This window comes from Micromonospora sp. NPDC047074 (genome assembly GCF_040643815.1).
Taxonomy (GTDB): domain Bacteria; phylum Actinomycetota; class Actinomycetes; order Mycobacteriales; family Micromonosporaceae; genus Micromonospora.
This window is the reverse complement of the sequence record NZ_JBEYVB010000009.1, coordinates 171,734-220,537: the sequence shown is the minus strand read 5'-3', so window position 1 is coordinate 220,537 and position 48,804 is coordinate 171,734. Positions and strand designations below refer to the sequence as shown.

Sequence of the window (48,804 nt, the reverse complement as noted above, 5' to 3'; positions counted from 1 at the left end):
GGCTGTTCGACGTGGCGTACCTCGTGGAGCACGGCTACGCCGACGGCGTCCGGGCGGGGTTGCCGCTGATCGCGACGTACCGGCGGCCGGCGGCGGCCAGGACCTCGCCGGGCGGCTGCGCACGCTCACCGGCCCGGAGCAGGACGCGCTCCTGCTCGACCTGGTCCGCGCCGAGGCGGCGGCCGTGCTCGGCCACGCCACCGTCGACGCGGTCCGCCCAGGGCAGGCGTTCAACGAGCTGGGCTTCGACTCGCTGACCGCCGTGGAGCTGCGCAACCGGCTCACCACGGCGACCGGCCAGCGGCTGCCGGCGACCGCCATCTTCGACCACCCGAACCCGATCGCCCTGGCCGGGCTCCTGCGGGAACAGCTCCTGCCCGACGTCGGGCCGGCCGTGCCGGTGGTCCTCACCGAGCTGGAGAACCTCGAACGCTCCCTCGGCGAGGCGGTGATCGACCCGGAGCTGCACACCCAGATCGCGGCCCGGCTGGAGGTGCTGGTCGCGAAGTGGCGCACCATGCCCGGCGCGTCCGCCGCCGACCCCGACCTCGATCTCGACCTCGACCAGGCCAGCGACGACGAGATCTTCAGCCTCATCGACACCGAGCTGGGGCTGTGAATGGCAGCCCCCGGAAGCGAGGAAACGGCGCCCATGGCGACGACGGACGTACTGATCGTGGGTTACGGGCCGGTGGGTCAGGTGCTCACCATCCTGCTCGCCCAGCGGGGCTTCACCGTGCAGGCGGTGGAGAAGTGGCTCACCCCGTACAACATGCCCCGGGCGGTCTCCTACGACGGCGAGGCCAGCCGCATCCTGTCCGCCTGCGGCATGGACGCGCAACTCGACCCGGTGGTGGAGCTCTCCGGCGAGTACATCTGGAAGAACGGCTTCGGGCGGACCCTGCTGCACGTCAAGGTCGCCGAGGACGGCCCGACCGGCTGGCCCGACTCCACCTCGTTCTACCAGCCGGGGCTTGAGGAGCAACTCGCGCTGCGGGGCGCCGAACTGCCCGGCGTCGACGTGCGCCGGGGCGAGGAGGTGACCGCGCTGCGCGAGCGCGACGACCACGTCGAGGTCACCGTGACCGGCCGGGACGGCACCGAGGAGGTCCGCACCGCCCGCTGGGTGGTCGGCTGCGACGGCGCCAACAGCTTCGTGCGCGGTCACCTCGGCGCGACCGTGGTCGACCTCGGCTTCACCCACGACTGGCTGGTCTGCGACGTGCGGCTGAACGAGCCCGTCGAGTTCAAGCCCAACAACCTCCAGATCTGCGACCCGGCCCGGCCCCGTACCGCCGTCTCCGCCGGGCCCGGCCACCGCCGCTGGGAGTTCATGCGGGTGCCGGGGGAGACCCGGGAGGAGTTCGAGAGCCCGGAGAGCGTGTGGCGGCTGCTCGGCCTCTTCGGGATCACCCCGCAGACGGCGACCCTGGACCGGTACGGCGTCTACACCACCCAGGCCTGCTATGCCGACCGGTGGCGCTCCGGGCGGATCTTCCTCGCCGGTGACGCCGCGCACGTCATGCCCCCGTTCCTCGGGCAGGGCATGAGCTCCGGCTTCCGGGACGCGATCAACCTGGCCTGGAAGCTCGACCTGGTGCGCGCGGGGCTGGCCGGCGACGACCTGCTGGACACCTACCAGCAGGAGCGGCAGGTCCACGTGCAGCACGCGATCCGGATGTCGATGGACTCCGGCAAGGTGATCTGCGAGACCGACCGCACCGCGGCGTCGGGCCGGGACGCCGTGATGCTCGCCGCGCTGCGCCGGCGTACCCAGCAGCGGCACGCCCGGTCGCTGCGCGAGGCCATCGTCGACGGCGTGCTGCACCGCACCGCCGACGGCACGCCCGCCGCCGGCGCGGGCGAACCCGCGCCACAGGGCCGGGTGGCCGTCGACGACCGTACCGGCCGCTTCGACGCGGTGGTCGGCACCGGGTTCGTCCTGGTCGTCCGGGACGGCACCACATTGGCGCTCGACCCCGACCGGGCGGCGTTCCTGGACTCCCTCGGCGCCCACGTCGTCCGGGTCGCGCCCGCCGACGGCGAGTCGGCGTCGCCCGGCACCGTCGCTGACCTCGACGGCGCGTACCTGCCCTGGCTGGCCGGCCACGGGGCCGACGTCGCGGTGGTACGCCCCGACTTCTACGTCTTCGGCACCGCCACCGCCGACGACCTGCCCGCCCTGGTTGACGACCTGCGTGAGCAGGTCAGCATCCCGGTACCGCAAGCCTGACCACGAAGGAGCACACCGCATGCTGGAGAACCTGCGCACCCTGGGCAGGGTCATCCGTACCCTGGCCACGAAGGACCCGGTCACCCGGGTCCGCCGCTTCTACGAGATCCAGTCCCCGGACGTGGAGTTCGCCGCCCGCGACACCCGCTACATGAACGTCGGCTGGTGGGAGGACGGCGTCACCAGCCTCGACGTGGCGGGCGAGGCGCTGGCCATGAAGCTGGCCGACGCCGCCGGCTTCAAGCCCGACGACACGGTCCTCGACGTCGGCTTCGGCTACGGCGACCAGGACTTCGCCTGGCTGCGCGACCGCCGGGTGGCCAAGGTGTACGGCATCAACGTCACCCCCCGGCACGTCGAGCAGGCCCAGCAGCGGGCCGCCCGGGAGGGCCTGACCGAGCAGACCGACTTCCGCCTCGGCACCGCCACCGCCCTGCCGTTCGAGGACGGCACGTTCGACCGGGTGGTGGCCCTGGAGTCGGCGTTCCACTTCTATCCGCGCAGCGCGTTCTTCGCCGAGGCGTTCCGGGTGCTCAAGCCCGGCGGGACGCTCGCCACCGCCGACATCATCCCGCTCAGTGGCGACACCGCCCGGGCGAGCATCTCCTCGGGCCCGCTGAGCTTCGTCAAGTTCAGCATCCCCGACGAGAACTGGCACGACCGCCGCGCCTACGGCGAGCAGCTCGCCGCGGCGGGCTTCGCCAAGCCGGAGGTCCACTCGATCCAGGAGCGCACCTGGGAGGGCTGGCGGGTGTTCCAGTCCACGCGGCCCAGCGACCCGGCCTTCCGCGCCGCCGCCGACCCCAGCTCCGTCAAGGGCATGGCCAACCACTGGCGCGACGAGGAGCTGATCAAGAAGGAGATCGCGCTGCTCGACTACGTCATCGCGGTCGCGCACAAGCCGTGACCACCGCAAGGAAGGGCACCTTCCTATCGCTTTGTGCATAGGAAGGTGCCCTTCCTAACCGACGCCGAGGCCCCGACACCCACCGTGGGCGTCGGGGCCTCGGCGTCGCTGCCGTCAGGCGGCCGTGGTCGGGGCCAGCGCCGCCGAGATGGCCCGCAGGATGGCGGCCTGCTGCTGGGCCAGGAAGAAGTGCCCGCCGGGGAAGACCTGGAGGTCGAACGGCCCGGTGGTGTGGGTGCCCCACGCCCGCGCCTCGTCCACGGTGGTCTTCGGGTCGCTGTCGCCGGTGAACGCGGTGACCGGGCAGCTCAGCGCCGGGCCGGGCACGTACGCGTAGGTCTCCGCGGCACGGTAGTCGTTGCGGATCGCCGGCAGCGCGGCGCGCAGCATCTCCGGGTCGCCCAGCACCGCCGAGTTGGTGCCGCTGAGCTTGCGTACGTCGGCCAGCAGGCCCTCGTCGTCGAGCAGGTGCACCGTCTCGTGGCGGGGCATCGACGGCGCCCGCCGGCCGGAGGCGAACAGGTGCGCGCACGTGCCGTTCTCCGCCTCGATCAGCCGGGCGACCTCGAAACCGAGGCTGGCGCCCATGCTGTGGCCGAACAACGCGAGCGGCTGGTCCAGCCAGGGGCGCAGCACCGCGAAGACCTGCCGGGCCAACTCGGGAATGTTGTCCACACACGGCTCGTGCCGGCGGTCCTGCCGGCCCGGGTACTGGATCGACAGCACCTCGACGGCCGGGGAGAGGGCCCGGGAGACCGGGAAGTAGAAGCTCGCCGAGCCACCGGCGTGCGGCAGGCACACCAGGCGCGGTGTCCCGGCCGGCGCCGGGTGGAAACGCCTCACCCACAGCCCGTTGTCGATTTCTGGTGCGGTCATGCTCGGCAGGTCCTTCCCACGGAGGTGCCCGGGGCCGCCCCGGGTGCCGCCGGCACCCGAGGCGACACACCGGTGCCATCAAACCGGGACGCTATCGCCGGCACGGTGGGCCCGGCCACCCCTAGCGGCCGGCCCGCCGGGTTAGGGGTTGTCGCAGCTCACCGCGACGCCATAGCTTTCCCCGGCAGAGGGGACCCGTGCGTCCGCGCGCATTCGTACCGTCGCCCACGTCATGTCTCCGCCGGCCATCGCGAGGGCAAGGTTGATGGATAACGAAGACAAGCTCCGGGAGTACCTGAAGAGGGTCACCACCGACCTGCGCCGGACCCGCCAGCGGCTCCGCGACGTCGAGGACGAGCTTTCGCAGCCCATCGCGATCGTCGGTATGGGCTGCCGGTTCCCCGGCGGCGTACGCACGCCCGGCCAGCTCTGGGACCTGGTCGCGGCGGGCGGCGACGCCATCGCCGACTTCCCCGACGACCGCGGCTGGGACGTCGACCGGCTGCACGACCCCGACGGGGACCGCCCCGGCACGTCCGCCGTCCGGCAGGGCGGCTTCCTGCCCGACGCGGCCGACTTCGACGCCGCCTTCTTCGGCATCTCCCCCCGCGAGGCCCTCGCCATGGACCCGCAGCAACGGCAGCTGCTGGAGGTCTCCTGGGAGGCGATCGAGTCCGCCGGCGTCGATCCGACCGGGCTGCGTGGCGACCGGGTCGGCATCTTCGCCGGCCTCACCCACGGCGGCTACGCGGCGGGCTCCGCCGACGTGCCCGACGGGGTCGTCGACTACCTCGGGCTGGGCAGCGCCGGCAGCATCGCCTCCGGACGGGTCGCGTACGCGCTCGGCTTCGAGGGCCCGGCGGTGAGCATCGACACGGCCTGCTCGTCGTCGCTGGTCGCGCTGCACCTCGCGGCACGCGCGCTGCGCGCCGGCGAGTGCGACCTGGCGCTGGCGGGCGGCGTGACCGTGATGCCCACCCCGGCGGTCTTCGTCGACTTCACCCGCCAGGGCAACCTCTCCCCGGCCGCCCGCTGCCGCGCCTTCGCCGACGCCGCCGACGGCACCGCCCTCGCCGAGGGCATCGGCATCCTGCTGGTGGAGCGGTTGTCGGACGCGCGGCGGCTCGGGCACCGGGTGCTGGCCGTGGTGCGGGGCAGCGCGGTCAACCAGGACGGTGCGTCGAACGGTCTGACGGCGCCGAACGGTCCGTCGCAGCAGCGGGTCATCCGGCAGGCGCTGGCATCGGCGCGGCTGTCGCCCGCCGACGTGGACGTGGTCGAGGCCCACGGCACGGGTACGACCCTCGGCGACCCGATCGAGGCGCAGGCGTTGCTGGCGACGTACGGGCAGGGGCGGCCGGTGGATCGGCCGTTGCTGCTGGGTTCGGTGAAGTCGAACCTGGGTCACACGCAGGCGGCGGCCGGTGTGGCCGGGGTGATCAAGATGGTCATGGCGATGCGGCACGGCCTCGTGCCGGCGACCCTGCACGTGGACGTGCCCTCGACGAAGGTGGACTGGGACACCGGGGCCGTCGAGGTGCTGACCGGAGCGCGCCCGTGGCCGGCCGCGGACCGGCCGCGCCGCGCCGGCGTCTCGTCGTTCGGCATCTCCGGCACGAACGCCCACGTCATCCTCGAGGCGGCCGAACCCGAGCCGGACCCGGCGGACCAGCCGGCCACCGGGACTGTCGCGACGGCCGTCGGAACGGTGGCACCGGCTGCCGCGACCGCCGCGCCGCCCGCCGGGTCCGTGGTGCCGTCCGCCGGAACTGCCGCGCCGTCCACCGGAACTGCCGCGCCGGCCGCCGGGGCTGCCGGGACCGTCGCGCCGCCCGCCGGGCCGTGGCTGGTGTCGGCGCGATCGGCGCAGGCGCTCCCCGCCCAGGCGGCCCGGCTGGCCGGCTTTCTCCGCGACCAGCCGACCCTCGACCCGGCGGAGGTCGCCTGGTCCCTGGCCGCCTCCCGCGCCGGCCTCGACCACCGGGCCGTGGTGTTCGGCGCCGACCGCGGCGAGCTGTTGGCGGGTCTGGAGGCGCTGGCCGACGGCGCCGCGACGCCGGGTGTGCTGACGGGTCAGGTGGTCAGCGGTCGTCGGGCGTTCCTGTTCACGGGTCAGGGTGCGCAGCGGGTGGGGATGGGTCGGGAGTTGTCTGCCCGTTTCCCGGTGTTCGCGGAGTCCTTCGATCGGGTGTGTGCCCTCCTCGATGTGGAGTTGGACCGTCCGCTGCGGGAGGTCGTGTTCGACGACACGTCGGGCCTTCTGGATCAGACCGTCTTTACGCAGGCGGGTTTGTTCGCGGTAGAAATCGCCCTTCACGACTTGTTGTTGTCGTGGGGTGTGCGGCCGGATTTTGTGGCGGGTCATTCGATTGGTGAGGTGTCGGCCGCGTTCGTGGCTGGGGTGTTGTCGTTGGAGGACGCGTGCCGGTTGGTGGCGGCGCGTGGCCGGTTGATGCAGGCTCTTCCGGCTGGTGGGGGCATGTTGGCGGTGGGTGCCGCCGAGGATGAGGTCCGGGCGTTGCTCGACGGCACTGAGGTGGATGTCGCGGCGGTGAATGGTCCCCGGTCGGTGGTGCTCTCCGGCGCGGTGGGCGATCTTGATGTGGTGCAGCCTCGGTGTGTGGAGCGGGGTTGGCGGGTGCGTCGCCTCGCGGTGAGTCATGCGTTCCACTCCCGGTTGATGGAGCCGATGCTGGCCGACTTCCGGGCCGTTCTCGATGGCTTGGAGTGGCGGTCGCCGAGTCTGCCGGTGGTGTCGAACCTGACCGGTCGGGTCGCGGAGGCGGCCGAGATCACCGAGCCGGGATACTGGGTGCGGCACGTCCGTGAGGCGGTGCGGTTCGGCGACGCGGTGACGTTCCTACGGTCGCAGGGTGTGGAGACGTTCCTGGAAGTCGGCCCGGACGCGACGTTGACCGCGATGGCGGCGGAGAGCCTGCCGGCGGGGGCGTACACGGTGCCGACATTGCGCCGCGATCAGCCCGAGAGCGACACGTTGTTGGCGGCGTTGGGGCGGCTGCACGTGACGGGCACGCCGGTGGACTGGCCGTCCTGGTTCACGGCGAACGGGGTCCGGCCGGGGCTGGTGGACCTGCCGACGTACGCGTTCCAACACCAGCGCTACTGGCTCAACACCGGCACCAACGCCCTGCCCGACGCCGCCGGGCTCGGGGTCCGAGCCGGCGAGCATCCCCTGCTGACCTCCCAGGTGCGGCCCGCCGGCGAGGACGTCCACGTCTTCGGCGGCCGGCTGACCGCCCAGACCCGGCCCTGGCTCGCCGACCACGTGGTGTGGGGATCGGTTGTGCTGCCCGGCACCGCGTTCGTCGAGATGGCCCTGCACGCCGGGCGGCAGGTCGGCTGCGAACACCTCGCCGAACTGACCCTCGCCGCCCCGCTGGTGCTGCCCGAGCACGGCACCCGGGCCGTCCAGTTGACCCTCGCCGCCCCCGACGAGCAGGGCCGCCGCCGCATCGGCATCCACTCCCGTCCCGCCGACCGGGCCGACGCCGACTGGGTACGCCACGCCGACGGTCAGCTCGCCCCGGTCGCCGCCGACGCGCCCGACCCGCTGACCGCGTGGCCGCCTCCCGGCGGCACACCCGTCGAGATCGACCCGATCTACACCGAGCTGGGCCGCCTCGGCGTCGACCACGGGCCGTCCTTCCGCGGCCTCCGGGCCGCCTGGCGAAGCGGCGAGGACGTCTTCGCCGAGGTGTCGCTGCCCGCCGACGTCGACGCCGACGGGTACGCGGTGCACCCCGCGCTGCTCGACGCGGCCCTGCACGTCGTCGGCCTGACCGACCCCGAGCCCGACCAGGCCGCCGCCCGACTGCCGTTCGCCTGGTCCGACGTGTCGCTGGCGGCGTCGGGCGCGACGGCCCTGCGGGTACGGGTCCGCCGCACCGGCACCGCCGTCGCCCTCACTCTGGCCGACGACACCGGGGCACCCGTCGCGCGGGTGGGCGCACTGGTGTCCCGGCCGGTGAACCCCGAACAGGTCACCGCCGACAGCACCCCCGACGTGCCCCTCTACGACCTGCGCTGGCCCGCCGTGCCGATGCCCGCCCGGGCGGCGTCCGGCGTGGTGTCCGTCGGGGACGACCCGACGGGCCTCGCCGAACTGTCCGTGCCCGGCCTCGCCGCGCTGGCCGACGAGATCGCCGCCGGCCGGTCCGACCCGCGCCTGGTCCTGCTGCCCCTCGCCCCGGCTGCCGGCGACGTGCCCACCGGCACCCGCACCCGGGTCACCGACCTGCTGGGCGACGTCCAGCGGTGGCTGGCCGACGAGCGGTTCGCCGACCGGCGGCTGGTGGTGCTGACCCACGGCGCGGTGCCCGCCGACGACGCCGGCACCGTCACCGACCTGCCCGGCGCCGCCGCCTGGGGACTGCTGCGCACCGCGCAACTGGAACACCCCGGCCGGTTCGTGCTGGTCGACCTCGACCGGGACACCGACGCCGAACTGCTCGGCCGGGCCCTCGCCACCGACGAACCACAGCTCGCCATCCGGGGCGGGCAGGCGCTCGTACCCCGGCTCGGGCCGGCCGAACCGGGCCCGACGGGCGCGGTCGACCTGGTGCCCGACGGCACCGTGCTGGTCACCGGCGCCGCCGGCACCCTCGGCGGCCTCCTCGCCCGGCACCTCGTGGTCGCGCACAAGGTGCGGCACCTGCTGCTCGCCGGTCGGCGCGGCGCCGAGGCGCCCGGGGCGGCCGACCTGCTCGCCGAGCTGACGGCGCTCGGCGCCCAGGCCCGCTTCGTGGCCTGCGACGTCGCCGACCGCGACCAGGTCGCCGCGCTGCTGGCCGCCATTCCGGCCGAGCACCCCCTGACCGGGGTGGTGCACGCCGCCGGGGCCCTCGACGACGCGGTGCTGACCGCGCTGACCCCGCAGCGGACCGCCGCCGTGCTGGCACCCAAGGTCGACGGCGCGTGGCACCTGCACGAGCTGACCCGCCACCTCGACCTGTCGATGTTCGTGCTGTTCTCCTCGATCGCCGGCCCGCTCGGCGCCCCCGGCCAGGGCAACTACGCCGCCGCCAACGCGTTCCTCGACGGCCTGGCCCACCACCGGCGGGCCGCCGGCCTGGCAGCGACGTCGCTTGCCTGGGGGCTGTGGGACGAGGACAGCGGGATGACCCGCGAGCTGGGGGCCGCCCGACGGCAGCGGATGGCCCGCCAGGGCATCGCCGGGCTCGGCACCGCGCAGGCGCTCGACCTGTTCGACGCCGCCCGACGCAGTCTCCGGCCACTGCTGGTCCCCGTCCGCCTCGACCGGGCCGCCCTGCGCGACCTGCCGACCCTCGACCACCTCCCGCCGCCGCTGCGCGGCCTGGCCGGCGTACGCACCCGCCGGGCGGCCGGCGCTCCCCGCCCGGCGGCGTTCCTCGACCGGATCGCCGCCGCGTCCGACGAGGACCGCCGGCGGCTGGTCGCCGACCTGGTCGACGGCCACGTCGGCGAGGTGCTGGGCCACCCGTCGGGCACCCGGGTGACGCCCGGGCAGAGCTTCACCGAGCTGGGCTTCGACTCCCTGACCGCGGTGGAGCTGCGCAACCGGCTGACCGGCGTCACGGGCCTCGCACTGCCCGCGACCCTCGTCTTCGACCACCCGACCCCGGAGGCGCTGACCGCCCACCTGCTGGTCGGGCTCGGCCCCGGCCGCGCGGCGCCCACCCTGCTCGACGAACTCGACCGGCTGGAGTCCGCGTTCGCGGCGACGCCGCCGGACGCGCTGCGAACGCTGGCCGCCGACGAGGAGACCCGGTCCGTCGTGGCCGCCCGACTCAGGGGCCTGGTCAGCCGGTGGGAGGACGCCACCGGTGAACCGGTCGTCGCCCCCGCCGCGGTCATCGACGACGCCAGCGACGACGAGCTCTTCGACTTCATCGACAGCACGTTCGGTCGATCCTGACCCGTCGACCTCTCCCGCTTGCCGACCAACGCGACAGGTGAATCCCTGATGGCCAACGAAGCAAAGCTCCGCGAGTACCTCAAGCGGGTCACCGCCGATCTGCACGAGACCAGCGAGCGCCTGAAGGCCGTCGACGGGAAGAACCACGAGCCGATCGCGATCGTCGGCATGAGCTGCCGCTACCCCGGCGGCGTCCGCTCACCGGAGCAACTGTGGGAACTCCTGGCCGCCGGCGGCGACGGGATCAGCGGCTTCCCCGTCGACCGGGGCTGGGACACCGACGAGGCGTACGACCCGACGGGGGAGCGCCGCGGCACCACGTACGCCCGGGAGGGCGGGTTCCTGCACGACGCCGGGAACTTCGACCCGGAGCTGTTCAAGATCTCGCCGTACGAGGCCCTCGCCATGGACCCGCAGCAGCGGCTGATGCTGGAGGCGTCCTGGGAGGCCATCGAGGACGCCCGGATCGACCCGCTGTCGCTGCGCGGCGCCCGGGTCGGCGTCTTCGCCGGCATGATGTACCACAACTACGCCGCCGGGCTGGGCGAGGTGCCCGAGACCCTCGACGGCTTCATCGGCGGCGGCACGGCGAGCAGCGTGCTCTCCGGTCGGGTGGCGTACACCTTCGGCTTCGAGGGCCCGGCGCTGACCGTCGACACGGCCTGCTCGTCGTCGCTGGTGGCGCTGCATCTCGCGGTGCAGTCGCTGCGCTCCGGCGAGTGCACGCTGGCGCTGGCCGGCGGCGTCACCGTGATGACCACCCTGGAGACGTTCATCGACTTCAGCCGCCAGCGAGGGCTCGCCCCCGACGGGCGGTGCAAGTCCTTCGCCGACTCGGCCGACGGCACCGGCTGGTCCGAGGGCGTCGGCGTGCTGCTCGTGGAGCGGTTGTCGGACGCGCGGCGGCTCGGGCACCGGGTGCTGGCCGTGGTGCGGGGCAGCGCGGTCAACCAGGACGGTGCGTCGAACGGTCTGACGGCGCCGAACGGTCCGTCGCAGCAGCGGGTCATCCGGCAGGCGCTCGCCGCCGCCCGGCTCACCCCCGCCGACGTGGACGCCGTCGACGCCCACGGCACCGGTACGACCCTCGGCGACCCGATCGAGGCGCAGGCGCTGCTGGCCACGTACGGGCAGGGGCGGCCGGTGGATCGGCCGTTGCTGCTGGGTTCGGTGAAGTCGAACCTGGGTCACACGCAGGCGGCGGCCGGTGTGGCCGGGGTGATCAAGATGGTCATGGCGATGCGGCACGGCCTCGTGCCGGCGACCCTGCACGTGGACGTGCCCTCGACGAAGGTCGACTGGGACGCCGGGGCCGTCACCCTCGTCACCGGGTCGCACGTGTGGCCGGAGACCGGTCGGCCCCGTCGGGCGGCCGTGTCGTCGTTCGGCATCTCCGGCACCAACGCCCACGTCGTCCTCGAACAGGCCCAGCCGGAGCCCGCCCCCGAGCCGCAGCCCGCAGCCGGCCAGCCGGACCCGGCCGTCCTGACCGGGCAACCCACCGCCCCGGCGGACCCGGTGGCCGTGCCCTGGCTGGTGTCGGGGCGGTCGCCGGAGGCCCTCGCCGGGCAGGCCGCCCGCCTCGCGGACTTCCTGCGGCAGCGGCCCGACCTGCCCGTCGCGGACGTCGCCTGGTCCCTGGCCACCTCCCGCGCCGCCCTGGAACACCGCGCCGTGGTCTCCGGCGCCGACCGCGCCGACCTGCTGGCCGGCCTGGACGCCCTGACCGGGGGCGAGGCGGCGGGTGCCGTCGCCGGTGAGGTGGTTACGGGTCGTCGGGCGTTCCTGTTCACGGGTCAGGGTGCGCAGCGGGTGGGGATGGGCCGGGAGTTGTACGCCCGTTTCCCGGTGTTCGCGGAGTCCTTCGACCGGGTGTGTGCCCTGCTCGATGTCGAGTTGGATCGTCCGTTGCGGGAGGTCGTCTTCGCGGATGCCTCCGGTCTGTTGGATCAGACGGCATTTACGCAGGCGGGTTTGTTCGCGGTCGAGGTGGCGCTCTACGACCTGCTGTCGTCGTGGGGTGTGCGGCCGGATTTTGTGGCGGGGCATTCGATCGGTGAGGTGTCGGCCGCTCATGTGGCCGGGGTGCTGTCGTTGGAGGATGCCTGCCGGTTGGTGGCGGCGCGTGGCCGGTTGATGCAGGCGCTGCCCGCTGGTGGGGGCATGTTGGCGGTGGGCGCGGCCGAGGACGAGGTTCGCGGGCTGCTTGCCGGTGTCGGGGTGGATGTCGCGGCGGTGAATGGTCCCCGGTCGGTGGTGTTGTCCGGTGCGGTGGACCAGCTCGACATCGTTCAGCCGGTGTGTGTGGAGCGGGGTTGGCGGGTCCGCCGGCTCGCGGTGAGTCACGCGTTCCATTCGCGGTTGATGGAGCCGATGCTGGCCGACTTCCGGGCCGTTCTTGATGGCCTGGAGTGGCGGTCGCCGAGTCTGCCGGTGGTGTCGAACCTGACCGGGCGGGTCGCGGAGGCGGCCGAGATCACGGATCCGGGATACTGGGTGCGGCATGTGCGGGAGGCGGTGCGGTTCGCCGACGCGGTGGTGTTCCTGCGGTCGCAGGGTGTGGAGACGTTCCTGGAGGTCGGCCCGGACGCGACGCTGACGGCGATGGCGGCCGAGTCGCTGCCGGCCGACGCGCACACGGTGCCGACTCTGCGCCGCGACCAGCCCGAGCCCGATGCGGTGTTGGCGGCGTTGGGGCGGCTGCACGTGACGGGCACGCCGGTGGACTGGCCGTCCTGGTTCACGGCGAACGGGGTCCGGCCGGGGCTGGTGGACCTGCCGACGTACGCGTTCCAACACCAGCGTTACTGGCTCGACGCCCGCACCCGGCCCTACGGGCCCGCCGCCACCCGACGGGACCACACCGCCGACGACGCCTTCTGGCAGGTCATCGAGAGCGAGGACGCAGCCGCGCTCGCCGAGACCCTCGCCGTCGACGTCACCGCACCGCTCGGCACGGTGCTGCCCGCCCTGTCCCGCTGGCGTCGCCGCCGGGACGAACAGGCCAGCCTCGACGGATGGCGCTACCGGATCGCCTGGCAGCCCCTGCCCGACGACGAACCCACCCGACCCGAGGCCCGCGAACTGCTCCTCGTCGTCCCGGCCGGGGCCGGGGAGGACGTCGACGCCTGGGTGGACGCCCTCACCAGGCCCGGCGTACGCGCCCTGACCGTCGAGGCCGACACCGACCGGGCCCGCCTCGCCGGCGTGCTGGGCGAGGCACTCGCCGACAGCGGGGCCACCGCGGTCATGTCCCTGCTCGGCCTCCGCGCCGGCCGGCACCCCGGGTCGGACTCGGTGCCGGCGGCGCTGGCGGACACCGTCGCGCTCGCCCAGGCCCTCGGCGACACCGGCACCGCCGCCCGACTCTGGATCGCCACCCGCGCCGCCGTCGCCGTCGGCGCCCGCGACCCCCGCGTCGACCCCGACCAGGCGATGCTCTGGGCGCTCGGCGGCGTGCTGAAGGCCGAACACCCGCACCGCCACGGCGGCCTGCTCGACCTGCCCGCCCGACCCGACGCGCGCGGCGTACGCCTGCTGCGCCAGGTGATCGGCGGCCCGGAGGACCAACTCGCGCTGCGTGCCACCGGCGCCCACGCCCGCCGGCTGGTGCGGGCCCGGGCCGGTGCCACCGGCGCGCTCGACCCCCGCGGCACCGCCCTGGTCACCGGCGGCACCGGCGCCCTCGGCGCGCACGTCGCCCGCGCCCTGGCCGCCGCCGGTGCCGAACACCTGCTGCTGGTCAGCCGCCGCGGTGCCGACGCCCCCGGCGCGGCGGCGCTCACCGAGGAACTCGCCGCCACCGGCACCCGGGTCACCGTGGCCGCCTGCGACGTGGCCGACCGCGCCGCCCTCGCCGAGCTGCTCGCCGCCGTGCCCGCCGACGCCCCGCTGACCACCGTCGTGCACACCGCCGCCGCGCTCGACGACAGCCTCCTCGACACGCTGACCGTGGCGCAGATGGCCACCGCGCTGCGGGCCAAGGCCGACGCGGCCCGCCACCTCGACGAGCTGACCCGTGGCCACCAACTGTCGGCCTTCGTGCTCTTCTCGTCCCTCGCCGGGGTGATGGGCGGCGCCGGCCAGGCGAACTACGCCCCCGGCAACGCCTTCCTCGACGCGCTCGCCCACCGTCGCCGCGCCGACGGACTCCCCGCCACCTCGATCGCCTGGGGCCTCTGGGCCGACGGCGGGGTCAGCGCCGGCGACTTCGAACACCGGCTCGCGCGTGGCGGCTTCGGCGCGATGGACCCGGCGATCGCCGTCCGCGCCCTCGCCCAGGCGGTGGCGGACGACGAGACGCACCTCGTCGTCGCCGACGTCGACTGGGACCGGGTGGCCGGCGCCGGCCGGGAACCGGACCCGCTGATCCGGGGGCTGCTCACCGCCGCCCTCACCGACGCACCCGGCGACGCGCCGGCCGAGTCGGCCCTGCGGCGCCGGCTCACCGGGCTCCCCGAGGCCGAACAGCTGCACGTCCTGCGTGACCTCGTCCGGGCGCAGGTCGCCGCGGTGCTCGGGCACGGCAGCGCCGACCGGGTGCCGCCGGAGCGCGCCTTCCGCGACCTCGGCTTCACCTCGCTCGCCGCCGTCGAGCTGCGCAACCGCCTCGACGCCGCGACCGGGCTCGCCCTGCCCGCGACGCTGGCCTTCGACCACCCCAACCCGACGGCCCTGGCCGCCCACCTGCGGGCCGAACTGCTGGGCACCGACGCCCCGCCCGCCGCGCCCACCGCGACCGTACGGCCGGCCGACGACGACCCCGTCGTCATCGTCGGCATGGGCTGCCGCTTCCCCGCCGGTGCCCAGTCCCCGGACCGCTTCTGGGACCTGCTCGCCTCCGGCACCGACGCCATGTCCGCCTTCCCGACCGACCGGCACTGGGACCTGGACGCCCTCCTGCACCCCGACGCCACCCGGCCCGGCTCGTCGTACGTGTCGGCGGGCGCCTTCCTCGACGACGCCGGCGGCTTCGACGCCGAGTTCTTCGGCATCTCGCCCCGCGAGGCCGTGGCGATGGACCCGCAGCAGCGGCTGCTGCTGGAGGTCTCCTGGGAGGCCGTCGAGTCCGCCGGCATCGACCCGTCCGGCCTGCACGGCGCCCGGGTCGGCGTCTTCGCCGGCACCAACGGCCAGGACTTCGACCACGTCGTACGCGGCGCGGGGGAGAGCCTCGCCGGATACGGCGCCACCGGCGCGTCCGCCAGCGTGCTGTCTGGACGGGTGGCGTACGCGTTCGGGTTCGAAGGCCCGGCGGTGACCGTGGACACGGCCTGCTCGTCGTCGCTGGTGGCGCTGCACCTGGCGGCCCAGTCGCTGCGCTCCGGCGAGTGTGACCTGGCGCTGGCCGGCGGCGTGACCGTCATGGCCACCCCGGGTGCCTTCGTCGAGTTCTCCCGGCAGCGCGGCCTCGCCGCCGACGGGCGCTGCCGCGCGTTCGCCGACTCCGCCGACGGCACCGGCTGGGGCGAGGGCGTCGGCGTGCTGCTCGTGCAGCGGCTCTCCGACGCCCGGCGGGACGGCCGCCCGGTGCTGGCCGTGCTGCGGGGCAGCGCGGTCAACTCCGACGGCGCCTCGAACGGCCTCACCGCGCCGAACGGCCCCGCCCAGCAGCGGGTGATCCGCCGGGCCCTCGCCGACGCCCGGCTCACCCCCGCCGAGGTCGACGTGGTCGAGGCGCACGGCACGGGTACCACGCTGGGTGACCCGATCGAGGCGCAGGCGTTGCTGGCCACGTACGGCCGGGACCGGGGCGAGGGCGGGCCGCTGCTGCTCGGCTCGGTGAAGTCGAACATCGGGCACACCCAGGCCGCCGCCGGTGTCGCCGGTGTGATCAAGATGGTGCTGGCGATGCGGCACGGCCTCGTGCCGGCGACCCTGCACGTGGACGCCCCGTCGACCCGGGTCGACTGGACGAGCGGCGCCGTCGCGCTGGCCGCCGAGCCGACGCCGTGGCCGCCCACCGGCCGGCCCCGCCGCGCCGGGGTGTCGGCGTTCGGCATCTCCGGCACCAACGCCCACGTCATCATCGAGCAGCCCGCGGCCGACCCCGACCCCGTATCCGTGACCCGGCCGGCGGCAGGAGACGCGCTGCCGTGGGTGCTGTCCGCGCGTACCCCGGCGGCGCTGCCCGCCCAGGCGGCCCGGCTCGCCGGGCACGTCCGCCGCCTGGCCGACCCGTCGCCGGCCGATGTCGGCTGGACGCTCGCGACCGCCCGCGCCGGGCTGGAGCACCGCGCGGTGGTCGTCGGCGCCGACACCGACACGCTGCTCGCCGGCCTGGACGCCCTCGCCGACGGCCACCCCCACCCCGCCCTGGTCACGGGGCGCCCCGGCGCCGCCCGGGTGGCGCTGCTCTTCACCGGACAGGGCGCGCAGCGGCCCGGGATGGGCCGCGAGCTGTACGACCGGTTCCCGGTCTACGCCGACGCCTTCGACCGGGTGTGCGCGCTGCTGGACGACGACCTGCCCCGCCCGCTGCGCGAGGTGGTCTTCGCCGCGCCGGGCAGCCCCGAGGCGGACCTGCTGGACCGGACGGTCTTCACCCAGGCCGCGCTGTTCGCCGTCGAGGTGGCGCTGCACGAGCTGCTCGCCTCCCGGGGCGTCCGCGCCGACCTCGTGGCGGGGCACTCGATCGGCGAGGTGACCGCCGCGTACGTCGCGGGGGCGCTGACCCTGCCCGACGCGTGCGCCCTGGTGTCCGCGCGGGGCCGGCTCATGCAGGCGCTCCCCGACGGCGGCGGGATGCTCGCCCTCGGCGCGGGCGAGGACGAGACGCGGGCGCTCATCGCCGGCACCGGGGTCGACGTCGCCGCCGTCAACGGGCCGCGCGCGGTGGTGGTCGCCGGCGCCCTCGACGAGCTGGACGCGGTGGAGCGGGCCGCCACCGAGCGGGGCTGGCGGGTCCGCCGGCTGGCCGTGAGCCACGCGTTCCACTCGCGCCTGATGGAGCCGATGCTCGACGGGTTCCGGGCGGTGCTGACCGGCCTGGACTGGCGGCAGCCCACCCTGCCGGTCGTGTCGAACCTGACCGGCCGGGTCGCCGAGGCCGCCGAGATCACCGACCCGGAACACTGGGTGCGGCACGTCCGCGAGCCGGTGCGCTTCGCCGACTCCGTCGCACACCTGCACACCCACGGCGTCGGCGTCTTCCTGGAGGTCGGCCCGGACGCGACGCTCACCGCGATGGCCGCCGACACCCCCGGCGACCCGGACGCCCGGCTCGTGCCCACGCTGCGCCGGGACCAGCCGGAGGTCGCCGCCCTGCTCACCGCCCTGGCCCAGCTGTACGTCGCCGGGACCACCGTCGACTGGGCGACCCTGCTCACCGAGGCCGGGGCCCGACGCCGCCCGGTCGAGCTGCCCGGCTACGCCTTCCAGCACCACCGGTACTGGCCGGAGCCGCCGGCCGGCGACGCGTCGGCCGGTAGCCCCGACGACCGGCTCGACAGCCGCTTCTGGGCCGCCGTCGAGCGGGCGGACCTCGGCGAGCTGGGCGAGGAGCTGCGGCTCGACCCGGACCAGCCGCTGAGCGCGCTGCTGCCCCGGCTGGCCGAGTGGCGCCGCACCGGGCGCCGGCAGTCCACCGTGGACGGCTGGCGGTACCGGATCGCCTGGCGCCCCCGCCCGGTCGTCCCCGCCGACCGGCTCACCGGCACCTGGCTGGCCGTCCTGCTGCCCGGCCAGCAGGACCACCCGCTGGTCACCGGCCTCGCCGCGCGTGGTGCCCGGATCATCCCGCTGGTCCTCGACGCCCCGACCCCCGACCGGGCCGACCTGGGCGCCCGGCTGGCCGCGTGCCGCCCGGACGGCGAGCCGGTCACCGGCGTACTGTCGCTGGTCTCCCTCGCCGGCGCGTCGGCGGGCGACGCGTTGACCGTCGTGCAGGCGTGCGGTGACGCCGACGTGCCCGCGCCGCTCTGGTGGCTCACCCGGGGCGCGGTGTCGGTGGGCCGTTCCGACCCGCCGCCGGCCCCCGACGCCGCCGCCGTGTGGGGGCTCGGCCGGGTGGTGGCGCTGGAGCGACCCACCCGGTGGGGCGGCCTGATCGACCTGCCCGCCGACGTGGACGACCGCGCCGTGGGGCGGGTCTGCGCGCTGCTCGCCGCCGCCCCGGCCGAGGACCAGGCGGCCGTCCGCACCTCCGGCGTCTTCGTGCGCCGGCTCGTCCGCGCCGGCGGCGCGCGGGCCGTCCGGGCGTTCCAGCTCGCCGGCACCGTGCTGGTCACCGGCGGTACGGGCGCCCTCGGCGGCCACGTGGCTGAATGGGCGGTCCGCTCCGGCGCGGAGCACGTGGTGCTCACCAGCCGGCGCGGCGAGCAGGCACCGGGCGCCGACGACCTGACCCGGCGGCTGCGCGCCGCCGGCGCCCGGGTGACCGTGGCCGCCTGCGACGTGGCCGACCGGGACGCCCTGGCCGGGCTGCTCGCCGGGCTGGCCGAGCGGGGCGATCCGGTCCGCGCCGTCCTGCACGCCGCGGGAGCACCCCAGTTCACCCCGCTGCCCGACGTCACAGCCGACGAGTGGGCGGCGGTGCTGCGCGCCAAGGTCGACGGCGCCGCGCACCTCGACGACCTGCTCGACGGCGAGCCGCTCGACGCGTTCGTGGTCTTCTCGTCCATCGCCGCCGCGTGGGGCAGCGCCGGCCAGGTGGCGTACGCCGCCGCCAACGCCGCCGTGGACGCGCTGGTGGCCCGCCGGCGCTCCCGTGGCCTGCCCGGCACGGCCGTGGCGTGGGGGCCCTGGGCCGGCGCCGGCATGGCGGCCGGCGACGCGCGGGACCAGCTCGCCCGGCGCGGCCTGCCGGCGATGGCCCCCGAGCTGGCCGTGACCGCGCTGGGGCAGGCGCTCGACCACGACGACACCTCGGTGGTGGTCGCCGACGTGGACTGGGCCCGGTTCGCGGCCTCGTTCACCGCCCTGCGGCCCAGCCCGCTGCTCGCCGAGATCGCCGAGGCGCAACCCGCCCCGGCCGCGTCCACGCCGACGACCGGCGGCGAACGCCCGGCCCTCGGCGGGCGGCTGGCCGCCCTCGGGCCGGCCGAGCGCGACGCCGCGCTGCTCGACCTGGTGCGCACCCAGGCGGCCCTGGTCCTCGGCCACCCGTCGGCGGAGTCCGTGCCGGCCGACCGGGCGTTCCAACGGCAGGGCTTCGACTCGCTCACCGCCGTGGAGCTGCGCAACCGGCTGACCGCCGAGACCGGCCTCGCGCTGCCCAGCACCCTCGTCTTCGACCACCCCACCCCGCAGGCCGTGGCGGATCTCCTGCACGCGGAGCTGCTCGGCGAGCCGCAGGAGGAGACCCCTGTCGAGTCGGTCGCCCCCGTCGACGACGACCCCGTCGTGATCGTCGGCATGGCGTGTCGCCTGCCGGGCGGCGTCGACAGCACCGACGCGTACTGGGACCTGCTCGCCGCCGGCCGGGACGGGATCTCGGAGTTCCCCCTCGACCGGGGCTGGGACGGTTTCCTCGACGGCGCCGCCGACACGTCGTTCGCCCGCCGGGGCGGCTTCGTGCACGGCGCCGCCGGCTTCGACGCCGACTTCTTCGGCATCTCGCCCCGCGAGGCCCTCGCCATGGACCCGCAGCAGCGGCTGCTGCTGGAAGCGTCGTGGGAGGCCGTCGAGTCCGCCGGCATCGACCCGTCCGGCCTGGCCGGCCGCCGGGTCGGTGTCTTCGCCGGGGCCAGCTTCCAGGGGTACGCGTCCGCGTCCATGGGCCGGGACCGGGAGGTGGGCGGACACCTGCTCACCGGCAACGCGACAAGCGTGCTCTCCGGGCGGGTGGCGTACGCGTTCGGGTTCGAGGGCCCGGCGGTGACCGTGGACACGGCCTGCTCGTCGTCGCTGGTGGCGCTGCACCTCGCGGCCCAGTCGCTGCGCTCCGGCGAGTGCGACCTGGCACTGGCCGGCGGCGTCACCGTCATGGCGTCCCCCGCCACGTTCGTCGAGTTCGCCCGGCAGGGCGGTCTCTCCGCCGACGGCCGGTGCCGGTCCTTCGCCGACACCGCCGACGGCACCGGCTGGGGCGAGGGCGTCGGCGTCCTGCTCGTGCAGCGGCTCTCCGACGCCCGGCGGGACGGCCGCCCGGTGCTGGCCGTGCTGCGGGGCAGCGCGGTGAACCAGGACGGGGCCTCGAACGGCCTGACGGCACCGAACGGCCCCGCCCAGCAGCGGGTCATCCGGCAGGCCCTGGCCGGCGCCCGGCTGTCACCCGCCGACGTGGACGCCGTCGAGGCGCACGGCACGGGCACCACCCTGGGCGACCCGATCGAGGCGCAGGCGCTGCTCGCCACGTACGGCCGGGACCGGGGCGAGGGCCCGCCGCTGCTGCTCGGCTCGGTCAAGTCGAACATCGGCCACACCCAGGCCGCCGCCGGTGTCGCCGGTGTGATCAAGATGGTGCTCGCCATGCGGCACGGCCTCGTGCCGGCGACCCTGCACGTGGACGTGCCCTCGACGAAGGTCGACTGGGACGCCGGGGCCGTCACCCTCGTCACCGGGTCGCACGTGTGGCCGGAGACCGGTCGGCCCCGTCGGGCGGCCGTGTCGTCGTTCGGCATCTCCGGCACCAACGCCCACGTCATCGTCGAGCAGGGCGATCCGGAACCCGGCCCGCAGACCAGCCCCGCCCCGCGAGTGCAGCCGCAGGCGGCGACGCCCACCGGGCCGTGGCTGGTGTCCGGGCGGTCGCCGGAGGCCCTCGCGGGCCAGGCCGCCCGCCTCGCGGACCACCTGCGCCGGCATCCCGACCTGTCGCCGACGGACGTCGCCTGGTCCCTCGCCACCGCGCGGACGGCGCACGACCACCGGGCCGTCCTGTCCGGCTCGGACCGTGGCGACCTGCTGGCGGGGCTGGACGCGCTGGCCGACGGCGCCGCGACGTCGGGTGTGTTGACGGGTCAGGTGGTCACGGGTCGTCGGGCGTTCCTGTTCACGGGTCAGGGTGCGCAGCGGGTGGGGATGGGTCGGGAGTTGTGTGCCCGTTTCCCGGTGTTCGCGGAGTCTTTCGACCGGGTGTGTGCGCTGTTGGATGTGGAGTTGGATCGTCCGCTGCGGGAGGTCGTGTTCGACGATTCCTCTGGCCTGTTGGATCAGACCGTCTACACGCAGGCGGGTTTGTTCGCGGTCGAGGTGGCGCTTTACGACCTGCTGTCGTCGTGGGGTGTGCGTGCTGATTTTGTGGCGGGGCATTCGATCGGTGAGGTGTCGGCCGCGTTCGTGGCCGGGGTGTTGTCGTTGGAGGATGCGTGCCGGTTGGTGGCGGCGCGTGGCCGGTTGATGCAGGCCCTTCCCGCTGGTGGGGGCATGTTGGCGGTGGGTGCGGCCGAGGACGAGGTCCGTGCGCTGCTTGCCGGGACTGAGGTGGATGTCGCGGCGGTGAATGGTCCCCGGTCGGTGGTGTTGTCCGGTGCGGTGGACCAGCTCGACATCGTTCAGCCGGTGTGTGTGGAGCGGGGTTGGCGGGTCCGCCGGCTCGCGGTGAGTCACGCGTTCCATTCGCGGTTGATGGAGCCGATGCTGGCCGACTTCCGGGCTGTGTTGGAGAGCCTGGAGTGGCGGTCGCCGAGTCTGCCGGTGGTGTCGAACCTGACCGGGCGGGTCGCGGAGGCGGCCGAGATCACCGATCCGGGGTACTGGGTGCGGCATGTGCGGGAGGCGGTGCGGTTCGGCGACGCAATGGTGTTCCTGCGGTCGCAGGGTGTGGAGACGTTCCTGGAGGTCGGTCCGGACGCGACGCTGACGGCGATGGCGGCCGAGAGCCTGCCGGCGGGCGCGCACACGGTGCCGACTCTGCGCCGCGACCAGCCCGAGCCCGATGCGGTGTTGGCGGCGTTGGGGCGGCTGCACGTGACGGGCACGCCGGTGGACTGGCCGTCCTGGTTCACGGCGAACGGGGTCCGGCCGGGGCTGGTGGACCTGCCGACGTACGCGTTCCAACACCAGCGCTACTGGCTCGACGAACCCGCGCCGACCGGGCCGGCGTCCTCGGCCGACGAATCCGACGGGCGGTTCTGGGCGGCGGTCGAGCAACAGGACCTCGCCCGGCTGGGCGAAGAGGTGCCGATCGACGCCGACCAGCCGCTGCGCGTCCTGCTGCCCGCGCTCGCGCAGTGGCGTCGAGCCAGCCGCGAGCAGTCCGCCCTGGACGGCTGGCGGTACAGGGTCGCCTGGCGTCCCGTACCCGAGACCGCTCCGGTGCTCTCCGGGACCTGGCTCGTGCTCCTGCCGTACACCGGCGTGGACGACGCGCTGCGCGACACCGTGACCGCCGGGCTCACCGCGGCCGGGGCGGAGGTCCGGCCGGTGGTCCTGGACGGCTCGGCCGCCGATCGCGAACTGGTGGCGAAGGCGCTGCGCGACGTCGACCCGGTCGACGGCGTGCTGTCGCTGGTGTCGCTGGCCGACGGGGGAGTGGTCGAGGCGTTGCCGACCGTGCAGGCGCTGACCGCGGCCGGCGTCGGCGGTCGGGTGTGGTGGCTCACCCGGGGTGCCGTGTCGGTCGGCTCCGCCGACAGTCCCGTCGACCCCACCGGTGCCCAGGTGTGGGGCTTCGGCCGGGTCGCGGCCCTGGAGGAGCCGGGGCGCTGGGGCGGGCTCGTCGACCTGCCCGCCACGGTGGACGACCGCGCCGCGCGGCTGCTCTGCGCGGCGCTCACCGGCAGCGAGGACCAGCTCGCCGTACGCGCCGCCGGGCTGTTCGCCCGACGCCTCGTGCGCGCCGCGTCCGGCGCGGCCGGCCGGACCTTCCGGCCCGCCGGAACGGTACTGATCACCGGTGGCACCGGCGCGCTCGGCGCCCGGGTCGCCGAGTGGGCGCTCGGCTGCGGCGCCGAGCACGTCGTGCTGACCAGTCGCCGCGGCGAGGACGCCCCCGGGGCGGCCGACCTGGCACGGCGACTGCGGGAGACCGGCGGCCGGGTCACCGTGGCCGCCTGCGACGTGGCCGACCGGCAGGCGGTCGCCGCGCTGCTGGCCGGCCTCGCCGAACGCGGCGACCACGTCCGCGCCGTCGTGCACGCGGCCGGGGCGGCGCAGCAGGCCCCGCTGGCCGAGATCGGTCCGGACGAACTCGCCGACGTGCTGCGGGCGAAGGTCGACGGCGCGGTGCACCTGGACGAACTGCTCGACGGCCAGCCCCTGGACGCCTTCGTGGTGTTCTCCTCCATCGCCGGCGTCTGGGGCAGCGCCGGCCAGGCCGGCTACGCGGCAGCCAACGCCTTCCTCGACGGGCTCGTCGCGCGCCGCCGCGCGGCCGGGCTGCCCGGCACGGCCGTGGCGTGGGGGCCGTGGGCCGAGGCCGGCATGGCCCACGGCGAGGCACAGGAACAGCTCACCCGCCGGGGACTGCCGGCGATGGCACCGGAGCGGGCCGTCGCCGCCCTGCAACGGGCCCTCGACCACGACGACGCGTCCGTGGTCGTCGCCGACGTGCGCTGGGAGCGGTTCGCCGCCTCGTTCGCCGCATTGCGACCCAGCCCGCTGCTGGCCGAGATCCCCGAGGCGCGGACCACCGAGCCGGACGCCCCCACCGACGCCGCCACCGGTGCCGCCGCCGCGCTGCGGGACCGGCTGGCCGCCGCCACCCCCGCCGAACGCGACCGCATCCTGCTCGACCTGGTACGCGGCACCGCCGCCACCGTCCTCGGGCACCGCACCCCGGCAGCGATCAAACCCGGACGGGGCTTCCTCGACCTCGGCTTCGACTCGCTCACCGCCGTGGAGCTGCGCAACCGGCTGACCGCCGAGACCGGTCTCACCCTGCCCACCACCCTGGTCTTCGACCACCCGTCGCCGGCCGCGCTCGCCGAGCACCTGCGGGCCGGGCTGGTGGTCGACGATCCCGCCACCCCGGTCGTCGCCGAGATCGACCGGCTCGACCGGGCCCTGCGTACGCTGCCCCCCGACGGCGACCATGCCGAGATCACCCGGCGGCTGGAGGAACTGCTGGCCCGCTGGAGCACCCGCCGCCCGCCCGCCGTCCAGGTGTCCCCACCGCCTGCCGCCCCGGCCGTCGTGGACGAGGAACTGGCCGCCGTCAGCCAGGAGGAGCTGTTCGACATCATCCAGCGCGAGTTCGGCAAGTCCTGACCGTCCCGCCCCGACGACCACGCCGGTGGTCCTAGGGGTGGGCCGGCGGCAATGTAGGGGTGTGCCACGGGCTACCGGCCTCCGTAGGGTCGGAGCCGGTCGGGTCGTGCCCGCCAACCCCTGGCACGCAGGCCACGGGACGACGCGGGGTGCAGGCGTACCCGGACGGGAGGCTCGCACGTGGTCGGAACCGGCGGGGGCCGGCTCGTCGCCATCAGCGACCTGCACGTCGTCCACCCGGACAACCGGGCCGTCGTCGAGGCGCTCCGGCCCGGTCACGAGGACGACTGGCTCATCGTGGCCGGCGACGTCGGCGAGTTCGTCAACGACATCGAGTGGGCGCTGCGCCTGCTCAGCCGCCGCTTCGCCAAGGTCATCTGGTCGCCGGGCAACCACGAGCTGTGGACGCCCCGCGACGACCCGAACCAGCTGCGCGGCGAGGCACGGTACCGGCACCTGGTGCAGTTGTGCCGTGGCCTTGGCGTCGTCACGCCCGAGGACCCGTACCCGATCTGGGATCCGGAGGGCGACCCCGTGCTGGTCGCCCCGCTCTTCCTGCTCTACGACTACACGTTCCGGCCGGCCGGAACGTACACGAAGGAGCAGGCCCTGGCCCGGGCCCACGAGACCGGCGTGGTCTGCACCGACGAGATCCTCCTGCACCCGGACCCGTACCCGACCAGGGACGCGTGGTGCCGGGCCCGGGTACGCGAGACGGCGGAGCGGCTGACGGCGGAACGCGCCGGGCTCCCCACCGTGCTGATCAACCACTGGCCGCTGGTCCGGGAACCCACCCGCATCCTGCGGTTCCCCGAGTTCGCCCAGTGGTGCGGCACGGAGAAGACCGCCGACTGGCACGTGCGCTACGAGGCCCGGGTGGCCGTCTACGGTCACCTGCACATCCCGCGCACCACCTGGTACGACGGTGTCCGGTTCGAGGAGGTGTCGGTGGGCTACCCGCGCGAGTGGCGTCGTCGCGCCACGCCGCCCGGCCAGCTCCGCACGATCCTGCCGGCACCGGCCGGTCGCCCGGCCTGACCGGCCCCGCTCTCCCGGCCCGCGGCACCGGCCCGCGCCCGCCACGACCGGTCTTTCGGTAACCGTCGCGACCTGCGGTTTCTTCATGATCATCGGGTCTCGGCGGGGGGCTGAATGAGGGGTCCGCTAGGGGTTGGGCGGGCTGACGGCCCTCAGTAGCGTCCACTCACGGTGGCGGTCATCTGCGCGCCGAGCCGCCGGGGGCGACGGTGTTGCGGCGCGCGCGTGACCAGTGGTGAGACAGGCATTGCACCAGGAGACACGTCCATTGTCGCCGTCGGTGTCTCCGGTCGGGTCGCCCGGAGACAGGCCGATGGACTCCTCGGTGTTCGGTGGATTCTGATCGGTAGCAAGCTCCGGGCGGGTGGGTCATGGCGGACGAAGACAAGCTCCTCGAACACCTCAAGTGGGTGACCACCGAGCTCCGCCAGGCGCACCGGCGCCTGCGGGAGCTGGAGGAGGCGGAGCCGGAGCCGATCGCGATCGTCGGCATGGCGTGCCGCTTCCCCGGTGGGGTCGGCTCGCCCGAGGACCTGTGGGAACTCGTCGCCGCCGGCACCGACGCCATCGGCACCTTCCCCGAGGACCGGGGCTGGGACCTCACCCGGCTGTACGACCCGGACCCCGACCACCCCGGCACCTCGTACAGCGACCGGGGCGGCTTCCTGCGCGACGCCGGGCACTTCGACCCGAGCCTGTTCGGCATCTCGCCCCGCGAGGCCCTGGCGATGGACCCGCAGCAGCGGCTGCTGCTGGAGACCACCTGGGAGACGTTCGAGCGCGCCGGCATCCCCGCCACCGACCTGCGCGGCAGCCGCACCGGCGTCTTCGTGGGCACCGCCGGCCAGGACTACGCCTCGGTCCTGCGTCGCCTGCCCGAGGGCGTCGAGGGCTATGTGCTCACCGGCACGGCCGCGAGCGTCATCTCCGGCCGGGTCGCCTACACCTTCGGGCTGGAGGGCCCGGCCGTCACCATCGACACCGCCTGCTCCTCGTCGCTGGTCGCCCTGCACCTCGCCGGGCAGGCGCTGCGCGACGGCGAGTGCTCCCTCGCGGTGGCCGGTGGGGTGAGTGTGATGACCACCCCCGGCGCGTTCATCGAGTTCTCCCGCCAGCGCGGGCTCGCCGCCGACGGCCGGTGCAAGGCGTTCTCCGCCGACGCCGACGGCACCGGCTGGTCCGAGGGCGTCGGCATGCTCCTGCTGGAGCGGCTCTCCGACGCCCAGCGCAACGGCCGGCGGATCCTCGCCGTCATCCGGGGCAGCGCCGTCAACCAGGACGGCGCGAGCAGCGGCCTCACCGCCCCGAACGGCCCGTCCCAGCAGCGGGTCATCCGCCAGGCGCTGGAGAGCGCCCGGCTCACCCCGGCGGACGTGGACGTGGTCGAGGCCCACGGCACGGGCACCACGCTGGGCGACCCGATCGAGGCGCAGGCGCTGCTCGCCACGTACGGGCAGGACCGGCCCGCCGACCGGCCGCTGTGGCTGGGCTCGCTGAAGTCGAACATCGGGCACACCCAGGCCGCCGCCGGTGTGGCCGGGGTGATCAAGATGGTGATGGCGATGCGGCACGAGGTGCTGCCGCGCACCCTGCATGTCGACGAGCCGTCCCCGCACATCGACTGGACCGCCGGCGCCGTCACCCTGCTCGCCCGGTCGCGTCCGTGGGAGGAGACCGCCGGGACCCGCCGGGCCGCCGTCTCGTCGTTCGGCATGAGCGGTACGAACGCCCACCTCATCCTGGAACAGCCCGCCACCACGGCGGAAGACCCGGCACCGGCGTCGCGCCGGCCGCCCCTGATCCCCGTCGTCCTCTCCACCGCCCACCCCGACGCCCTGCCGGGCCAGGCTGCCCGCTGGGCGCGGTGGCTCACGGCGGACGGGGCCCTGCGCCCGCTGGACATCGGGTGGTCCTCGGTGACGGCACGCACCGGGCTCGACCACCGGGCCGTGGTCCTCGCCGGCGACCGTGAGGAACTGGCCGCCGGGCTGACGACCCTGGCCGACGACGCCCCGACCGGAGCGGTCGTGACCGGCCGGGCCACCGAGCGGGGCCCGCTGGCGGTGCTGTTCTCGGGTCAGGGTGCGCAGCGCGCCGGCATGGGCGCCGGGTTGTACGGGTCGTTCCCGGTGTTCGCGTCGGCGTTGGACGAGGTGTGCGCGCAGCTCGATCCGTTGTTGCCGCGTCCGCTGCGGGAGGTGTTGTTCGCGGAGGCGGGCAGCCCGGAGGCGGAGCTGTTGGATCAGACGGTGTTCACGCAGGCCGGTCTGTTCGCGGTCGAGGTGGCGCTGTTCCGGCTGGTGGAGTCGTTCGGGATCGTGCCCGACTTCGTGGGTGGGCATTCGATCGGTGAGGTGACGGCCGCGTACGTGGCCGGGGTGTTGTCGCTGGCGGACGCGTGCGCTCTGGTGGCGGCGCGTGGCCGCCTGATGCAGGCGCTTCCCGCAGGTGGCGGGATGCTCGCGGTGGCGGCCGACGAGGCGGCGGTGCGGGAGTCGCTGGCCGAGCTGGCGGGTCGTGACGCCGTCGCCGCCGACCGGATCGGTATCGCGGCCGTCAACGGGCCTACCGCCGTGGTGGTCTCGGGTGCGGTCGACGCCTTGGATGATCTTGAAGCGGTGTGGTCGGGCCGTGGGGTGCGCACTCGCCGACTGCGGGTGAGCCACGCGTTCCACAGTCCGCTCATGGAGCCGATGCTGGCGGAGTTCCGTACGGTCCTGGAGGGGTTGACGTTCGCGGCGCCGGTGTTGCCGGTGGTGTCGAACGTGACGGGTGCGCTCGCCGATGCGGGCACGCTGTGCAGCCCCGACTACTGGGTGCGGCACGTGCGGGAGGCGGTCCGGTACGCCGACGGGGTTGCCGCCCTGCACGCGGCGGGTGTGGACACGTTCCTGGAGGTCGGCCCGCACAGTGTGCTGACGGCGATGAACGGCGACCTGCTGCCGGACGGGGAGACCGTGGCGGTGGCGACGCTGCGCAAGGACCGGCCGGAGGCGCACGCGCTGGCGCAGGGTCTGGCCGAGTTGCACGTGCACGGCGTCGCCGTGACCTGGCAGGCCTGGTACGCCGACACCGGCGCCGTGCGCGTCGACCTGCCCACCTACGCCTTCCAGCGGGAGCGGTTCTGGCCGGAGGTGGCGTCGTGGCAGGTGGGTGACGTCTCCGACGCCGGGTTGGGCGTTGCCGGGCACCCGCTGCTGGGCGCGGCGGTGCGGTTGGCCGGCGGCGACGGGGCGGTGCTGACGGGCCGGCTGTCGGTGTCGTCGCACGCCTGGTTGGCCGACCACGTGGTCTCCGGTGCGGTGATCGTCCCCGGCACCGCGCTGATCGAGCTGGTCGTGCGCGCCGGTGACGAGGTCGGCGCCTCGCGGGTGCGGGAGTTGACCCTCGGCGTACCGCTGGTCCTGCCGGCCTCGGACGGCGTGCGGGTGCAGGTGCGGGTGGGCGCGGCGGACGACGCGGGCGTCCGTACCGTGACCGTGCACTCCCAGCCCGACGGGGACGACGACGCGCCGTGGGTCCAGCACGCAGCGGGTCTGCTGGAAGTGCCGGACGCCGACGAGCCGAACCTGGCCGGGGTGTGGCCGCCGGTGGGCGTGGCCGAGGTGGAGCTGGCCGGCTGGTATCCGGCGCTGGTGGAGCGTGGCCTGTCGTACGGGCCGGTGTTCCAGGGGCTGCGCCGGGTGTGGACCGGCAACGGTGAGGTGTACGCCGAGGTCGCCCTGCCGGAGGACGCCGCGGCCGACATGGCCGCGTTCGGGGTGCACCCGGCGCTGCTGGACGCGGCGTTGCACCCGGTCGCGCTGCTGCTGTCCGAGGTGGACGGCGGCGGGCCGCAGGTGCCGTTCGCGTTCGAGGGAGTGCAGGTGCACGCCTCGGGTGCGGGTGTGCTGCGGGTGCGGTTGACCCGGGACGGGTCGGCGGTGCGGCTGGTGGCGGTGGACACCACGGGTGCGCCCGTGGTGTCGGTGGACTCCCTGGTGTTGCGGGAGCTGTCCGGCGTCTCGGCGGCGAACCCGGTCAACCGGTCGCTGTTCGAGCTGGCCTGGCAGCCCGAGCAGATCGACCCGCTCGACGACCTGACCGGCTGGGCGACCCTCGGCGCGGATGCGGCCGACGGCTCGGCCGGGCCGGCCTACGCCGACGTCGCCGCCGTGCTGTCGTCGGTCGACGCCGGCCGGCCGGCCCCGCGCGTCCTGCTGCTGCCGGTCCCCGCGGGCGCGGCGGCCGGGACCGACGCGTCTATGGCTGCGGCGTACCACGCCGACCCGGAGACGGCCGACCTGCCGGCGCTGGTGCGGTCGGTGGTGTCGGGTGTGTTGGCGCGGGTGCGGTCGTGGCTCGCGGCGGAGTCGCTGGCGGACAGCCGCCTCGTGGTGGTCACCCGGGGCGCGGTGGCCACCAACGCCGGTGAGGTCGTGTCGGATCTGGCCGGTGCGGCGGTGTGGGGCCTGCTGCGGTCGGCCCAGTCGGAGCACCCGGACCGGATCGTCCTGGCCGATGTGGACCGGGATGTCGACGCGGCTGTGTTGGCGTCGCTGAACGCGGTCGTCGCCGACCCCGCCGCGATCGGCGGCCAGCTCGCCGTCCGCGACGGCTCGGTCCACGTACCGCGTCTCGTGCAGGCGGCGACGGAAGACCTGGTCCTCCCGCCGGGCTCCTGGCACGTGGCCGCGGAACGGCCCGGCACGCTCGACGGCGTCACCCTCACCCCCGCTCCGGTCCGTCCCCTGCGGGCCGGCGAGGTCCGGGTGGGCGTACGCGCGGCGGGCGTGAACTTCCGCGACGTGCTGATCGCGTTGGGGATGTACCCGGATCCGGCGGCGGTGATGGGCAGCGAGGGCGCCGGCATCGTGCTGGAGGTCGGCCCCGACGTGACCGACCTGTCGCCCGGCGACCGCGTCTTCGGCATGTTCGAGCTGAGCTTCGGCCCGCAGGCCGTCGCCCAGCGGGAACGGCTGGCCCGGATGCCCGCCGACTGGACGTTCGCCCAGGCGGCCTCGGTGCCGCTCGTCTTCCTCACCGCGTACTACGCGCTGCACGATCTGGCGGGTCTGCGTTCGGGTGAGTCGGTGCTGATCCACAGCGGCGCCGGTGGCGTCGGTATGGCGGCCATCCAGTTGGCCCGCCACTTCGGCGCGACGGTGTACGCGACGGCGAGCCCCGGCAAGTGGCAGGTGCTTCGGGACCTGGGTGTGGCGTCGGAGCGGATCGCGTCGTCGCGGGACACGGGCTTTGAGCAGGCGTTCGGGTCGGTGTCGGGTGGCGCTGGCGTGGATGTGGTGTTGGACGCGCTGGCGGGTGAGTTCGTCGACGCGTCGTTGCGGTTGTTGCCGCGTGGTGGCCGGTTCGTGGAGATGGGCAAGACCGACGTCCGTGACCCGGAGTTGGTCGCGGCGTCGCATCCGGGTGTCGCGTATCGGGCGTTCGACCTGAACGAGGCCGGTGGGGTGCGGATCGGGCAGATGTTGTCCGAGCTGCTGGGCCTGTTCGAGCAGGGTGTGTTGCAGCCGTTGCCGACCCGGGTGTGGGAGGTGCGGCAGGTGCGGCAGGCGTTGCGGTTCATGAGTCAGGCCCGCCACGTCGGCAAGGTGGTTCTTCAGGTGCCGGCTCCGGTCGACCCGGACGGCACCGTGCTGGTCACGGGTGCGTCGGGTGCACTGGCGGGTGTGGTGGCGCGGCATCTCGTCGCGACGGGTCAGGCCCGGCACCTGCTACTGGCGTCGCGCAGCCTCCCGGCCGAGGGTGGCTACGCGGCCCTGGTGGGTGAGCTGACGGAGGCGGGGGCCACTGTCACGACCGTGTCGCTGGACGTGGCCGACGCGGAGCAGGTGTCGGCCCTGGTGGCGGGAGTCGACCCGTCGCACCCGTTGGCGGCGGTGGTGCACACGGCCGGGGTGATCGCGGATGGCACGGTCGCGTCGTTGACCGATGAGGCTGTCGCGGCGGTGATGGCGCCGAAGGTCGACGGTGGCTGGGCGTTGCACCGGGCGACCGCGGGTCTGGATCTGGCGGCGTTCGTGGTGTTCTCGTCGATCGCGGGGACCCTTGGTTCGCCGGGGCAGGGCAACTACGCGGCGGCGAACGCGTTCCTGGACGGTCTCGCCCAGCACCGCCGCCAGCTCGGGTTGCCGGCGACGAGCATCGGCTGGGGCATGTGGGCCACCAGCAGCTCGATGACCGCCCACCTCGACGCCGACGACCAGCGGCGCCTGGCCCGGGCCGGGATGAGCCGACTCACCGCCGCCGAGGGTGCCGACCTCTTCGACGCGGCCCTGGCCGGTGCCGCGCCACTCGTCGCGGCCGCGAACCTCCGGGTCACCGGGGACGCCGCCGGGGTGCCGGCGGTCCTGCGTCGGTTGGTGCGCTCGGGTGGTCGCCGGTTGGCGGGTTCGGGTACGGCGGGTGGTGGCGCGTCGTGGCGGGATCGGCTGTCGGGTGTGTCGGAGGTGGATGCGCGTCGGTTGTTGACGGAGTTGGTGTGTGGGCAGGCGGCGGCGGTGTTGGGGCATGCGTCGGTGTCGGCGGTGTCTGCGGGGCGGGCGTTCAAGGAGCTCGGGTTTGATTCGTTGACGTCGGTGGAGTTGCGGAACCGGTTGGCGTCGGCGACGGGGTTGCGGTTGCCGGCGACGTCGGTGTTCGACTATCCGACGCCGGCCCGCCTCGCCGACCACCTCCACGCCCAACTCGGCCTCACCGGCGGCGACGGGCACAGCGCGGTCGCGGCCACCGTCGGAGCAGACGAGCCGATCGCGATCGTGGGCATGGCCTGCCGCTATCCGGGCGGGGTGTCGTCGCCGGAGCAGTTGTGGGAGCTGGTGGTCGCCGGTGCTGACGCCGTGGGCGGGTTCCCGACCGACCGTGGCTGGGACCTCGACACGCTCTACGATCCGGACGCCGACAAGGCCGGCACCTCGACGACCCGGCAGGGCGGCTTCCTGCTGGACGCGGCGGAGTTCGACGCCGGGTTCTTCGGGATCTCGCCGCGTGAGGCCCTGGCGATGGATCCGCAGCAGCGGTTGCTGCTGGAGACCTCGTGGGAGGCGTTCGAACACGCCGGCATCGACCCCGGCACCGCCCACTCGACCGTCACCGGCGTCTTCATCGGCGCCGCCTCCTCCGGCTACGCCGCGAGCGGCAGCGACGGGCTGGAAGGGCTCGAAGGGCACCTGCTGACCGGCACGGCCGGCAGCGTCGCGTCCGGTCGGGTCGCGTACACCTTCGGCCTGGAAGGGCCGGCCGTCACGGTCGACACGGCCTGCTCGTCGTCGCTGGTCGCGCTGCACCTCGCCACCCAGGCGCTGCGCGCCGGCGAGTGCGAGATGGCGCTCGCGGGCGGCGTCGCGCTGATGGCGCAGCCCGGCATGTTCTCCGAGTTCTCCCGCCAGGGCGGCCTGGCCCCCGACGGCCGGTGCAAGGCGTTCGCCGCGTCGGCGGACGGCACCGGCTGGGGCGAGGGCGTCGGCATGCTGCTCGTGCAGCGGCTCTCCGACGCCCAGCGCGACGGCCGCCGCATCCTCGCCGTCATCCGGGGCTCGGCCGTCAACTCCGACGGCGCGTCCAACGGCCTGACCGCCCCGAACGGCCCCTCCCAGCAGCGGGTCATCCGGCAGGCACTGGCCAACGCCCGCCTCACGCCCGGCGACGTCGACGCCGTCGAGGCGCACGGCACCGGCACCACCCTGGGCGACCCCATCGAGGCCCAGGCCCTGCTCGCCACCTACGGTCAGGAGCACACCGCCGACCGGCCGCTGCTGCTCGGCTCGATCAAGTCGAACATCGGCCACACCCAGGCCGCCGCCGGCGTCGCCGGCATCATCAAGATGGTCATGGCGATGCGGCACGGCGTCCTGCCCCGTACCCTGCACGTCGACGAGCCGTCCCCGCACATCGACTGGACCGCCGGCGCGGTCACCCTGCTCACCGAGGCCGCCCCCTGGCCGCACGCCGACCGGCCCCGCCGCGCCGCCGTCTCCTCCTTCGGCATCTCCGGCACCAACGCCCACACGATCATCGAGCAGGCGCCGCCCGGCGTGCAGACCCCGGCGGAGCCCGCCCCGCCCGCCCGCCGGCCGGGCCTGGTGACCGCCACCTCCGTACCCCTGCTGCTGTCCGCCCGCAGCGCCCGCGCGCTGGGCGACCAGGCCGCGCGGCTGCGCGCCCGGCTCGCCGGGAACGCCGATCTCGACCTCGTCGACCTCGGCTGGTCGCTCGCCACCGGCCGCGCCCAGCACCCGTACCGCCGGGTCACCGTCGCCGCCGGCCGCGACGACGCCCTCGCCGCGCTGGCCGCCGTGGCCGACGACACCGCCGTCGGGCGCGGCGTCGGCGACGGTACGCCGAAGGTGGTCTTCGTCTTCCCCGGTCAGGGCTCGCAGTGGACCGGCATGGCGCTCGACCTGCTGGACTCGTCGCCGGTCTTCGGCGCCCGGATGCGCGAGTGCGCCGCCGAGTTGGCCCGCCTGGTGGACTGGTCGCTTCAGGACGTGCTCCGCGGCGCGCCGGACGCACCCACGATGGACCGGGTGGACGTCGTCCAGCCGGTGCTCTTCTCCGTCATGGTCTCCCTGGCGGAGCTGTGGCGCTCGTGCGGGGTCACCCCGGCCGCCGTCATCGGCCACTCGCAGGGCGAGATCGCGGCCGCCTGCGTCGCCGGCGCGCTGACCCTTCCCGACGCGCTGCGTCTCGTCGTCGCCCGCAGCCGTGGCCTGCTGGCCATCTCCGGCCTCGGCGGCATGGTCTCCGTGCCGCTGTCCGCCGAGGAGACCGAGCTGCTGATCGAGCCGTGGGGCGGCGCGCTCTCCGTCGCCGCGCTCAACGGCGCCGCCGTCACGGTGGTCTCCGGCGACGCGTCCGCCGTCGCCGAACTGCTCGCCGCGTGCGCGGAGCGCGGCATCCGTACCCGCGAGATCGCCGTCGACTACGCGTCGCACTGCGCCCACGTCGAGGCGGTACGCGACGACCTCGCCGCCGCCCTCGGCACCGTGGACGCCCGCTCCACCGACGTGGCGTTCCACTCCACCGTCACCGGCCAGCCCGTCGACACCGCCGACCTCGACGCCGACTACTGGTACCGGAACCTGCGCGAACCCGTCCGCCTCGCGCCCGTCGTCGACGCCCTGATCGCCGACGGCTTCCGCACGTTCGTGGAGATCAGCCCGCACCCCGTGCTCAAGGTGGCCGTCCAGGACGCGCTCGACCGGGCGGACGGCGGCGGCGTGGTGGTGGGTTCGCTGCGGCGGGACGAGAGCGGCCACCGCCAGCTCCTCACCGCGCTCGGCGAGCTGCACACCGCCGGTGTGCCCGTCGACTGGACCACCGTCTTCGCCGGCACCGACGCCGGGCGGGTGGAGCTGCCCACGTACGCGTTCCAGCGGGACCGGTTCTGGCCGGAGGTGGCGTCGTGGCGGGTCGGCGACGTCTCCGGGGCCGGGCTGGGGGTCGCCGACCACCCGCTGCTGGGTGCGGCGGTGCGCCTGGCCGGCGACGACGGGATCGTGCTGACCGGTCGGCTGTCGGCGTCCTCGCACGGCTGGTTGGCCGACCACGTGGTCTCGGGTGCGGTGGTCGTGCCGGGCACCGCGCTCGTCGAGTTGGTGGTGCGGGCCGGTGACGAGGTGGGCGCCTCCCGGGTGCGCGACCTGACCATCGCGGCTCCGCTCGTGCTGCCCGCCGCTGGCGGGGTGCGGGTGCAGGTGCGGGTCGGGGCGGCGGACGACGCGGGCAGCCGCGCCGTCACCGTGCACGCCCAGGCCGAGGACGACGCCGACTGGACCCGGCACGCGGAAGGCACGCTGGAGGCGGCGGTCGAGGTCGAGCCGACGCTGGACGCCTGGCCCCCGGCCGACGTGTCCGAGGTGGACCTGACCGGCTGGTACCCGGCCCTGGCCGAGCGTGGCCTGTCGTACGGGCCGGTGTTCCAGGGGCTGCGCCGGGTGTGGACCGGCAACGGTGAGGTGTACGCCGAGGTCGCCCTGCCCGAGCACGCCGCCGGTGCGGACGTCGACGCGTTCGGCGTGCACCCGGCGCTGCTCGACGCGGCGCTGCACCCGGTGGGCCTGCTGCTGTCCGGTGCCGGCGAGGGCGGGCCGCAGGTGCCGTTCGCGTTCGAGGGAGTGCAGGTGCACGCCTCGGGTGCGGGTGTGCTGCGGGTGCGGTTGACCCGGGACGGGTCGGCGGTGCGGCTGGTGGCGGTGGACACCACGGGTGCGCCCGTGGTGTCGGTGGACTCCCTGGTGCTGCGGGAGATGTCCACCGTGGCCGCGTCCGGGGCCGCCAACCGGTCGCTGTTCGAGCTGGCCTGGCAGGCCGAGCGGGTCGACCCGGTCGAGGGCACGACCGGCTGGGCGGTGCTCGGTGGGCAGGCCGTGGACCTGCCGGCGTACCAGGACGTGCCGGCCCTGCTGGCAGCCGTGGACCAGGGCGACACCGTACCCACGGTCCTGCTGCTCCCGGTGCCCGCCGAGGCTGCCGGTGGGGTGCCGGCGCTGGTGCGGTCGGTGGTGTCGGACGTGTTGGCGCGGGTGCGGTCGTGGCTCGCGGCGGAGCCGCTGGCGGACAGCCGTCTCGTGGTGGTGACCCGGGGTGCGGTGACCGCCGGTTCCGGCGAGGTGGTGTCCGACCTGGCCGGCGCGGCCGTCTGGGGTCTGGTGCGCTCGGCGCAGTCGGAGCACCCGGACCGGATCGTCCTGGCGGACGTGGACCGGGACGTGGACGCGGGTGTGTTGGCGTTGCTGAACGCGGTCGCCGCCGACCCCGCCGCCACCGGCGGCCAGGTGGCGCTGCGCGGGGACGAGATCCGGACGCCGCGCGTCGTCCGACCCACCGGCGACGAACTGGTGCCGCCCGCCGACCTGTGGCACGTCGCCCCCGGCGACACCGGCACGGTCGACGGCGTACGCCTCGTGCCGACCACCGCCCGCCCGCTGGAATCGGGACAGGTGCGGGTGGCGGTCCGGGCAGCCGGCGTGAACTTCCGTGACGTGCTTATCGCGTTGGGGATGTACCCGGATCCGTCGGCGGTGATGGGCAGCGAGGGCGCTGGCGTGGTGCTGGAGGTCGGTCCGGGGGTGGCGGATCTGTCGCCGGGTGATCGGGTGTTCGGGTTGTTCGAGCCTGGTTTCGGTCCGCAGGTGGTGGCGCAGCGGGACCGGATTGCGCGGGTGCCGTCGGGTTGGTCGTTCGCGCAGGCGGCGTCGGTGCCGGTGGTGTTCCTGACGGCGTACTACGCGTTGAAGGATCTGGCGGGGCTGCGTTCGGGTGAGTCGGTGCTGATCCACAACGGTGCCGGTGGCGTGGGTATGGCGGCCATCCAGTTGGCCCGTCACCTCGGCGCGACCGTGTATGCCACGGCGAGCCCCGGGAAGTGGGGCGCCCTGCGTGAGTTGGGCGTGGATTCGCAGCACATCGCGTCGTCGCGGACGACGGACTTCGAGCGGGCGTTCGGGTCGGTGTCGGGTGGCGCTGGCGTGGATGTGGTGTTGGACGCCCTGGCTGGTGAGTTCGTCGACGCGTCGTTGCGGTTGTTGCCGCGTGGTGGCCGGTTCGTGGAGATGGGCAAGACGGACGTCCGTGACCCGGAGTTGGTGGCGGCGTCGCATCCGGGTGTGGTGTATCGGGCGTTCGACTTGAACGAGGCTGGTGGTGCCCGGATCGGGCAGATGCTGTCCGAGTTGCTCGCCCTCTTCGAGCGGGGTGCGCTCAGGCCGTTGCCGGTGCGTACCTGGGAGGTGCGGCAGGTGCGGCAGGCGTTGCGGTTCATGTCGCAGGCCCGGCACGTGGGCAAGGTCGTTCTGCAGGTGCCGGCTCCGGTCGACCCGGACGGCACCGTGCTGATCACGGGTGCGTCGGGCGCGTTGGCCGGTGTGGTGGCCCGTCACCTCGTCGCGACGGGTCAGGCCCGGCACCTCCTGCTGGCCTCCCGCCGCCTGCCGAACGAGGACGGCTACGCGGCTCTGGTCGGTGAGCTGACCGGTGCCGGCGCGTCGGTGACTACCGTGTCGGTGGACGTCACCGATGCCGAGCAGGTCGCGGCTCTGGTGGCCGGGGTCGACCCGGCGCGTCCGTTGACGGCGGTGGTGCACACGGCCGGCGTGATCGCGGACGCGACCGTCACCTCCCTGACCGATGAGGCTGTCGCGGCGGTGATGGGGCCGAAGGTCGACGGTGGTTGGGCGTTGCACGAGGCGACCGCACACCTGGATGTGGCGGCGTTCGTGGTGTTCTCGTCGATCGCGGGGACGCTTGGTTCGCCGGGGCAGGGCAACTACGCGGCGGCGAACGCGTTCCTCGACGGTCTCGCCCAGCACCGCCGCCAGCTCGGCCTGCCCGCCACCGCCCTGGCCTGGGGGCTGTGGGCCACCACCAGCACGATGACCGCCCACCTCGGCGACACCGAGCACCGGCGGGCGATCCGCGCCGCCAGCGCACCGCTCACCGACGACGAGGGCACCGCCCTGTTCGACCTGGCCCGGCAGCGGGGCGGCGCACACGCCGTACTCATGAACCTGCCCGCCGGGGGAGCGCCGGCCGGTCCGGTGCCGAGCCTCCTGCGCGAGCTGGTCCGCGAGGGTCGGGGGCGTCGGCGTACCGCCGGCCGGGCCGGCACCGACGCGTCGATGGCGGAACGCCTCGCGGCCCTCAGCCCGGTCGAGCGTCGCGGCCGGCTCCTCGACCTGGTGGCGACGAACGTCGCGGCGGTGCTCGGCCACCGCTCGGCCGACAGCGTCGACGCCGACCGCCCCTTCAAGGAACTCGGCTTCGACTCCCTCACCTCCGTCGAACTACGCAACCGGCTCGCCACCGCGACCGGCCTGCGGCTGCCCGCGACCGTCGCCTTCGACCACCCCACGCCGCTCGTCCTCGCCGACTTCCTCGACCAGGAACTCGTCGGCCGGGCCGCGCCCACGGCCGTCACGCCGGCGACCGTCGCCGCCGTCGACGAACCCGTGGCCATCGTCGGCATGGCCTGCCGGTTCCCCGGGCACGTGCACACCCCCGAGGACCTGTGGGACCTCGTCACCGCCGGCACCGACGTCATCGCGCCGTTCCCCACCGACCGCGGCTGGGACCTCGCCGACCTGCGGGCCGACGACGACCACGCCACCCCACGGCAGGGCGGCTTCCTCTACGACGCCGCCGACTTCGACGCCGGCTTCTTCGGCATCTCGCCCCGCGAGGCCCTGGCCATGGACCCGCAGCAGCGGCTGCTGCTGGAGACCTCCTGGGAAGCCTTCGAACGGGCCGGCATCGACCCGCACTCCGCGCGGGGCAGCAGCACCGGCGTGTACGTCGGCCTCATCTACCACGACTACGCCGCCGCCGCGCTCGGCACCTCCGACGAACTCGACGGGTACGTCGGCAACGGCAGCGCCGGCAGCGTCGCCTCCGGCCGCATCTCCTACCTCTTCGGGCTGGAAGGGCCCGCCGTCACCGTCGACACCGCCTGCTCGTCGTCGCTCGTGGCGCTGCACCTGGCCGCCCAGGCGCTGCGGCAGAACGAGTGCCGGCTGGCGCTCGCCGGTGGGGTCAGCGTCATGTCCACCCCGGGCATGCTCGCCGAGTTCGCCCGCCAGCGCGGGTTGTCCCACGACGGCCGGTGCCGGGCCTTCGGCGCGGGCGCGGACGGCACCGGCTTCGCCGAGGGCGTCGGCATGCTGCTGCTGGAGCGGCTCTCCGACGCCCAGCGCAACGGCCGGCGGATCCTCGCCGTGATCCGGGGCTCGGCCGTCAACCAGGACGGCGCGAGCAGCGGCCTGACCGCCCCGAACGGCCCGTCCCAGCAGCGGGTCATCCGGCAGGCCCTGGCCAACGCCCGCCTCACGCCCGGCGACATCGACGCCGTCGAGGCGCACGGCACCGGCACCGCGCTCGGTGACCCGATCGAGGCCCAGGCGCTGATCGCCACCTACGGCCAGGAGCGCGGCGCCGACCGGCCGCTGTGGCTCGGCTCGATCAAGTCGAACATGGGCCACGCGCAGGCCGCCGCCGGCGTCGCCGGCATCATCAAGATGGTCATGGCGATGCGGCACGGCGTCCTGCCCCGCACCCTGCACGCCGACGAGCCGTCCCCGCACATCGACTGGACCGACGGCGCGGTCTCCCTGCTCACCGAGGCCCGGCCCTGGCCGGAGGTCGGGCGGCCCCGCCGGGCAGCCGTCTCCTCGTTCGGCATCAGCGGCACCAACGTGCACACCATCGTGGAGCAGGCCCCCGAGCCGACGACCGTGAGCACCGCACCCGAGGCGGCGCCCGCCGGCGACCTCACCGTGGCGTGCGTGCTGTCGGCCCGCACCGACGAGGCGCTGCGTGAACAGGCCCGCCGGCTGCGCGCGTACGTCGAGGAGAACCCCCGGGTGACCGTCGCGGACCTCGGTCACGCGCTCGCCACCGGGCGGTCCGCGTTCGAACACCGCGCGGTGCTGCTGCCGCGCGACCGGCAGAGCCTGCTCGCCGCGCTGGACGCGGTGGCCGACGACCTGCCGTCGTCCGTCGTCGTGCGGGGCACGGCCCGCGCCGGCCGCACCGCCGTGCTCTTCTCCGGCCAGGGCGCGCAGCGCGCCGGCATGGGCCGGGAGCTGTACGGGGTGTTCCCCGTGTTCGCCGCCGCCCTCGACGAGGTGTGCGCCCAGCTCGACCCGCTGCTGCCGCGCCCGCTGCGGGAGGTGCTGTTCGCCCCGGACGGCTCACCCGAGGCCGAACTGCTGGACCGGACGGAGTTCACCCAGGCCGGGCTGTTCGCCGTCGAGGTGGCGCTGTTCCGGCTCGTCGAGTCCTTCGGCATCGCGCCGGACCTGCTCGGCGGGCACTCCATCGGCGAGGTGACCGCCGCGTACGTCGCCGGGGTGCTCTCCCTGGCCGACGCCTGCACCCTGGTGGCCGCACGCGGCCGGCTGATGCAGGCCCTGCCGGCCGGCGGCGGCATGCTCGCCGTCGCCGCCGACGAGGCCGCCGTGCTCGCCTCGCTGGCGGGGCTCACCGACCGGGTCGGGATCGCGGCCGTCAACGGCCCCACCGCCGTGGTCGTCTCCGGCGAGGTGGGCGCGCTCGACGAACTGGACGCACTCTGGTCCGGCCGCGGGGTGCGTACCCGCCGGCTGCGGGTCAGCCACGCCTTCCACAGCCCGCTGATGGAGCCGATGCTCGCCGACTTCCGGGCCGTCCTGGACGGGCTCACCTTCGCCGAGCCGTCGGTGCCGCTGGTGTCCAACCTGACCGGCGGGGCCGCCGACCCCGCCGAGATCACCGACCCCGGGTATTGGGTGCGGCACGTGGCCGACGCCGTCCGCTTCGCCGACGGCGTCGACCACCTCCGGCAGCGGCACGTGGGCACGTTCCTGGAGATCGGCCCGGACGGGGTCCTCGCCGGGATGGTGCGGGACACCCTCGCCGACGAGGACGGGCAGACCGAAGCGGTCGTCGTGCCGGTGCTGCGCAAGGGGCGTACCGAGGCGTCGGCGCTGATCGCCGCACTCGCCGAGCTGCACGCCACCGGCACCGCGGTCACCTGGACCCCGCTGCTCGGCGGCGCCACCGGCCTGCCCCTCGACCTGCCGACCTACCCGTTCCAGCGGCGGCGCTACTGGCCGCGGGCCGGCTCGTGGCAGGCCGGCGACGTGGCCGGTGCCGGCCTGGGCGCCGCGCGGCATCCGCTGCTCGGCGCGGCCGTACGGCTCGCCGGCGACGACGAGGTGGTGCTGACCGGCCGGCTGTCGCGGTCCACCCACGCCTGGCTGGCCGACCACGTGGTCGCCGGCGCGGTCCTGGTGCCCGGCACGGCGCTGGTCGAGCTGGCCGTGCGCGCCGGTGACGAGGTGGGCGCCTCCCGGGTACGCGACCTGACCATCGCGGCTCCGCTCGTGCTGCCTGCCACCGGCGGAACGCGGGTGCAGGTGCGCGTGGGCGCCGCCGACCCGACGGGTGCCCGCCCGCTCACCGTGTACGCCCAGGCGGACGAGGACCCGGAGGCGGGCTGGACCCGGCACGCCGAGGGTTCCCTGGTGGCCGTCGAGGCCGACGAGCCCACGATCGAGGTGTGGCCGCCGGTCGGCGTGGCCGAGGTCGACCTGGCCGGCTGGTACCCGGCCCTGGCGGAGCGTGGCCTGTCGTACGGGCCGGTGTTCCAGGGGCTGCGGCGGGTGTGGACCGGCGGCGGTGAGGTGTACGCCGAGGTCGCCCTGCCGGAGGACGCCGCTCCCGACGTGGCCGCGTTCGGGGTGCACCCGGCGCTGCTCGACGCGGCGCTGCACCCGATCGGGCTGCTCGACGGTGCCGACGGGTCGACGCCCCGCGTGCCGTTCGCGTTCGAGGGCGTGCAGGTGCACGCCTCCGGCGCCACGGTCCTGCGGCTGCGGCTGACCCGCGCGGGCTCCGGGGTGCGCCTGGTCGCGACGGACGAGACCGGTACGCCCGTGGTGTCGGTGGACTCCCTGGTGCTGCGGGAGATGTCCACCATGGCCGCGTCCGGGGCCGCCAACCGGTCGCTGTTCGAGCTGGCCTGGCAGGCCGATCAGGTCGAGCCGCTCGCCGACCTGACGGGTTGGGCGGTCGTCGGAGATCCTGTGGGCGACGTCGTGGCGACGGCCTTTGCGGACGTGCCGGCGCTGCTGGCCGCGCAGGACGCCGGGCAGGCGACTCCCCGGGTACTGCTGCTCCCGATGCCCGCCGCAGGTGACGCCGCCGGTGCGGTGCCCGCCGGCCTGGCTGCCGGCGACGCGTCGGCTGTGTTCGACGCCGCCGGTGAGGTGCCGGCGGTGGTGCGGTCGGCGGTGTCGGGTGTGTTGGCGCACGTGCGGTCGTGGCTCGCGGCGGAGCCGCTGGCGGACAGCCGTCTCGTGGTGGTGACCCGGGGCGCGGTGGCCACCGGCGGCGGTGACGTCGTGTCGGACCTGGCGGGCGCGGCGGTGTGGGGTCTGGTGCGCTCGGCGCAGTCGGAGCACCCGGACCGGATCGTCCTGGCGGACGTGGACCGGGACGTGGACGCGGGTGTGTTGGCGTTGCTGAACGCGGTCGTCGCCGATCCCGCCGCCACCGGCGGCCAGGTGGCCGTCCGCGACGGCGCGGTGTACGTACCGCGCCTCCTGCCGCAGGCCGGCGACGACCTCGCCGTGCCGTCCTCCGGTCCGTGGCACGTGGCGGCCGTAGACCCCGGCACCCTCGACGGGGTCGGGATCGCGCCGACCCCCGACGCCCCGCTCGCGGACCGCGAGGTGCGGGTGGGCGTACGCGCGGCGGGAGTGAACTTCCGTGACGTGCTTATCGCGTTGGGGATGTACCCGGATCCGTCGGCGGTGATGGGTAGCGAGGGCGCCGGCGTGGTGCTGGAGGTCGGTCCGGGGGTGGCGGATCTGTCGCCGGGTGACCGGGTGTTCGGGTTGTTCGAGCCTGGCTTCGGTCCGCAGGTGGTGGCGCAGCGGGACCGGATTGCGCGGGTGCCGTCGGGTTGGTCGTTCGCGCAGGCGGCGTCGGTGCCGGTGGTGTTCCTGACGGCGTACTACGCGTTGAAGGATCTGGCGGGGCTGCGTTCGGGCGAGTCGGTGCTCATCCACAACGGCGCCGGTGGTGTGGGCATGGCGGCCATCCAGCTGGCCCGTCACTTCGGTGCGACCGTGTACGCGACGGCGAGCCCCGGCAAGTGGGGCGCCTTGCGGAGCCTGGGTGTCGCCGAGGAGCGGATCGCGTCGTCGCGGGACACGGACTTCGAGCGGGCGTTCGGGTCGGTGTCGGGTGGCGCTGGCGTGGATGTGGTGTTGGACGCGCTGGCTGGTGAGTTCGTCGACGCGTCGCTGCGGTTGTTGCCGCGTGGTGGCCGGTTCGTGGAGATGGGCAAGACCGACGTCCGTGACCCGGAGTTGGTGGCGGCGTCGCATCCGGGTGTCGCGTATCGGGCCTTTGACCTGAACGAAGCCGGTGGTGCCCGGATCGGGCAGATGCTGTCCGAGTTGCTCGCCCTCTTCGAGCGGGGTGCGCTCAGGCCGTTGCCGGTGCGTACCTGGGAGGTGCGGCAGGTGCGGCAGGCGTTGCGGTTCATGTCGCAGGCCCGGCACGTGGGCAAGGTCGTTCTGCAGGTGCCGGCTCCGGTCGACCCGGACGGCACCGTGCTGGTCACGGGTGCGTCGGGTGCGCTGGCGGGTGTGGTGGCCCGTCACCTCGTGGCGACGGGTCAGGCCCGGCACCTGCTGCTGGCCTCCCGGCGGCTCCCGCAGACCGGCCACGTGCCGGGCGGGGCGGGTCAGGCGGGCAACGACCCGGCCGGGTCCGGGCAGGACGGCTATGCGGCCCTGGTCGGTGAGCTGACCGAGGCGGGGGCCACTGTCACGGCGGTGTCGGTGGACGTCACCGACGCGGAGCAGGTCGCGGCTCTGGTGGCCGGGGTGGATCCGGCGCGTCCGTTGACGGCGGTGGTGCACACGGCCGGCGTGATCGCGGACGCGACCGTCACCTCCCTGACCGATGAGGCGGTCGCGGCGGTGATGGGGCCGAAGGTCGACGGTGGTTGGGCGTTGCACGAGGCGACGGCGGGTCTGGATCTGGCGGCGTTCGTGGTGTTCTCGTCGATCGCGGCGACGTTGGGTTCGCCGGGGCAGGGCAACTACGCGGCGGCGAACGCGTTCCTGGACGGTCTCGCCCAGCACCGCCGTCAGCTCGGGTTGCCGGCGACGAGCATCGCCTGGGGCATGTGGGCCACCACCGCCGGAGGCATGACCGGCCAGCTCGACCGCGACGACCAGCGGCGGCTCGCCCGGATCGGCATGACCGCCCTCCCCGAGGCGACCGGCGCGGAGCTCTTCGACGCCGCCGTCGCCGCGGTGCCGGCCGTTCCGGTCGCCGCGAACCTCCGGGTCACCGGGGACGCCGCCGGGGTGCCGGCGGTCCTGCGTCGGTTGGTGCGCTCGGGTGGTCGCCGGTTGGCGGGTTCGGGTACGGCGGGTGGTGGCGCGTCGTGGCGGGATCGGCTGTCGGGTGTGTCGGAGGTGGATGCGCGTCGGTTGTTGACGGAGTTGGTGTGTGGGCAGGCGGCGGCGGTGTTGGGGCACGCGTCGGTGTCGGCGGTGTCTGCGGGGCGGGCGTTCAAGGAGCTTGGTTTTGATTCGTTGACGTCGGTGGAGTTGCGGAACCGGTTGGCGTCGGCGACGGGGTTGCGGTTGCCGGCGACGTCGGTGTTCGACTATCCGACGCCGGCCCGCCTCGCCGACCACCTCCACGCCCAGCTTGGCCTGGCGGCGGCGCCGGACGCCGCGCCGGCCGCCCGGCACTCGGCCGGTGCAGACCGGGACGAGCCGATCGCGATCGTGGGTATGGCCTGCCGTTTCCCGGGCGGGGTGTCGTCGCCCGAGCAGTTGTGGGAGCTGGTGGTCGCCGGTGCTGACGCGGTGAGCGGGTTCCCGACCGACCGTGGCTGGGACCTCGACACGCTCTACGATCCGGACGCCGACAAGGCCGGCACCTCGACGACCCGGCAGGGCGGCTTCCTGCTGGACGCGGCGGAGTTCGACGCCGGGTTCTTCGGGATCTCGCCGCGTGAGGCCCTGGCGATGGATCCGCAGCAGCGGTTGCTGCTGGAGACCTCGTGGGAGGCGTTCGAGAACGCGGGCATCGACCCCGCCGACACGACGGCCACCACCGGCGTCTTCGCCGGCCTCATCCACCACGACTACGCCGGCCGCCTCGGCGCCATGCCCGAGGAACTGGAGGGCTACCTCGTCAACGGCACGGCCGGCAGCGTCGCCTCCGGTCGGGTCGCGTACGCCTTCGGCCTGGAGGGCCCGGCGGTCACCGTCGACACGGCCTGCTCGTCGTCGCTTGTCGCGCTGCACCTGGCGGCGCAGGCGCTGCGCAGCGGCGAGTGCGACCTGGCCCTCGCCGGTGGCGTCACCGTGATGGCCACCCCGAGCGCCTTCGTCGGGTTCTCCCGCCAGCGGGGCCTGGCCGCCGACGGGCGGTGCAAGGCGTTCGCCGCCGCGGCGGACGGCACCGGCTGGGGCGAGGGCGTCGGCATGCTGCTGGTCGAGCGGCTCTCCGACGCCCAGCGCAACGGCCACCGGATCCTCGCGGTGGTGCGGGGCAGCGCCGTCAACCAGGACGGCGCGTCGAACGGGCTGACCGCGCCGAACGGCCCCGCCCAGCAGCGGGTGATCCGGCAGGCCCTGACCAGTGCCCGGCTCGCCCCGGCGGACGTGGACGCGGTGGAGGCGCACGGCACGGGCACCACCCTCGGTGACCCGATCGAGGCGCAGGCGCTGTTGGCGACGTACGGGCAGGACCGGCCGGGGGACCGGCCGCTGCTGCTCGGCTCGATCAAGTCGAACATCGGCCACACCCAGGCCGCCGCGGGTGTCGCCGGCATCATCAAGATGATCATGGCGATGCGGCACGGTCTCGTCCCGCCGACCCTGCACGTGGACGAGCCGTCCCCGCACATCGACTGGACCGCCGGGGCCGTGACCCTGGCGACGGAGGCCACGCCGTGGCCGGCGGTGAACCGGCCGCGTCGCGCGGCGGTGTCGTCGTTCGGCATCTCCGGCACCAACGCCCACGTCATCATCGAGCAGCCGCCGGCCGTCGCCGCCGAGCCGGTCGACGCCGTGCCGTCGCCCCTGGTGCCGGTGCTGCTGTCGGCCCGTGAGGAGGACGCCGTCCCGGCCCAGGCGGACCGCTGGGCCACCTGGTTCGCCGGTGATCCCACCCTGCGCCCGCTCGATGTGGCCTGGTCGTCCGTGGTGTCGCGCCCCGCCCTGCCGCACCGGGCGGTGCTGCTCGCGGAGGACCGGGACGACCTGCTCGCCGGGCTGCGTGGCCTGGCAGCCGGCTCCCCGTCGGGCGCGGTCGTCACCGGCGAGGCAACCCCGCGGGGCCCGCTCGCGGTGCTGTTCTCCGGTCAGGGCGCGCAGCGCGCCGGCATGGGCGCGGAGCTGTACGGGTCGTTCCCGGTGTTCGCGTCCGCCCTGGACGAGGTGTGTGCGCACCTGGATGTGTTGTTGCCGCGTCCGTTGCGGGAGGTGCTGTTCGCCAAGGCGGGCACGCCGGAAGCCGACCTGCTGGACCAGACCGTCTTCACCCAGGCGGGTCTGTTCGCGGTCGAGGTGGCGCTGTTCCGGCTGGTCGAGTCGTTCGGGATCGTGCCCGACTACGTGGGTGGGCATTCGATCGGTGAGGTGACGGCCGCGCACGTGGCGGGCGTGTTGTCGCTGGCGGACGCGTGTGCCCTGGTGGCGGCGCGGGGTCGGTTGATGCAGGCGTTGCCCGCCGGTGGCGGGATGCTCGCCGTGGCGGCCGACGAGGCGGCGGTGCGGGAGTCGCTGGCCGGGCTGGCTGGCGCCGACCGGGTCGGGGTCGCGGCCGTCAACGGTCCCACCGCCGTGGTCGTCTCCGGCGCGGTCGACGCCCTGGACGAGCTTGAGGCGCACTGGTCCGGGCGTGGGGCGCGCACTCGTCGACTGCGGGTGAGTCACGCGTTCCACAGTCCGTTGATGGAGCCGATGCTGGCGGAGTTCCGTACGGTGCTGGACGGATTGACGCTCCGGGAGCCGCTGTTGCCGGTGGTGTCGAACCTGTCCGGTGCCCTGGCGGATCCGGAGGAGCTCGTCAGTCCGGACTACTGGGTGCGGCACGTTCGGGAGGCCGTCCGGTACGCCGACAGTGTCGCCGCGTTGCGGGCCGCCGGAGTGGGGACGTTCCTGGAGGTCGGGCCGCAGAGCGTGCTGACCGCGATGCACGCCGACCTGCTGCCCGACGAGGACACCGTGGCGGTGGCGACGCTGCGCAAGGACCGGCCCGAGGCGTACGCCCTGCTGCACGCCCTGGCCGAGCTGCACGTCCACGGTGTCGCGGTGACCTGGACCCAGTGGTACGCCGGCACGAGCGCGTTCCGCGTCGACCTGCCCACGTACGCCTTCCAGCACCAGCGGTACTGGCCCGACGCGGCGATCCTTCCGACCCGGGCCCCCGACGACGCCGACGCCGAGTTCTGGTCGGCGGTGGAACGGGCCGACCTCACCGCCCTCGCGGCGCAACTCGGCGACGAGGCCGAACGGCTCGCCCCCGCCCTGCCGGTGCTCACCTCGTGGCGCCGGGCCCGGCACCGCCGCTCCGCCGTGGACAACTGGTCGTACCGGGTGGTGTGGCGGCCCGTCGAGCCCGGCACCGGCGTGCCGGTGGGGGAGTGGCTGCTGGTGCAGCCGGCCGGCGACCCGCTGGCCGACCGGCACGCCGACGCGGTCGACGCGGCGTTGACCCGGGCCGGCGGTACGGTGCGCCGGCTGACCGTCGACGTCGACACCGTCGACCGGGAGACCCTCACCGTCCAGCTCATCGCCGAGCTCACCGGCGGGTCGGGCACCGGGGTGCTCTCGCTGCTGGGCCTGCGGGACGAGCCCCACCCGCGCCACCCGGCGCTGCCCGCCGGGACGGCCGCCACGATGCTGCTGGTCCAGGCGCTGCACGACGCCGAGGTGCCGGCCCGGTTGTGGTGCGCCACCCGGGCGGCGGTCGCCACCGGCGACGGCGACGCGGTCGCCAGCGCCGAGCAGGCCGGGCTCTGGGGCCTGGGCCGCGTCGTCGGGCTGGAACACCCGCAGCTCTGGGCCGGCCTGGTCGACCTCCCGGAGGCGGCGGACCACGCCGGTGGGGACCGGCTGGTCCGGGCGCTCACCGGAGCCGGCGACGAGGACCAGCTCGCGGTCCGCCCCACCGGGGTGTACGCCCGCCGCCTCGTCCGGTCCGCACCGGCCGCGCCCGACGCCGCCGAGCGGTGGCGGCCCCGCGGCACCGTCCTGATCACCGGCGGCACCGGTGCCCTCGGCGCCCACGTGGCCCGCTGGGTGGCCGCCAACGGTGCCGAGCACGTCGTGCTGACCAGCCGACGCGGTGAATCGGCGCCGGGCGCGGCCGAGCTGCGCGCCGAACTCGGCGCTCACGGCGTACGCGTGTCGATCGTGGCCTGCGACGTGGCCGACCGGGACGCCGTCGCCACGCTGCTCGCCGGCCTGGACGAGGCCGTACCGCTGACCGCCGTGGTGCACGCCGCCGGCACCAACCAGCTCAGCCCGATCGTCGAGACCGACCTGGCCGCGCTGGCCGACGTGGTGGGCGGCAAGGTCTCCGGCGCGGCCCACCTGGACGCGCTGCTCGGCGACCGGCCGCTGGACGCCTTCGTCATGTTCGCCTCGATCGCCGGCATCTGGGGCAGCGGCGGGCAGGCCGGCTACGCGGCGGGCAACGCGTTCCTCGACGCGCTCGCCGAGCGGCGGCGCGCCCGTGGCCTGGCCGCCACCTCCGTGGCGTGGGGGCCGTGGGCCGACGGCGGCATGGCCACCGACGAGGCCCAGCGGATGCTGTCCCGCCGCGGCCTGACCGTCATGCCCCCGGCCGAGGCCATGCACGCGCTGCGGGTCGCCGTCGGGCAGCCGGAGCCGGGCCGGACCGTGGTCGACGTCGACTGGGCGGTCTTCGCCCCCGCGTACGCCTCGGCCCGCCCCCGCCCGCTGCTCGCCGAACTGCCCGAGGCGCGGCAGGCCCTGCACGAGTCGGTCGACGAGTCGCCCGGCGACGGCGGCGACCTGCGGCAGCGGCTGCTGCCGTTGACCCCGGCCGAGCGGGACAAGCTCCTCACCGAGCTGGTCCGCACCCACGCCGCGGCCGTCCTCGGCCACCCCGACACCGGGAAGGTCAAGCCGCAACGGGCCTTCAAGGAGCTCGGCTTCGACTCGCTCACGGCGGTCGAGCTGCGCAACCGGATCGCCCGGG

8 protein-coding genes (1 of these 8 running past the window's edge) are annotated in these 48,804 nt (G+C 75.0%); 7 read left to right on the top strand and 1 reads right to left on the bottom strand.

Translation table 11 applies throughout. The features are described 5' to 3' along the window. The 3 genes from ABZ809_RS15365 to ABZ809_RS15355 form a co-directional block, all read left to right on the top strand. Positions 1 to 619, top strand: a 619-nt coding sequence (locus ABZ809_RS15365; protein WP_357563134.1) for a phosphopantetheine-binding protein, incomplete at its 5' end; no start/stop codon positions are given. A 33-nt stretch (positions 620 to 652) separates the two neighbouring features. After that, the gene (locus ABZ809_RS15360) at positions 653 to 2,233 is read left to right on the top strand and encodes a bifunctional 3-(3-hydroxy-phenyl)propionate/3-hydroxycinnamic acid hydroxylase (protein ID WP_357563133.1); all 1,581 of its coding nucleotides are present in this window, start codon (positions 653 to 655) and stop codon (positions 2,231 to 2,233) included. Positions 2,234 to 2,252: 19 nt separating this feature from the next. Beyond that, entirely contained in the window at positions 2,253 to 3,140 is an 888-nt protein-coding gene (locus ABZ809_RS15355; RefSeq protein WP_357563132.1) for a methyltransferase domain-containing protein, read from the top strand. A gap of 114 nt (positions 3,141 to 3,254) precedes the next feature. On the opposite strand, the gene ABZ809_RS15350 is transcribed toward ABZ809_RS15355, so the two are convergent. Continuing rightward, complete coding sequence (locus ABZ809_RS15350) at positions 3,255 to 4,016, bottom strand: alpha/beta fold hydrolase (protein WP_357563131.1); 762 nt, start codon at positions 4,014 to 4,016, stop codon at positions 3,255 to 3,257. A 265-nt stretch (positions 4,017 to 4,281) separates the two neighbouring features. Between ABZ809_RS15350 and ABZ809_RS15345 the strand changes: the two genes are divergently transcribed. The 4 genes from ABZ809_RS15345 to ABZ809_RS15330 form a co-directional block, all read left to right on the top strand. Beyond that, positions 4,282 to 9,933, top strand: coding sequence for an SDR family NAD(P)-dependent oxidoreductase (locus tag ABZ809_RS15345; RefSeq protein WP_357563130.1), 5,652 nt, complete (start codon positions 4,282 to 4,284; stop codon positions 9,931 to 9,933). Positions 9,934 to 9,981: 48 nt separating this feature from the next. After that, positions 9,982 to 24,024 carry a type I polyketide synthase gene (locus ABZ809_RS15340; RefSeq protein ID WP_357563129.1) on the top strand — a complete coding sequence of 4,681 codons (14,043 nt, stop codon included), beginning with the start codon at positions 9,982 to 9,984 and terminating at the stop codon, positions 24,022 to 24,024. 180 nt (positions 24,025 to 24,204) lie between these two features. Then, complete coding sequence (locus ABZ809_RS15335) at positions 24,205 to 25,062, top strand: metallophosphoesterase (protein WP_357563128.1); 858 nt, start codon at positions 24,205 to 24,207, stop codon at positions 25,060 to 25,062. Between the two features lie 371 nt (positions 25,063 to 25,433). Next, positions 25,434 to 48,804, top strand: partial view of a type I polyketide synthase gene (locus ABZ809_RS15330; protein WP_357563127.1) — the 5' portion only. It continues 320 nt past the right edge of the window; 23,371 of the gene's 23,691 nt are visible here — the first part of the coding sequence; the start codon lies at positions 25,434 to 25,436; its stop codon lies off the right edge, out of view.

What these genes read in the sequence shown, in the direction of transcription:
- ABZ809_RS15360 (WP_357563133.1), top strand. Translation starts at nt 653, where the DNA reads ATGGCGACGACGGACGTACTGATCGTGGGTTACGGGCCGGTGGGTCAG.
- ABZ809_RS15355 (WP_357563132.1), top strand. Translation starts at nt 2,253, where the DNA reads ATGCTGGAGAACCTGCGCACCCTGGGCAGGGTCATCCGTACCCTGGCC.
- ABZ809_RS15350 (WP_357563131.1), bottom strand. Translation starts at nt 4,016, where the DNA reads ATGACCGCACCAGAAATCGACAACGGGCTGTGGGTGAGGCGTTTCCAC.
- ABZ809_RS15345 (WP_357563130.1), top strand. Translation starts at nt 4,282, where the DNA reads ATGGATAACGAAGACAAGCTCCGGGAGTACCTGAAGAGGGTCACCACC.
- ABZ809_RS15340 (WP_357563129.1), top strand. Translation starts at nt 9,982, where the DNA reads ATGGCCAACGAAGCAAAGCTCCGCGAGTACCTCAAGCGGGTCACCGCC.